A 57,671-nucleotide genomic window follows, 5' to 3' on the forward strand; every position below is an offset into this window, starting at 1 on the left:
TGCATGCCCTAATTTATCAAAGGCATACACTACACAAAAAGCAAATCCCTGTCAAGCGGAAAATGATGGATATTCCTTTTATTTTCTGTATAATATCCCCCGTTTTGACTTTTTGCGAGGTCATCAACCTTAGGAAATGGAGCAGTAAGGAGGTACGAGAAATGAGTGGAGATAGATACGAGCTACTCTCAGTTGAGCAAATGAGGCAGAAGTATGGGCTGGTCGTGGAGAATCGACAGCATATTCAGCTAGATCCCGAAAAGGTGCCGGAAGGGCTTCGCCATCTGATACCATACGCTGAGCTTTGGGGGGTTGGTGATGATATTATCCGCGACGATATGGTCAAAAGGGCCTCACCAGAGATTGTTGAGGACCTGAGACGAGTTATAGAAATCCATGAAGATCTCCTTGACAAATGGCTAGCGGGTCCAGAAGCAGAAAGTTCACAACCATCAGTCGAGTATCTTGCTTTTTCGGCTATGCGGATGGCTGCCGATTTTACTTAAGTCGTAACAGTCGATACAGGTGTCAGGTTCTGTATAATCCATAACATCATGGGAAAATAGCCGGCAAAAGCGCATGTGAATATTAATCAAGAGGATATAGTGATTGATCCGCTTCGGACAGCGGCGGGGTGGCTTGGCGTTGAGGGCGGCTTGGACCATAGGCTGAAGGGTGGATTCGTCCTCGCTTTGCTTGCCGTGGTGAGCTTTGCTCTGTGGGCATCAGTCCTCCCGGCTTCGGGTTGCCCGATGGTGACCGGCGCGGTGACCTCTCTCTCCTGCCAATCCAGTTTCTCTGTCTGCTCCTCTTGGATGGTCACCTCCGGGTGGACGTCCAACGGGTGGTTGCAAGCCATCCGGTACCCGAACAGAATGGTGGCCCCCTTCGCGTACGACGATTCCGGGCGCCGGGTGTGGAAATCGGGCACGTCTTTCCGGCCGGACGGGACGCTGGTTCCTGAGCTTCAGCGCTACGTTCACGACGGGGAGGCGATCCTGGCGGAGCTGGGGGAGTCCCCCGGCGGCGGATACCACCCGGTGCAGCGCTACCTGCACGGCATCGGCGTCCTGGCCCGGGAGAGGCTGGAGGACGACGCCGCCGTTCGTACGCGTCGTCCCGACGCGGACGATGTTCCTACGCGTCGTCCCGTCGCGGACAGTGTTCGCACGCGTCGTCCCGACGCGGGTCCGCTAGACAGGCAGTACAGCGCCGCCACCCGTTCCCGTAACGACACGCCCGGGTCGGGACGCCCCGTGGGAACCCTGGGACACTCCGTGCGAACCCCGGAAGCTCCCGGCGCGGGTCCGGGATCGACGTCCCCCACCGCCCTCCAGACCCTCTTCCACCACGCCGATGGCCTCAATTCCACGGTGAACGTCACCCGTTCCGACGGGAGCGTGAAAAACGCCTACCTTTACGACGCCTGGGGCAACCATCGGGAACTGGAGGCGGGAGGCGAGTGCCTCACCGCTCCGGACCTGGGCCTCGACGGTTTCATCGACCGGGACGCCTATTTGGGCAACTTGGCGTCGGCCTTCGCCGAGGACGACAACCGCCTGACCTTCACCGGCCTCGAGGCGGAGCCGGAGACGGGGCTGTTCTTTGCGCAGTCCCGTTTCTACGACCCCGAGGCGGGCCGCGGCGTTCGCACGCGTCGTCCCGACGCGGGTCCGCCAGAAAGGCAGTACAGCGCCGTCACTCGTTCCTATAACGACACGCCCGGGTCGGGACGCCCCGTGCGAACCCCGGGACGCCCCGTGGGAACCCGGGCCCCGGTGAGCCTGCACAAGTATCTCTACGCCAACGCGTCGCCGACGCGCTTCGTGGACCCGTCGGGCCGCTCGGCGGAGGACACGGTCCCGGCGGCGACGCTGGAGACGGGGGACCTGGGGGGTTCGGAGTCCGCCGCCCGCCCGTCGGCGGACCAGGACCTGCCGGAGGGCGGCTCCCTGGCGGCGTACGAGGTGGCCAAGAGCAAGGCGCGCTGGCCGCTGAGCCTGTCGGTGAAGGCGCTGGTGGAATCGGGGGCGGAACTGCTGCGGAACCCGACGCTGGCCAACGTGGCCGGGGTGCTGGTGAACGGCGCGATGGCCCGGGGGAACGTCCGGATGGACCTGACGTTTACCCGCCAGGCGGTGACGCGGCTGAGCCGGTTGTCCGCCGGCCGTGAACTGGGCCACCTCCTTCAGACGGGCGGACACCCTCCCGCGCTCTCCCTGACCGACGATGCGGCCAGGGTCACCCGTTCGGCCGGCCACGAGGCGGTGGAAACGGCGGAGACCGCGGCCCAGAAGAGCGCCGTTCGGTCCGCCGCCCACAACACCGAAGAGAAGGCCCTTCAGGAAGCCAAGGAAAATATTGAAAAAACGGCCCTTCCTAAGGTAGATGCCCCAAACAGGGGAGCGGCAGTTCAACAAACTTGGACGAAAACCAGAACACCATGGCAACGAGTTGTTTATCAGCGGAATGATATCGATTGGGATTTTCTCCGTCCTGAAGGGACCTCACTAGCGGGGAAGACGAATTGGGAAGCCGCTACCCAAGGGTATGCACCTGTTCGTTTGAACCCTGGCACTGGGAAAGTTGAAGATGCAGTACTTCATCATATGAATCAAGACCCCAGAGGAGGCGTGGCCGAATTGTGGCGTTCTACTCATGGAAAAGTCCCTCAAAAAATGGATCCGCCCGGGCCTTGGCGTCAGATAAAATCCGAATGGGACAAAGCGTGGCGTCGTGAACAGCCTGCTTATTGGCGCTGGCGTTCAGGTGAATACAATCCTCCCCCGACGGACAAGCTTCGTCTCCCCGGAGATTGAGGAGGAGACATAAGATGGCTGACGAATGGTATTTTGTTAGACAATTGAGAGACAATGAAAACCCTAGTTCGGCTCTACGCTTCGAAATACAGGTGTTGGATGAAGACGGTCGCGCAGTATTTACAGGGTATTTGTCAAGCGAAATGACGGAATTGGTAATCAACAAACAAATAGTCCCTGTTCCTGTTCTTGAAGCAGCAAAAAGCAAAGAAATGGGACGTGGGGACTATGTTGACTCCGAGGGTAAAACCGTAGTGCTTTTTTAAAAAGGTACAAACATTACATGAATTCAATGAAATCCCGGGGCTTTTAATCCGCGATGATCTCGCTCCCGATCTGCCGGCCGGGTTTTTCGGCTCCGCATCATGGCATGCACATGATGCACCTGCGGATTTCCTGTGCTTCGGGCTTATGGGTTTTGTTGTGAAGCGGTTAGCGGACATGCCGGGGACCGGCCGGGGGAGGGCGCGGACTAGCCCTGCGCGTGACATCTCTTTTGGTGTCTTGTGATTGACGGACCATACGAGGTTGTTTCGTATTCGCCGATGTGTTTGCAGGCGTCGTCGGGCAACGCCCGGATCATCGTTTCCTCCCGGATTTTACGTCCTCCCGAAAAGACCTTGTATTGATGCCGGTCGTTGCGCTGAGCCGGGGGGAGAGGGGTCAGGAAGGCGACTTGCGGGCGTGCACCACGTAGGCGAGGGTGAAGGCCCGGTCGCGGTCGAGGGGGTCGAGGGCGCGGAGGAGGAGCGGGAAGAGGAAGCCGAAGAAGGGGGCCAGCAGGACGAAGAAGACCCACCGCCAGGAACGCTGGAAGAAGGCGAGGAGGTTGACGCTCCGGCGGGCGGCGAGGGTGAAGAAGCCGCCGAGGGGTTCGACGCGCTGGGGTTCCAGGCCGGCTTCCTCCAGGAGGAAGCGGATGCCGTGGCGGGTGAAGCGGAAGTAGTCGTGGGGTTCCTGATGCGTTTCCCAGAGGAGCGGGACGACGGCCAGGAGGCGTCCCCCGGGCCCGAGGACCCGCGACACCTCGCGAACGACCTCCCCCGGCCGGCGGACGTGTTCCAGGACCACCAGCAGCATCGCGGCGTCCACCGAGCCGTCCCGCAGAGCCAGGCGCTCCAGGTCGCCCTGCACGTCCACGGTCGAGTAGTCCCATCGGGCGTCGCCCACCCCCCGGTCGTAACCGACGAAGCGGCGTCCCGGGAACAGGGCCTTGAAGCGGTTCTCGCCGCAGCCGGCGTCCAACACTGTGGCGCCGGCCGGCACGGTTGCGGCAAAGGAGGCCGTCTCGCGGCGGATCCGGGCTTCCACCGGGTCCAGAAGGTCCCGGACGAACCGGGGCAACAGCCGCCCCGCCAGCCGCCGGATCGAGGGGTTGAGCTCCATGGGACCGGGACGGAAACGCCGTCTCAGCGGGGGGCGCCGGCGGCGGGGAGGACGGCGGGTGCGGAGGCCTGAGCAGCCGGTGCCGGGGGCATCGGGGCGTCGATGAAGGAACAGTTGCCACGGGGGACGAAGTGGAACATCCGGCTCCAGCGGGTTTCGTAGAAGTAGATGAGCCGGTAGAAGTAGAGCGTGAGGACGTCCCCGATGTCGGTGATGGTGTGGACGCCCCGCTGGTAGCGCCCGTCAGGGAACGCCTTCTGAACGATTTCGTTGTCGGGGAAGGACCAGAGGATCAGCAGCGGCTTCCCGAAGATGTACTCCTCGGGGACCGGGCCCCAGACGCGGCTGTCGGAGCTGTTGTCCCGGTTGTCGCCCATCATGAAGTAGTGCCCGGAGGGGATGTCGCAGCGGAAGGAAACGGGCTGCCCGTCCCCGTGCCGGTCGTAGTGGGCGTAGGGCTCGCGCAGTTCCCGGAAGCCGCTGACCTTGTCGTCGATGTAGACCCGGTTCTCGGTGATGACGATGGACTCCCCGGGCAGGCCGATGACCCGCTTGACGTAGGGGATCAGGTAGTGGGCCCGGTCGGGGGTCTTGAAGACCACCACGTCGCCGCGGCGGATGGGGTGGTTCAGGCCGAGGAAGCGGCACAGGGAGGACTGGTTGGCCAGGACGGAGAACTTGTCCACCAGGAGGCGGTCCCCCACCATGAGGCCGTACCTGGCGTAGGTCTCGTCGGTGCCGGGAATCCGGGTGTCGATCCCCGGCGGCTGCATGGACTCCGTGGGGACGGCCATGGGGTGGACGATGAAAGTCACCACGAACAGGGCGATGACGATGCAGACCAGGATGGCCACCATGTACTCGTGGAAGGTGTCCCAGGCCGTCTTGACCACGAGCGGCACGGCGGCTTCGTCGGGTTTCTTCCCGGGCGTTTTCTCTTTCTTTCGTTCCTTCGCGGCCATGACGGGCCCCCTTTCCAAGAACGATCCAACTTAGCCTTTTCTTACGCGGAAGTCAACCGTTGGTTGCGGGTGGGGAGGGGGGCGCGCCTCGGACCGGGTACGCCGGCCGAGCCGAGGCCGGCGTTTGGGGTTGGGGCGCGCCTCGGCTCGGCGCGCGTACTTGGGGGGGCGCCTCGGCTCGGCGCGCGTACCGGGGGCTATCTCCCGGCTTGACACGGGGTCTGCGTTCCGGTAGAGTGAGGGCACACTTCCCGGGCCCGACCCAGCGGAGGGTGTCGCCGCCGAAGCTCCGGACCATCCCCGCCCGCCCGATCCCACTCACGACGAGGTGACCATGCCCCTGAAGGAACACTTCCTCGAGTTGCTCCGGCGTGCCGCGACCGACCTTCCCCCGGACGTGGAGAAGGCCCTCCGCACCGCGCGCGACGCCGAGCCCGAAGGCACCCGGGGCCGCAGCGCCCTGGACACCATCCTGGAGAACACGGCCATGGCCCGGGAGGGGTCGACCCCCCTCTGCCAGGACACCGGCACCCTCATCCTCTACATCGACTACCCGGAGAACGGCTCCGAGCGCGTTCTCCGGGAGGCGGCCCTCGAGGCCGCCGCCGAGGCCACGAAACGCGCCTACCTCCGCCCCAACGCGGTGGATCCCGTCTCGGGGAAGAACAGCGGGAACAACATCGGGGTCAACCACCCCTTCATGCACTTCCACCAGTGGGACCGGCCCGAGACCCGCGTCCGGGTGATCCTCAAGGGCGGGGGGTGCGAGAACGTGGGCGCCCAGTACCGGCTCCCCGACATGAGCATCGGCGCCGGGCGCGACCTGAAAGGGGTCCGCCGGTGCATCATCGACGCCGTGCTGAAGGCCCAGGGTTACGGGTGCGCCCCCGGGATCCTGGGGGTGGGGGTCGGCGGCGACCGGACCGCCTCCTACCTCCTGTCCAAGGAGGTTTTTTTCCGCCGCCTGGGCGAGCGCAACGCATCCGAGCCCCTTGCCGCCCTGGAGGCGGAGCTGGAGGAGAGCCTGAACACCCTGAACATCGGGCCCATGGGATTCGGCGGCAAGACCACCACCCTGGGGGTGTTCATCGGCGCCCAGCACCGTCACCCCGCCAGCTTCTTCGTCTCCGTTTCCTACATGTGCTGGGCGTTCCGGCGAAAGACCATGTTCCTGGACCCGCAGGGGGAGGCCACCTATGAAGATTGAACTGAGGACACCCATCTCCGAGGAGGACATCCGCAAGCTCCGCGTGGGGGATGAGGTCAGCCTGTCCGGCGTGATCGTCACCGCCCGCGACATGGCCCACAAGCTCATGGTGGAGGAGAAACCCGACTTCATCCGGCCCCACCTCAAGGGCGGCGTGATCTACCACTGCGGGCCCATCGTGCGCAAGGACGAGGACGGCGCATGGCATTTCGTCTCGGCGGGGCCGACCACCTCCAGCCGCGAGGAGCCCTACCAGGCCGACGTCGTCGGCGAGTACGGCGTCCGGGGCGTGATCGGGAAGGGCGGAATGCGGGAAAAGACCATGGCGGGCCTGGTGAAACACGGCGCCGTCTACTTCCACGCCGTCGGCGGCGCGGGGACTCTCCTGGCCCGCCGGGCCGGCAAGGTGGTCACCGTGTTCAAGCTGGAGGAGTTCGGCGCCCCCGAGGCCTTCTGGGTGGTGGAGGTGGAGCACTTCCCGCTGGTGGTCACCATGGACTCCCACGGCGGGAGCCTGCACGACCTGGTCCTGAAGGACTCGTCGGAACGCGTGGCGAAAATCCTGGGCTGATCAGCCCCGGCCGCCCGCAAGGGGCAGGTCCAGCCGGGTCAGCGCCCGCAGGGCGGACGCGAAGTACCGGTGCTCGGTCCCGTCGAAGGCACGGACGACCACCTGCTCCCCGTTGGCGGTCTCGGCCAGGCCCAGGAACTCACCGTCCACGCGCCGGCCGTCCACGTGGACGGCGTGGACGTAGCGGACCTCGTTCCCCTCCGGGGATTTCAACCATGTCATCCAATCGGCCATGCGACCCTCCGTTCCGGGCGTCCGGCACCCGGGTGCATCTTGCCGCGCCCTGCGGGCCGACGCAACCGGACGCGTCCCTCGTGGTCCGCAGGAACCCTGTTATACCACGGATGAACACGGATGGACACGGATTCGATTCGGATGAATGCGGCGGAGGGGGTTTCGGGCCCGTCGGGCTTGTAATCCCCCGGGACGGAGGCTATACTGCCGAAACGCGCCCGCGGGAGCGGGTTCGAGGACGCTTCGGAGGAGGACGCTTTCCATGACTCACCTGAGCCGCCGGATGTTTGTCCTGGGGGTCGCCCTGCTGGTGATCCCCGCGGGCTGCGGGAAGAAGGAAAAGGTTTCGCTGGGGTTCAAGCCGGTCCCCGGAAAGGTTTACACCTTCCGCTCCACCCACGCCCTGGTCGCGGACGTCGGGGCGCAGGGCGACTCGCGGCGACTGGAGCAGTCGGTGACCCTGCGCTTCCGGTTCGTCGTCGAGGGGCAGGACGCCGCGGGGGCCCGGACGGCCCGGGTGACGTGGACCGGCGTGAGCTTCACCCAGAAGACGCCCGTCGGGACCTTCCGCTTCGACTCGGCGGCCCCCGGCGGGGAGGCCCCTCCCCCGGCGAAGCCCTGGGCGGCCCTGACCGGCGAGAGCGTTGTCCTGAAGATCGGCCCGGACGGGAAAATCGCCGCGGTGGAGGGCGCCGAGCGCCTGCGGGCCAGCCTCCTCGCGAAGCTGGGCATCGAACCCACCCCGGAGGCGATGGCGATGACGGGTCGGCAATTCTCCGCCGAGGCGCTCCGGGAGCAGTTCGAGCGCCTCTTCGATTTCCTTCCGCCCGGCGCCGTCGGCGAGGGGGACCGCTGGACCCGGGAGTCGGTCCAGGGCCAGGGATACCCGATGAAACTCAACGACACCCTCACGCTGCAGTCCGTCGGCGAGGGGAAAGCCACCCTCGCCCTGGCGTCCGTGGTGACCCCGAACCCGGCCGCCCCGCCCCTGGACGCGGACGGGCAGGAAATCCGGTTCGAGTTCAAGGGGGAGGCGACCGGAACGCTGGAGGTGGACCTCTCGGACGGTCTCCCCCGGTCCGCGACGGGCAGGATGACGGTTTCCGGCTATCAGCGGGTGAACGACCGGGCGTCCGGCAAGAACTTCGCCTTCCCCACCAACCTCACCCTGCAGACGGAGGTCCTCCGGGAGCCCTGAGGAAGCCGGTGATCCGGGCGATGGCTTTCCGCGCCCGGCTGCGGTGGTAATTGTAACTCTGCATCAGGCGGGGGGCCGTCCCCGTCGTCCCGCTGATCTCGCCAGGTTCGAGCCCCATGCGGTGCGCCGTCCCCAGCAGCCGGTCCTTCATGATGTCGTCGTCGCCCGACAGCGAGAGGGCGTTAATCTCCTTGAAGAAACGCAGGAAGTGATAGGCGCGCCCCAGCGTGTTGAACTCGGGCTCCAACTCCGGCAAACTCTTGACCAGCGAGAGGATCGCCTCCCTGACCACGGGTTCCCGGTTCCCCAGGTACGCCTGGCAGGCGACGATGATCATCTGGATCTCCCGGAGGGCGCCGGGGTCCTCCTTGACGTTGATGCTCCGCTCCCGGTGGGCCAGCATGTACCGCCGGTTCTCCTCCATCTCCCGAAGGATGTCGGCGATGAACGGCCCGGGGTCTCGGTAGACGAACCGCTCCACCAACCGGGTGAGTTCCGCGCCCAGGGAGAGGCTGCCGAGGAGCAGGCGGCGCCCCAGCAGCTGGGACCACTCGATGAACACGTCCTCCTCCCGGGGTTGGCCGAGCGACTCCTCCAGGACCGACAAGGGGATGACGAAGGAGTCGAAGAACCGGGTGAAACGGTAGTGGGGGACCACGCCCCGGCGGCTGAGTTCCCGGTTGATCTCGTTCATGACGTCCGACGCGTACCGGATGAAGTCGGGGTCGGTCTCGCGGCTGACCACCAGCAGGTCGACGTCGTTCTCGAAAGCTTCCTCGCGGGCGTACCCGCCGGTGCAGTAGATGGCGACGGGCTGGTCGTCCTCGTCCCGGAGGCGGAAGAGGAAGCGGTTCCTGCCGCGGGTCTCCACGTCCCACTGGCAGGCCCGGTAGAGCCACCGGAAATAGCGCCGGAAGAACCCGTGGTAGGTCCCGTAGAGGGCGTTGAGGTCTCCCGGCTGCTCGATGGCCAGGAGGCCGCAGCGGCAGAAGTTGAAGTCGTAGTAGAAGGCCAGGAGTTCCTTCAGTTCCTCGGGGGTGGCCGCGTCGGCCAGTTCGTTCCAGAGCTGGTCGGCGATCCGTTCCAGGTAGGCGCTCCGGTCGATGGCCGTCACGATCTCCGGGCGGGCCCGGGCGACCCGGGCGAAGAGGTTGAGGTAGCTTTTCGAGGACAAGCCGAGCAGTTCGCACAGGGCCGAGAACCGTTCCCGGTCGCGGTCCGCCGGGGCCCCGCCCGGCCCGGCCCGGCGGGCCAGCCGGCGCAGCCCGGCGAGCTGGGGGAAGGACAGGGTGAGCAGAAAATCGGTGAGCATGGACGGGTGCACGGGGAGAAGGTCCACCAGGGCCTTCAGCTTGCGGGGGTCGACGTCCACGTGACGGACCAGCCAGTCCTTCATCCGCTCCGCGTACGAAGGGTCCGCGGCGCCCCGGGCGTGGCGGTCGACAAGCAGGATCGTGTGGACCAGGGAGACCATGTCGAAGGACATGAAGCGGAGCAGCCGCTCCAGGGACTGGGTCCGCCGGGGTTCCCCGAGCCGGTCGAGGCTGTGGATCAGCGCCCTGGACAGCGCGCCGTCCTTCTCGGCCAGGAGCTGCAGGATGTCCTCCCAGTAGATCAGCCCGTGATACGTCTTGAAGAGCTGGAGGACGTTGAGGACGATGCTGTCCGTCCACTTCACCGGGTAATCGTCCGGCCTGCCCCCCCGCAGGACCTCGTTGAACACCGTGATCCGCCGCAGGTGGTTGTTGACCATCCGCAGCGTCGTCTCGGCGATCTGGTTCAACTGCTCCATGTTCTCGTAGTGGTGGGTCAGCAGCCGCAGGGCCGGCCGGACGGCGCCCAGCCTCGAAAACCCCATGACGCCGGCGACGTTGTCGAGGTTCTCGAGGGTCGCCTGGTCGTTGAGGTCGAAGGTGTCCTCCATGGAAACCAGCAACTGGTAAACGTAGAAGAAGATCTCGGTGAAGCTGAAGATGTCCTGGAGTTTCTGGTACAGGTCCAGGTTGTTGGTGTCCCGGCTGCAGAGCATCGTGAGGCCGTCCCGGGAGCCGTGGGCCCGGACGCCGTGGATGGTCTTGAGCATGTTCACGATGTTGTGGATCAGTCGGAGACCCCGGTTCTTCGGGCTGACCCAGGACGAGGCCGCGTCGGCGCGGGCCAGTTCCCGGACCTCCCCGATCATCCCCCGCAGGTAGCCCTCGTGGAAACGCAGCTTCCCCTCGGTGAAGAAGAAGGGGAGGATGACGGCCTTCTCGAGTTCCTCCGCCAGGGCCCCGTCGCCCAGCAGCGGTTCCGTGAGCAGCAGTTCGGAGATCAGGACGAAGTTGTGGACCCCCCGGCGGAGGTAGTTCTCGAAGTCCTCGACGGTGGTCAGGTAGGTGTTCCCCGCCACCTTCTCGGCCAGGTAGAAGTGCATCTTGGGCGAGTACTTCATGAACTCGGCCCCGATGCGGCTCACCACCGTGTTCCAGAGGCTTTTGTCGACGTCGGGGCGGACGAAGACCCCGACGTCCAGGTCCTCCTGGTCCAGGATCATGCCGACGTTGCAAAGGGAGACCCCCTCCAGGGGGACGCCCGGCGCGAACACCCCGACCAGGGACTCCAGGTAGCTGCTGACCAGGTCCTTCAGCTGGTACCGTGTGCGCATCAGGATCCGGGTGTAGACCAGGAGCCGGTTCCCGGCGGCGCTCTCCCGTCGGAGCTGGTGTACGTTCAGGAGGTGGATGTGGAAGACCTGGAGGGCGTAGTAGGTCCCCAGGAACGTCAGTTGCTCCGCCGGGGTTTCCGCGACCTCGGACACCACGGTCATCTCGTACCGGTAGTTGTGGGCCTTCCGCCAGAGGTGGACCCGGCCGGCCTTGCCGCGTTCCTCCAGGCGGATCCTCAGCCTGGCCCCGTGTTCCTTGGCGAAGCGCAGGTTCTTCTGGAAGTAGTTCGACAGCAGCTCCAGGCCGCCGGCCAGCTCCTCGTAGGATTCCATCATGGCACTGCCCCCTGATCGCACGGGTTCGGACGTCGGCCCTTCTTACCACACCTCCGCGGGCTTGGCAAGGCGGTGAAGGGCCCGCCCGGCGGGCCTGTATTTCGACGGGGCCGGAGAAAAACCTTGAACCGGGGCCGCGGTTCCAGATAGAATCCCCTTTTTATCGTCGGCTTTCTCAACGCAGTTAAAAACCCTTCCGCGGAGGAGACATGGCAGAACAAAAGAAGTTCGTACCGTTCGTCGCGTCGGAGACCGTGATGAGCGAATTCACGGCCCGGGCGCTGGTCATCGGGCTCTTCATGTGCGTGATCCTCGGGGCCGCCAACGCCTACCTCGGCCTCAAGGCCGGCATGACCATTGCCGCCACCTACCCGGCGGCGGTCATCGGCATGGCCCTCATCAAGCTGTTGAAGGGCTCGGTGCTCGAGGAGAACTTCTCCCGTACCGTCGGGTCCATCGGCGAGTCGGTGGCCGCCGGGGCCTGCTTCACCATCCCCGCCTTCGCCATCTCGGGGATCTGGCCGGAGTTCTTCACCCAGGGCAACTACATCACCTCCACCCTCATCATGGTGGCGGGCGGTGTTCTCGGCATCATGTTCGTGGCCCTGCTCCGCCGTGTGATGGTGGAGGACGCCGAGCTGCCCTTCCCCGAGTCCGTGGCCGCCGCCGAGATCCACAAGACCGGCCGCACCGGCGGCACCGGCACCACCTTCCTCTTCGGCGCCATGGGGATGGGCGGCGCCATCCAGGCCTTGTGCCAGGTCTCTCTCTTCGCCACGGCGTGGGAGAAGTTCGTCTCCTTCGCCAAGGTGTCCATCGGGCTGAAGACCTCGGGCACCGCCACGGCCCAGGGGGGCATCCTCCTGAGTTCCCCCGGCATCAGCCCCGCCTTCATGGGCGTCGGCTACATTATCGGCCCCAAGCTCGCCTCGCTGAACTTCAGCGGCGGCCTCATGGCCTGGGGCCTCATGGTCCCCATCATCACCTACTTCCTGGCGCCTTCCATGCCCGGCCTCAGCGCCGAGAGCGACTGGGCGGCCCTCTCCGTGAACGTCTGGAAGTTCATCGTCCGGCCCATCGCCATCGGCGGCATGCTCATGGGCGCGTGCTACACCCTGTTCAAGATGCGCAAGAGCCTGATCGCCGGCATCGCCCGCTCCGTGGGCGACGTCAAGAAGGCCGCCACCGGCGAGGTGACCCACGAGCGCATCAACCACGACCTGAGCTTCCCCGTCATCATGCTGGGGATCCTCGGCGCCGCCGTGGCCACCTTTCTCATCACCTGGATGATTTTCAAGACCTCGGTCATGGTGGCCGCCGTCGCCTCGGTGGTGATGATCATCGCCGGGTTCTTCTTTGCCGCCGTCTCCGGCTACCTGGTGGGCATCATCGGTTCCAGCAACAACCCCATCAGCGGCCTGACCCTGACCGCCCTCGTCGTTACCGCCCTGGTGATGGTCATCCTGGGTGTCCACGGCCAGGAGGGGGTCGCTGCCGTCCTGGGCGTGGCCGCCATCGTCTGCGTGTCCGCCGCCGTGGCGGGCGAGATGCTCCAGGACCTCAAGGCCGGGCACATCCTCGGCGGCACCCCGTGGAAGATGCAGATCGGCGACCTCGTGGGCGTGGTCGTCGCCGCCGTGGTGATGTTCCTCCCGCTGGTGGTGCTCCACGTGGGCGACATCAACGACGCGGTGAGCAAGCGGGTCGACGGGCTCCAGGTGGTCACCGCCTACACGGCCGCCCCCCAGGGGGCCGTGTTCGCCCCTGCCGCGGACCCCTCGAGAGCCGTCGTCCTGGTGACCACCCTGGGCGAGATCCGCAACCTCTCCGAGGACAAGAACTTCCTGGAAGGGCCGACCACCGTGGCCGCCTACGCCCTGGGCCCCGACCCGGTGACCTTCATCAACGCGAAACAGTACCAGGAGACCCTCAAGGCCAATGGCGAGGCCGAGGCGGCCCGGTACACCCTGTGGAAGGCCGACCTGGACCAGGTCCGGAACCTGGCCAAGGACAAGGCGTACCGGACCCCGCCCCGCCCCGTGGAAGCCTACAAAAACGGCGACCGCTACCTCGCCAAGGCGGAGTACGAGCAGATCGAGGACGCCGCCCTCAAGGCGAAGTACCAGCCCGTCACCCTCACCATCGACGAGGTCCAGAAACTCACCCCCGACCAGCAGAAGGGCGCCCTGGGCCTGGACGCCGGCTTCGGCGGCAAGGCCATCCCCGCCCCGCAGGCCGGGCTCATGGCCATGCTGTCCCGCGGCATCGTGGAAGGCAAGATGGCCTGGCCGCTCATCATTGTGGGCATGCTGATGGGCCTGGCGCTCATCCTGATGCAGGTACGCAGCCCCATGCTGGTGAGCGTGGGCATGTACCTGCCCCTGGAGACCACCTTCGCCATCTTCCTCGGCGGTCTCATCAAGGGGGTCATGGACATGATCAGCCAGAAACGGAAGTTCAACGACGCCCAGCGGGTGCGCTCCGAGAACGTGGGCATCCTGATCGCCGCCGGCCTCATCGCCGGTGAGGCCCTCATCGGGCTCGTCTTCGCCGCCCTCAAGTTCTTCAAGGTCGACTACGACCTGACCCCGGGCGTGGACCCCGGACACTTCTTCATCAGCCTGATCCTCCTGGGGGCCATCGCCCTCGTCCTCGTCGTGGTCCCGCAGCGCAACGCGGGAAGCCCCGACGAGCCGCCGCCGCCCAGCGCCAACTTCTGATCCTGAGAAAGGGAAACGACCGCCGGCGAAAGCCGGCGGTCGTTTTTTTACGACACCTCCTCCCCGCAAATCTACGCATAAAGGATATTTCCCGCGGGATGTTCTGACTGGTTTCAGGGCGGAATCTATTGAACTCCTGGCGGAGTCCCTCCAATTTCCTTAACATGCCCATCGACGCGAGTACAGAACAGTTGGCCCGGATTGGCGTGATCGGGCTCCGAATCGCGTTTGTTCGCGTGATTCGCGGAGAGACAAACGACGCTTTGCGGGTTCATCAAACTTGATTCGCGGGTGGAAACGAGATATCCTGTCGTTGACCGATACCAAACGAGGAGTTCCTATGAAGCGCCTGCTCGTGTTGCTTGCCGTTGTGACCCTGACGACCCTGGCGGTCCCGGCCCAGAAGGTCAAGATCATCTGCAACCGCGCCACCGATTTCAGCCTTTACAAGACCTACGCCTGGGCCGTGCAGGGGGCCGACCTTCCCCCCGACCACATGGTGACGGAGGCGGAGGAGTTCCAGGCCACGCTGAAGAAGGAAATCGACGCCCAACTTCAGAAGAACGGTTTCACCCCGGTCAACCTGGACCAGGGACCCGACATGGTGATCACCTTCCAAATCTCGATCCAGCTGCGGAGTTCCGGCGCGGACGACGTCCGCCCCGATTCCCCCACTTCCAACACCAAGTTCGCGCAGATCTGGGTGGTCAGCCGGACCGAGGGGACCCTGACCGTGGACCTGACCGACCACAAGACCGGGAAGAACATCTGGCGGGGAACGGCCACGGCGGTCCTGGACGCCCACAAGCGCGAGGAGCGGCTTCGCCGGATCGCCGGGAAGTTCTTCGGGAAGTTCCCGCCGAAGCGGTGACCCCCGGCGTCCGGCAACGACGACCTTCCCCCTCCCCCGGGCGCTTGCTGCATTGCCCCCGATCGACCATGGCCTGCCGCCGGGCGGGAACCCGGAGGCCGGCCGGGGGTTGCCGGGGCCATGGGCGCCGGGCGGGCCTTCGCTCTCGGCCCGGACGGTGTCTGCCCCACGGTACCGGCGCGCTCATGGAGCGGTCCGGCCGTTCATTCCGCCGGACCGCCGCTCGTGGAAGCCCCGACCCGGCGCGGCGCGGGAGGGGGTAGACTGTCAACCGAAAGACCCCGGCGGCGGGGCCGGGCTTTCGGTTGGGACGGTGGCCGCGGGCGCGGCAACATGGGCCGGGGGTGAGGCAGGTGATCGGACCGGAGACGCATCGGCGGGCGTACTGGGCTTGCCAGGCCCTGTTCTGGTCGGCCTATTTCCTCGACTACCTCCTCTACGGGGTCGCGGGGAACATCCCCCTGGCGGCCACTTTCTGGGCGGCCTTCCCCAACGCGGTTTTCGGCTTCGGGGCAACCCACCTCTACCGTGCCTGGATCCAGGCCCGGGGATGGACAAGACAACCCCTTCCCCGGCTGCTTCCCCGCGTGGTCCTGTCCGTGGCCTTCCTGGCCGCCCTCTGGAACCTGTTCGAGTCGCTCCTGCTCTCCATCTCGGGCTGGTGGAGCCTGCTGGACTACTTCCGCTCCGGCTTCAAGCCCAACAAGTCCCTCCCGGTCTTCTACCTCGACTTCTGCATGGACCTCCTCTACCTCTCCCTGTGGTCGGCGGTCTACTTCGGCTATCACTACCTCCGAGACTACCACGAGGAGCGCTTCGAAAAACTGCGCGTCCAGGCCGACCTGAAGGAGGCGGAACTGATGGCCCTCCGGTCGCAGCTCAACCCTCACTTCCTCTTCAACTGCCTCAACAGCATCCGCTCCCTGATCACGGAGTCGCCGGAGCGGGCCAAGGAGATGGTCACCCTCCTTTCCGGGACGCTGCGATACGCGCTCCTGTCGGCCAGCAAGCCCACCGTCCCCCTGGAGGATGAGATGCGGATCGTCTCCGACTACCTGTCCATCGAAGCGGCCCGTTTCGAGGAACGCCTCGAGGTCCGGCTCGCCATCGACCCCCGCACGCTTCCCCTCCCCGTGCCGCCGCTCATCGTCCAGACGCTGGCGGAGAACGCCGTCAAGCACGGGATCTCCCGCCTGGAACGGGGAGGGCGGGTCGACATCCGGTCCGGCCTGGAAGGGGAAACCCTGGTGGTGGAGGTCCTCAATGACGGGAAACCGTCCGACCCCTCGCCGGGCGGGGGGACCGGGCTCTCGAATGCCCGCCGCCGCCTGGAGAGCCTCTTCGGGGGGTCCGCCCGGATCGACCTGAAGGGAGAAGGGGGAGACCGTGTCCTGGCCCGGCTGGTCATTCCCCTCGCAAAGGAGGATGAATGAAAGCCCTGGTCATCGACGACGAGCGCCTCGCCCGGAGCGAGCTGATCCGGATGCTGGAGGCCTTCCCGGACCTCCGTGTGATCGGGGAGGCGGTGAATGCGGACGACGCCGCCGAAAAGGTCCGTTCCCTCGAACCCGACGTCCTCTTTCTCGACATCGAAATGCCGGGTACGGACGTTTTCAGCATGCTGGAATCCCTGGAGCGCGCTCCCCACGTGATCTTCACCACCGCTTTCAACCAGTATGCCATCCAGGCCTTCGAGTGCAACGCCCTGGACTATCTCCTCAAACCCGTCGACGCCCGCCGGTTGAGCCAGGCGGTGGAGAAACTCCGGCGGATCCAGGGTCCGGCCCGCCCCCCGGGGGACGACCGGCCCCGGCTCCGGGAGGAGGACCGCATCTTCCTGCGGGACGGCAACCGGTGCTGGTTCGTGAGGATGGGCGAGATCCGGCTTTTCGAGTCCGAGGGCAACTACGCCCGTCTCCACCTGGACGCGCCCAGCCGGCCGCTGGTCCTTCGCTCCCTGAACACCCTTCAGCGGCGCCTCGACCCCCGTGTTTTCTTCCGCGTCAGCCGCAAGCACATCGTCAATGTCCGGTGGATCACCTCCGTCGCCCCCGCCGGTCAGGACCGCCTCGAGATCACCCTCGACGGCCGGCTGACGGTGGTCGCCTCCCGCCGCCAGTCCCTGGAGTTCAAGCTGCGGATGGAACTGTGAAACCTCCGGTCCCGTGTTTCACCCGATCAACCATCCCGGGGCCCGCTCGCAAAAATGAACCATCTTTTTGCTCTCCTCATCGTACAATCAGTCGGACACGCTGTCCCGGCCGGTACGCAGCGCCCCGGTCGAATTCCGGGCCTGGCGGTCCCCGGTTTGCCTATCCCGGTCAGGAGGTTGCCATGAAGAAAGGAATTGGACTGGCGCTCACCGCGATCTGCCTGTGTGCGGTGGCCGGGGCGGCCGACCCGCCGCCGGTGAAGACACCCCACATCTTCATCCTGCAGTGCGACGCCCAGCAGATGATGGGCGACCTGGGTTTCGACAAGGCGTTCCGGGACCTGCTGCGGCGCCTGCCCCCGGACGACGCCGTCCTGGTCTTCGGTTTCCACCTGAACAACGTCTACCCCGTCCTTCTCGGCAAGGCAGGGGAACTCCAGTGGCCGCCCAAGGGGTTCAAGTTCATGTCGGCGAACACCAACACCACGCCGTTCAAGGACATCCTCGCCATCCTGGTCAGCTGGCGGATCCGCAACTGCACCGTGTACGTCCTCACCAACGGGCGCGACCGGGACCTGTCCAACACCATGAAGGTGGAGGGCGCCAACGACTTCCTGCACTCGTCCCTCCGCCCGGACATGTACAGTTCCAGCATCCGGCCGCTCGTCCTCGACGGCCGGGACTTCGACCCGTCGAAGTACCGTCCCCTGAGTGACATCCTGCGGTACGTCAAGGAGCAGAACGTCAAGGTCCAGAGCGTGTTCCTCTGGAAGAACACGCAGCGCGACCTCTTCCAGAAGGACGAGTACTCGGGCTCTTCCTTTTTCCCCGGCGACATGCGCTACGTCAACCGGGAGGATGCCGGCAGCACCCTTCTGCTGGACAGCCTGGGGTACACGGCCCTCGTCCTCATGGCCCACGCCTCCGGCGGCGAGATCTACAGCGACTTCGGGAACTTCGGCGGCCTGTTGGGCAACCTGTTCCCCTGACCGGGGAAACCCCCGTCATCCGTTTTTCGCTCCCTCGGTCACAGGGGGGGCGCTCGCGGGACACCGTCCTCCCGTTCGGGTCAAACCGTCCCATTCCCCCGGGCCGCCGGCATCACGCGCAAGGCGGCCCCTTCGCAATCGGTCCGGGGGAGCGCCGGGATCGATGGCGGGAAACATCCCCTTTGAAGATCCGTATGATCTTCTCCGTTGAAAATCCCCGGGCCGGCGCGTATGCTGACCCGCCTGGGAACGAGATCATCACGCGACGAGGTGAACCATGACCGAATGCACGCACGGAAGGAAGCTTGTTGTCCTCATGACCCTGCTGGCCATCGCGGCCGGCGCTGCCTGGCTCACCGCCGGCGAGGGCATGTGGACGTTCGACAACCCCCCCACCACCCTCCTCAAGGACAAGTACGGATTCGAGCTGACGCCCGCGTGGCTGGAACACGTGCGGCTTTCCTCCGTCCGTTTCAACGACGGCGGGTCCGGCTCCTTCGTGAGTGCCACGGGCCTGGTGCTGACCAATCACCACGTGGCCCTGGGGCAGCTCCAGAAAGTGTCCACCGCCGAGAAGAACTACGTGGTGACCGGGTTTTTGGCCCGCAACCCGGCGGAAGAGATCAAGTGCCCCGACCTTGAGCTCAACGTGCTGATGTCGATGGAGAACGTCACCGACCGCGTGGCGGCCGCCGTCAAGCCCGGCATGGGGCTGTCCGAGGCCAACGAGGCCCGCAAGGCGGCCATCGCCGGAATCGAGAAGGCCGGCCTCGAGGCCACCGGGCTGCGCTCGGACGTGGTGATCCTGTACGAGGGCGGGGAGTACTGGCTCTACCAGTACAAGAAGTACACGGACGTCCGGCTGGTCTTCGCCCCGGAACAGACCATCGCCTACTTCGGCGGCGACCCGGACAACTTCACCTTCCCGCGCTACAACCTCGACATGGCCCTCTTCCGAGTTTACGAGAACGACAAGCCGTTGAGCCCGAAGCACTTCCTGAAGTGGGACCCGAAGGGTTCCGGCGACGGCGACCTGGTCTTCGTCTCCGGGCACCCCGGGAGGACCAGCCGTCTGAACACCCTGGCCGAGCTGGAGTTCCAGCGCGACCTGGCCTATCCCCAGCGCCTGGACATGATGAACAAGATGGTGGCGGCCGCCCGGGTCTACGCCGCCCAGGGCCCCGAGCAGGCCCGCCAGGCCATGAACATCATCTACGGCATCGAGAACGCCCTCAAGGCCACGACGGGCGAGTACCAGGGCCTGATCAACCCCGAACTCCTGGCCAAGAAGGCCCGGGAGGAAGCGGAGTTCCGCAAGCTGGTGGACTCGAACCCGGAGTGGAAGCAGGCGTACGCCGGTGCCTGGGAGGAATTGGCCCAGGTGCAGAAACTCCTCCGGCAGCGTTTCAACGAGATCACCTACCGGACCCTCCCCCGCTCCCGCCTGCTGCAGACCGCCCTCTCCCTCGTCCAGATGGTTGCCGAGACGGCCAAGCCCGATAGCCAACGGCTGGACGGCTACCACGACGCCCAGCTGGAGTCCCTGAAGTTCCGGCTCTTCTCCCCGGCGCCCGTTTACCCCGGGATGGAAGAGGTCCTGATGGCTTTCCAGATGAAATTGTCCCTGTCGAAGCTCGGCGAGAAAGACGCCTTCATGGCGGCGATGCTGGACGGCAAGACCCCCGAGGCGCAGGCGAAGGCCCTGGTGAGCGGGACGAAGCTGGCCGACCCCGCCTTCCGGATGGAGCTGTTCAAGGGCGGCGCCAAGGCCGTGGCCGAGTCCACGGACCCCCTGATCGTCCTGGCGCGCAAGGTGGACCCCCTTCTCCGGGAGATCCAGAAGTGGAAGGAAGACCACGTGGAGAGCGTGGAGACGAGCGCCGGCGAGAAGATCGGCAAGGCCCGTTTCGCCGTGTACGGGAAAAACGCCTACCCGGACGCCACCTTCACCCTCCGGCTTTCCTACGGCGTCGTCCAGGGCTATGCCATGAACGGGACCCAGGCCCCCTCCAAGACCACCTTCTACGGGCTGTACGAGCGATCCGCCGCTTTCGACAACAAAACGCCGTTCCGGCTCCCGGAGCGCTATGCGGAAGCTCTCGGCAAGCTCGACCTGGCGACCCCTTTCAACTTCGTCTGCACCGCGGACATCATCGGCGGGAACTCGGGTTCCCCCGTCATCAGCGGCGACGGCAACCTGGTGGGCCTGGTCTTCGACGGCAACATCGAGAGCCTGGTGGGGCGCTTCGTCTTCGACGAGACCGCCAACCGCTGCGTGTCCGTCCACACCGCCGGGATGACCGAGGCCCTGAAGAAGGTCTACGAGGCCGGGGAACTGCTGCGGGAACTGCTGGGGCAGTGAGTCCGGGCCAAGCCAACCCTTGCGGGTCCGGGGGCCCCGGCGGCCCCCGGGGCCCCTCGGGTCCGGCTCCGGGGGGAGTTTCCTGCGCGGGAGAGCGGTGACGCAGGCGATGGAGGGGGCGGGGGTGCGAGAGAGAGACTGCGACTGCGATGCCGATGGCGAGACCGATAGCGATGCCGATGGCGATGCCGATGGCGATACCGATAGCGATACCGAGATAGAGGCAGAGACAGACCACTTACCTGAAGGGACCAGATACTCCCCGTGAGCCCGACGGACCGCGCCGACTTCGACTTCCTCCTGGCCAACGCCCGAGCCGGCAAGGCCCTCGGGTTGACGTCCTTCATCCACCTGGACCAACCGGCGGGGCTGTGGGGATACATCCGCATCGCCAACGCCGTGGCGGCCCTCGTCCCGTCGGGGCGCCTGCTGGACTGGGGGTGCGGTTTCGGGCAGATGACCTGGCTCCTGCGCCGCCGGGGACTCGACGTCACCCCCTTCGACCTGGGGGGCGACGGGGAGGCCCTGCCGGGCATCCCGCTCTGTGAAGGCCTCACGGTGATCCGGAGCACCCACCCCACCGAACTGCCCTTCCCCGGGGCCACCTTCGATGCCGTCCTCAGCTGCGGTGTCCTCGAGCACGTGGACGAGTACAGCGGCACGCCTGGAAACGAGGTGCGCTCCCTGCGGGAGATCGCCCGGGTCCTCCGGCCCGGCGGACTTTTCCTGGTCTTTCAGCTCCCCCAGAAGCGGGCGTGGCAAGAGGCCATGATCCGGCGTTTCCACCTCGGCTATTCCCACCCCCGCCGTTTCACCGCCCGGGAGATCCGCCGGCTCCTGGCGGACACCGGCTTCCGCGTTAGGCGGCTGCGGCGGTTCAATTTCCTCCCGAAAAACCTGACGGGGATGCCCGAGGGCGTCCGCCGTCTCTACAGCCGGGCGGCGCGGCCGATCCTCGCCGCGGACGCGGCGCTTTCCCGCATCCCCCTCCTCAACCGCCTGGCCGGGGTCCTGGAGATCGTGGCGGTGAGGGGGGAAGGGGTTTAGGCTGTAGGCTGTAGGCTGCAGGTCCGGAGGGGTTCTCGTCGGTATCGGTATCGGTATCGCAATCGGTATCGCAATCGGTATCGCAATCGGTATCGCAATCGGTATCGCAATCGCAATCGCAACCGCTATCGCAATCGCTATCGCAATCGCAATCGCCGTCTCCGTCGGTATCGACATGGAACAGGAAATTTACGCCAGGGGCGCAAAGACACAGAGGAGTATCCGCCCATGGGGGCTTGCTTCTCTCCGGGTGGGCGAGGAAGGCCCATGACCGGTGGGTGTTCCCTTTTTCAGGCACGCGGTTCTCTTGATGACAAGGGGTCACGAAAGGACGAAAGGGCCCAAAGGACCCAAAGGACCCAAAGGGACAGGCGGGACCGAAGGTATTCCCGTCGGTATCGGCAGATAAAGCGGCGCTCCGGCAGCCTCCGCGCCTTGCGGTGGGCCGATAACTGAAAGCGGCGCTCCGGCAGCCTTCGCGCCGCACTCCGCAGGAGCGAACCGCAGCCTTCGCGTCGCACTCCGCGGGGGCGAACCCCGGCCTTCGCGCCGCGCCCCGCCGGGCAACCTCCGTGGGGGGGCGGGAACGACCTTGGGGATGGTTGTCGGCCGGGCTTCGCGTCAGTCCAGGTCGAAGATGCGGGGCGGGGGCGCGGCGCTGCCGTCGGCTTCCTTGCTGGCCTCCTGGAACTTCTTCTCCAGGAGTTCCTTGCGCTTTCTCTCCATCTCCACCGCCTGGGAAAACAGGTCCTCCTGGCGGTTCTGCCGCTCCCTCTCGATCTGGAGCGCCGCGTCGAAGGTCTCCACCTCACGCTTCTCCACCTTCTTCGCGTGGATCACCGCGCCGGAGTCCCGGTCCACTTTCAGCTCCGCCCCGCAGTGAGGGCACTGGACTTTAAGGGTGTCGTCGTTTTTATGGGTCATGGGTCACCTCTCGCAGCGACATTATAGTATCGGGGGGCGACTCAGGGAAGACGGAAGTCGGGTGTCGGAAACCGGGAGAGAAGGGAACCCCGAAATACACGGAATACACGGAAATCGAACCACGAACCACACGAACGGAGAATTCAGAATTCAGGAGGAAAAAGATGGCGTTTGACCGGTCGATCGCGACCGGAGTCGCCGCTTCGCGGTGCCTTCGTGTCCCCGTGAGATCGACCTTCCGGATGGTTTCCTTCGGCGGCGAGCCGACCCGGTGCGTGTGTCCCTTCGTACCCCTTGCCCGCATCCCCGGCGACCCGTTTTTCTTTGCGAGCTTGGCGCCTTTGCGAGAACCAGATCCGGATCGATCCTCGCCCGGACGCCAGGCTCGCAAAGGAAGGCCGCTAGCGCCTGCTTGTGTGGCATGCCCAAAGGGAAGGGAGAAAAACGGGGGCAGCGGGCTGCCGTCGCCCGGCAACAGCGGCCTCGGCAGGCAACCGAATTCGACAACACGTTGGCAAGAACGCAGCCGCTAAAGGGCCACCAGCCTACAGCCTACAGCCCAAAGCCTACATCCTGCCCAGGACCATGCGCCGGCGGGTTCCTTGGCTCACGGGAATCGGCGGGTGGCCAGGCGCCAGCGGAAGCGGCCCTGACGGGCGAGGTGAAGGAGCATCACCCGGAACCGGAACAGGGCCGAGCCAGCCCAGGGGCACTGGGGGTCCTCCCCGAAGGGGTCGCCGCTCACCGCCCGGGGCACGGCCCGGCAGCCGCCGCACACCCAGCGGTAGGCACACCGCCCGCAGCGGCCCTTGAGGCGGTCCCGGTCCCGCAGGGCGATCAGCAGCGGGTGCGCCTCCCAGGCCTGCTCCAGCCCCCCCTCGAGGGCGTGGCCGACGGGGAGGGCCAGCCGCCGGCACGGCAGGACCTCGCCGTCGGACTCCACGGTCAACGTTCGGTAGCCGGCGCTGCAGCCGGAAATCGCCGGCGAGTGCCCGGCGTGCCAGGGCGCCGCCAGGAGGGGGCGGAACGTGGGGTCGCGCAGGGCCACCGGGACCCGCAGGGTGTCGGCGAGTGCCAGGATGCGCCGGAGGGCGCCCGCCCAGGCGGCACGGTTGGGCAGGACGCCGAGGGAGGCCCCGTGCCCCGCCGGGATCAGGCGGGAAAAGTAGACCCGGTCGGCCGCCGCTTCCGCAAGCCGTCCGACCGCCTCGAGGTCGGCGAGGTTCTCCCGGTGGAGCGTCATGGCCAGGGTCACCGGCAGGCCGGCCGCCCGCGCGCAGCACACCCCCTCCATCGCCTGCCGGAAGCCGCCCTCGCCGCGGAGGGCGTCATGGGTCGCTTCCGTCCCCTCGACGCTGACCTGGACCCCCACGCAGCCGCTGCGGGCCAAATCCGCCGCCCGCGACGGCGTGAGGCCGACCCCGCCGGTCAGGAAGCGGAACGGCAGCCCGGCGCGGGCGATCGCCGCCAACAGCCGGTCCAGCCCCGGGCAGAGGGCGGGCTCGCCCCCCGCCAGGTGCAGGCGGCCCCGGAGGCCGCGTTTCGCCAGGAAGGCCCGGATGGCTTCGAGGACACTCAATTGCCCGGCCTCGCCCAGGTCGCGGCGGGGAGGCCCTTCCCGGTAGCAGTGCCGGCAGGACCGCTCACAGCGGTCCGTCAGGTGCCACTGGAACACGAAGGGCCCGCCGAAGGCCTCGCGGCGTCCGCGAGCGCCGTTCTCGCCTGGATCGTCCACCGGGTTTCGCAAATACATCCGTCCCTTTGTCCCTTCCCACCCCACTGTCGCCCAGGGCGACGACGGGCCGACTTCGACGGCACTACTTCCCCGGCCCCTCCTCGTCCACTTCCGCCGTGATCTTCTCCAGGAAGACGAACAGAAAGTGGTAGGCGTCCTCCACGGTGGGCCAGGGGGTCGCGGGGCGGTGGCGCAGGGCGAGGAGGTCCCGGTAGGTTCGTGCCTCGAACCCGTAGTGCCGGGCCGCGGCGTCGATGAAGTCCCCGCCGTGGCGCTCCACCGACCGGTAGTCCACCCAGCGGTGCACGATGGCGGTCAGGGGGGGGAGGAACTGGCGCAGCGTCCCCACCAGGGCGGCCGAATCGGGGCGAAGGGCCAGGTAGGCCCGCCGCAGCTTGAAGGTGATGTTGCGCAGCTCCCGCTCGCTTTCGCGGCGGACCGCGCCGGGGGGCATCGTCAGGCCGGCCAGCGGGTCCGCCCCGTCCAGGACTTCGCAGGCGCGCTGCATCTCCAGGAACTTGACGGCGTACACGTCCAGCGACCGGCAGATCTCCTCGCGGCCGATGACGAACGGGGCGCAGCGGAAGGCGATGCGCGCGGCCTGGAGCGGTTCCGCCAGCGCGTCCAGCGTCGCGGGGTTGGCGTCGGCCACCACCAGGAGCATGTTGACGTCGGAGCGCTCGGGGTCGAAATCCCCCCGCACGGTGGAACCGTAGAGGGCCGCTGACACCAGGCCGTCCCCCAGCCGTCCCCGGAGGGTCCGGACCAGGGTCCCCGACGCTTCGAGGATCATCGATTTCGTGAGTTTTTTCATGCTTGTCTCCGAAGATGGGAACCGGTTTGGGGGAAATCGCACGGGAGGGCTGCCGGGTCAGCCGCCGCAGCCGCCGCCGCACCCTCCGCCGCAGCCGCCCCCGCAGCCGCTTCCGCAGCCGGAACTGGTGGACGAGGAGGGCTCCACCCACCGCAGGGTGGAACCGATCCGGTCGTACGCCGTCCCGGCCAGCACGCCGGTGCCCCCCGCGGCCATGGCCATCCAGAAAACGGCTTCCGTGGACGGGGCCCCGAGGCCGCGGACCATGCGAACGGCATCCCGGGTGTCCCCGCGGACCCTCTTCAGGAAACGGCGGCCCTCGGGGGTCGCCCGGGGGACCTGGAGGACGAAAGCCAGGGCCACGGGAAGGACGAACAGGAGGAGGAAGAGGTACCCCACGTTGGAGCGGCCGACGGAAAAAGCCCCCACCAGGCGCGCCAGGCCGACACCGAAGATCGTGAGGACGCCGAACCACAGGAGGGTCTGGAGGGGGCGGCGCTGGTCCGGGGTGGGGGAAAGCCCCGCCGCCTCCAGCTCGCGGCGGATCGGAACGCTGAGTTCGGCCACCCGCGTCTTCGCGGTCTTTTTCAGGTCCGCGAAGGTCGACTGGTCGGCGGCGGCGCACACGGCCGCGTCGATGGCGTCCAACCGCTCCAGGACGCCGGGGTCCGTCGGGCGGTCGACGAAGTCCACGCGTTTGCCGTCGGCCGACAGCAGGCCCATGCTGCAGAGCCTGAGGACCGCCGTCTCGATGACGGCATCCTCCCCTCCCCGGAGATAGGCCACGGTGTAAAGCCCGGGGTAGACCGACATCCGGGCGGGGTACCGCGACAGGATGACGTGGCGCACCAGGTAACCCACCACGAGGAGGCCGAGGAAGAGCACGACGTAGAACCCCAGGAAATCCGGGCCGTCCAGCCACCCCAGGAAGGGATTCCGGGCGGTCTCGGGAACCGGCGCCGCGAGGGCCGTGCTCAGGGGCGGTATCGTTGGGGAAGCGAGCTGAATCATGAGAAGGATCCCCGGGAGGGTGCTCGACGTTTTCCTTTACCTGCGATTCTCCCCCAATCTACCACAAGACCCCGGCACAGACAAGCGGGACGAAAAGGGGAACACCCTCCCCGTTCGGTGTCGCACGACACGGAACCGGAAAAATCCACCCGAATACAACCAAAGGTGTATTGACTTCGAAAACGCCGTTCCGATACACTTATGTCAAATTTGATCTCTTCCAAGGAGGAAGGCCGCATGAAACGCACGACTGTCCTGATTCTGATGGTTCTTGCTCTGGCTTTCACGGGGGTGGGTCTGGCGGAGCAGCAGGGCCGTGACCGGGGTCCCGAATTCTCGACCCGCGTGGAGACGCTGCCGTGGTACACGCCTGCCGAGCCCATGAACGTGAGATTCACGCTGGAAAACGGCAGCGCCGAGGCCCTCTGGGTGCTGCGCTGGCAACTGCCTTCCGACGACATCGACGCCAACCTCTTCGAGGTCACGTGCAACGGCAAGCCCGTGACCTACACCGGCCCGCTCGTCAAGCGGGCCGCCCCGACGGCCGAGGACTACGTCCTGGTCAACCCCGGCGAGGCGCTCTCCGTCCTGTTCGACCCCTCCGCCGTCTACGACATGACGGCCCAGGGCCAGTACACCATCAAGTACCGGGTGCAGGGCCTCTATGCCCGCAAGGAAGCCCCCGGCGCCGACCAGCCCTCCTTCCCCGCCGAGCGCGCGCGGGTGATGGCGGCCCAGCCGGCCGGCTTCTGGTTCGAGGGGATCGAGAAACCCCAGACGCCGCCCTCGGTGTTCGAGCCCACCCTCATGGGCATCGGCGGCTACACCAAGTGCACCACCTCCCAGCAGAGCACCCTGGTGACGGCGCACAACAACGCCAAGACCATCGCCAGCAAGGCCCAGTCCCACCTGGCGGCCAACCCGAACGGCAGCAGCCTCTACACCTACTGGTTCGGCACGTACAGTTCCTCCCGCTTCAACACGGTGAAGAGCCACTATGCCTCCGTCTACGACGCGTTCGCCAACAAGTCGGTGACCTACAACTGCAGCTGCAAGCAGAACTACTACGCCTACGTCTACCCGACCAAGCCCTACACCATCTACCTCTGCAAGGTGTTCTGGCAGGCCCCGGCCCTCGGCCGTGACTCCAAGGCCGGCACCCTGGTCCACGAGATGACCCACTTCAACGTCACCTGCGGGACCGACGACTACGTCTACGGCGCCACCGGGGCCCACAACCTGGCCGTGTCCGACCCGGCCAAGGCCGTCGACAACGCCGACAACCACGAGTACTTCGCCGAGGACCAGCCCTGATCCCCGGCACAGCCTAAACGGTCCGATTCGGGCGGGAACGATGGTTTCCCGCCCTTTTTTATTGGGAAACCCCACGACACGAGGGATATTGTTCCAGGGACCCTCGCCGATCCCTTCCCCGTGTACCCTTGCGCCCCCGTGTTGCCTTGTCAGCCCCTGTTCCCTTGTTTTCCGGCGGCGGTTGGGGTAGAAAGGGGGGGCGACCGATTCGCCGGATATCAGGAGGTCAAGCGATGCGTTCGTTCTTTCCCTGGTTGACCCTGTTGCTCCCGCTCTCCCTGGCGGCGACCCCGACGGACACACCCGCCCCGGACCGGAAACCCGTCATCTTCTGCGCCCGGGCCGGCGTCGATTTCGGAACGGTCCTGCAGGGGCGGAAAGTCAGCCACACCTTCGTGGTGGAGAACCACGGGGACGCCCCCCTCAACATCTCCGGCGTGGTCCCCAACTGCAACTGCACCACGGCGGACATCACCCGGCAGATCGTCGAGCCCGGGACCAGCGCCTTCGTCCGGGCCGTCTTCGATTCCTCCGAGTTCGACGGGCCCGTGGGCAAAACCATTTTCGTGTCCAGCGACGACCCCGAACGGCCCACCCTCAACCTGGATTTCAAGGCGAACGTCCTCCGGCCCTACACCACCGAGCCCTACCCCGCCGACTTCCGTCGGGTCAGCCGCAACGCCGATTTCGAGATGAAACTGGCCTTCCGGGGCCGCGAGGGGCGGCAAGGCGCCATCCGCTCCGTGTCGGTGGAGAAGGCGACCTGTTTCGAGGCCCGCTTCACACCCGGGACCGACGCGGGGCCCGCCGTCGTCGTGCTCCGGCTCAAACCCGGCGCGCCGCCCCACGCCGTGGAGGCCACCCTCGTGGTGACCGTGGACGACCCGGAGTTCCCCGTCGTGCGCATCCCGCTCCGCGGGCAGTTGCTGGACGACGTCACGGTCTTCCCCGCGGCGCTCGACTTCGGCACCCTGGAACCGGGGGCCGCCTTCCCCCGCAAGGTTTTCGCCCTCGTCGCCAATCCCGCCGTCACGCTCCGAACGGTGGAGTTCACCCCCCCGTTCTTTTCCGCCACCGTCGCGAAACGGGCGTCGACCCTGTCGGCCGGGCCCGCCGGGGCCGCGCCCGAACCCGAAGCCGTCGAAGTCTCGGTGAGCGTCAAGCCCGATGCGCCCCCGGGTCCGGTCAAGGGTTCCATGGCCCTGAAGACCGACAGCCGGGAACAGCCCGTGATCACCCTCCCCCTGGCCGGGGCGGTGGCCGCCGTCGCCCCGCCGCTGGACCTCGACGCCGTGAGGCGCCACGGGTCCGACCGCTACGACGGGAACGACCTGGGGTGCACGTGGACGGCGGCGGAGACCGGTTTCAAGCTGTGGGCGCCTACTGCCCGGAGCGTGGACGTCCTGCTCTTCCCCGGCCCCGCCGCCCCCGGCTTCACCCGTCATGCCATGACGCGGGGGCCTGCCGGCACGTGGTCGCTGGCCCTCCCCGGAGACCATGAGGGGAAGTACTACCTCTACGAGACCGTGTTTGCGAGGGCCGGGAACGCGGGGGGCACCGTCACGTTCCGGGTGAATGACCCCTGTGCCCGGGGCTGCTCCGCCAACTCCGGGCGGACCCTGATCTACGACCCCCGGAAGACCGACCCCCCGGGGTGGGCGAAGGACCGCCCCGTCACCCTGCACTCCCCCACCGACGCCGTGATCTGCGAGATGCACCTGCGGGACGTCTCCATCCACCCCTCGTCCGGGGTCCCGCCGGCCCACCGGGGGAAGTACCTGGGGGCGGTGCAGGGCGGCACCCGGTCTCCCGAGGGCCTGGCCACGACCCTCGACCACCTGGCGGAGCTGGGCGTGACCCACGTCCACCTGCTCCCGACCTTCGACTACGGCACCGGGGACGAGACCGAGCCCGCCGCCCGCTACACCTGGTACAACTGGGGCTACGACCCCGTCCTGTACAACGCGCCCGAGGGCTCCTACGCCTCCGACCCCGACGGCACGGCCCGCCAGCGGGAGTTCAAGCAGATGGTCCAGGCCTTCCACCGCCGGGGGATCGGCGTGGTGCTGGACTGCGTCTACAACCACACCTTCCGGACGGGGGGCGACCCCTTCTCCGTCTTCGACAAGGTCTTTCCCGGCTACTACTACCGCTTCAACCCCGACGGCACCTACGCCGACGGGAGCCAGTGCCGCAACGAGGTGGCCTCGGAGCGGCCCATGGTGCGGAAGTTCATCGTGGACTCCATCCGGCACTGGCTCGAGGAGTACCACGTGGACGGGTTCCGCTTCGACCTCATGGGCCTCATGGACCGGGAGACCATGCTGGAGCTGGCCCGGGAAGCCCGCCGGGTCAACCCGGGCGTCCTCCTCTACGGCGAGGGGTGGGACATGGGGTCGATCCTGAAACCGGATGAGAAGTTCAAGCAGGCCAACGTGGGCGGCACCGGCGTCGCGGCCTTCAATGACGGGATCCGGGACAACCTCAAGGGCGACGTGTTCGACGCCGCCTCGAAGGGCTTCGTCCAGGGCGCCGGCCCCTGGCTGGACATGGACCGCCTGAAGAAGCACGTCCTGGGCGCGGGGACCGGGCGGGACAAGACGGACATCCCCGTCCGTTCCCCCACCGAGACCGTCAACTACGTCTCCTGCCACGACAACCTCTGCCTGATGGACAAGCTGAAGGCCTCCGTCCCGGACGCGGCGCCGGGGACCCGGGTCCGGATGGCCTGCCTGGCCCACGCCGTGGTCCTGACTTCCCAGGGCATCCCCTTCCTCCACCTGGGCGACGACTTCGGCCGGAGCAAGAACGGCGTCGAAAACTCCTTCAACAACAACGACCCGGCGGTGAACCCCGTGGACTGGTCCCTCAAGGCCGCCAACCGGGAAATGTTCAACTTCCACCGGGGGCTCGTCGCGCTGCGGAGGGCCCACCCCGCCTTCCGGATGAGCGTCGCCTCGGTGGTGGGCCGGCACGTCCGGTTCCTGGAGGGCCTGCCGGAGAACGTCCTGGCCTACGTCCTCCACGGCCGGGCGAACGGCGACCCCTGGGCGGAGATCCTCGTGGCCTTCAACGGGACCGCCGCCCCGCAGACCCTGGCGGCGCCGGGCCGGTGGGAGGTGGTCGTGGACGGGCTGTCCGCGGGGACGAAAACGTTGTCGACGGCGAAGGACACCGTGAAGATCGCCCCGTTCTCGGCCCTGGTGGCGCACCGGTAGCCGCCCGCCGGCGTGCGGCGGCGGCAATCGTCGGAATCCCGTCAGAGCCGCGCGCGTAAGCAAGCGGTAAATGCTATTTATTTAACCGCTTGCTTACGCGCGCGGCTCCGACTCGTTTCGGGCCCGGGCCTTGGTGAGTTTGTTGTTCAGTCGTCGAGAGCCCCGCGAAAAGTGCCTTCACCCTTCGGATGATGGCCTGAAAATGGCTTTACAGACACTTCTCCGTTTGGTTTCCGGCTTTTTGCGGCCTTGTCGGCCAGTGACCGACCCGCGTCGGGACGACGCGTGCGAACCTTGGGCGGGCTCAGGTTTTCCGGCCCATGGCGAAGATCCGCTCGTTGCGGATCTCGAAGTCGTAGGGATTCCTCCGCTCCAGAAAATCGACCGCGAAACCGGCGCCCGTGAAGAGACCGGCGATCTCCGCTTCCGTGAACAGGGCGAAGTAGATCTCGGTTTCGATCCCCAGCAGGTCTCCGGCCATACCTTCGGTGTCCCCGGCCTTGACGGCGACCAGGAGGGAGCCCCCCGGCTTCAGGACCCGTCGGAATTCGGTAAAATACCTGGAAGCAAAACGCTTGGGTGCATGGATGATGGAATAGTAAGCGAGGATGCCGTCGAAGGAATCACCGGGGAAGCGCATGCCCGCCATGTCCTCGCGCCGGAAGTGCATGCCCGGGTGAAGCGACCGGGCGAGGGCGACGCAGCGGTCGGAGATGTCCACGCCGACCACGTTCAACCCCTTGTCGAAGAGGTAGCGGCCGAGGTGCCCCGACGGGCCGCACCCGGCGTCGCAGATCGACGAGCCGGGTGGAAAGCGGCCGGCGAAGGCGTCGAGCAGGTCGCGGTCGTAGGCCTTTGTCCTCAGTTCGTCGGCGAAGCGCTGATGGTAGGTTTCCGCGGCAAGGTTGTAGGCCTGGCGCGTTTTCCCGTGAATCTGCCGCAGGTGGGGCACAACCGGATCCTCGACTGATGATGGGGCCCACCTCTCGCGGAGAAGACCGCGAACCCGGCCGAGATGCCGGAGGTGGCCGAAGCCCGTCGCTCTCCTCAGTCTGCATCGGCTTCCGGGCGATTGACAAGCTTTTTCTGCGGTCGAACGGGAAGCCCGTCGATCGAGGGCCCGGCGAGCGGGACGGCCAGGGGTGGCCCCAGGCTGAACCGGGTGGCTCCCGCCGGCATCGGGGGCTCGGAGGGGGAAGGGCTCCGGCAGGCATGGTCGAGTCACCGGGCCGGAATCGACGGATGTTGCCGGAGGGTGTGAAACAAGGCCTCCCTCGGCGGGTTAGAAGGAGCGGGGGAGCCCGGCGGAGGGTCATCCCGTCTGAAGGGCCCCCGGGGGGAATCCCGAGTGGAGCGTTCTTCATGAACAACCCGATTGCGTTGGAAATCCTGGCGGTGATGTTTCTCCTGGCGCCATCCGTCACCGCGGCCCAGGGTGCGGCGGCAGTCCCACCGGCCCCGGCCGCGTCGCTGCCGTACCCCATCGTCGACACCGGCCAGGTCACGTGCTACAACAACGCGTCCCCGATCGCGGCCCCGTCCGCCGGCCAGCCCTTCCACGGGCAGGACGCCCAGATCGCCGGGCGGCAGCCGTCCTACACCCTCGGCGCGGACGGCCTGACGGTGGCGGACAACGTCACGGGACTCACGTGGCAGCGCAGCCCGGACACCAACGGGGACGGCGTCATCAACGTCAGCGACAAGTTCACCTGGGCCCAGGCGCAGTCGCGGCCCGCGGCCCTCAACGCGGCGCACTACGGGGGTTTTGACGACTGGCGCCTCCCCACCATCAAGGAACTCTACTCGCTGATGAACTTCAACGGCGGAGACCCGAGCGGTTACAACGGCACCGACACCTCCGGCCTGACCCCCTTCATCGACACCGACTCCTTCGATTTCGCCTACGGCGACACCAGCGCCGGCGAGCGGATCATCGACGCCCAGTACGCGTCGTGCACCCTCTATGTCTACACTGCCGGCGGGACGAAAACGAAACTTTTCGGGCTCAACCTGGCCGACGGCCGGATCAAGGGGTACGACCTTCAAATGCCGGGTGGGGCGGAGAAGACCTTCCTCGTCCAGTGCGTGCGGGGCAACCCGGATTACGGCGTCAACCACTTCGTGGACAACGGCGACCAGACCGTCACCGACCTGGCCACGGGCCTGATGTGGTCCAGGGCCGACAGCGGCGCCGCCCTGAACTGGCAGGACGCCCTGGCCTGGGTGCAGGCGAGGAACGCGGCCAATTTTCTGGGGCACTCCGACTGGCGCCTGCCCAACGCCAAGGAACTCCAGTCGATCCTGGACTACACCCGCTCGCCGGACACCAGCGGCACCGCGGCCATCGACCCCGTGTTCGCCGCGACCGCCTTCGTCGACGAGGGCGGCGCGGCCGACGCCCCCTGGTACTGGACCGGGACCACCCACACCACCTGGAACGGCATGGGCGCCAACGCCGTCTACCTGTGCTTCGGCCGGGCGGGAGGGTGGCAGAAGTCGCCCCCCTCCGCCGCGTGTTACACCCTCTTCGACGTCCACGGCGCGGGCGCCCAGCGCAGCGACCCGAAGACCCTCGGCGGCCGGGTGGTCATCGGCACCGCCTGCGCCGGCGGCACGGCCTACGGTCTCGGCCCGCAGGGGGACGTGCAGCGGGGGGTGAACTTCGTCCGCCTGGTGAGGGACGCGGGGTCGGCGCCCACCGTGGGCGACCTGAACGCCGACGGCGCCGTGAACGCCGCCGACCTGGCCCTCCTGGCGGGCATCCTGGCCGGAAACGTGACGACGGCGCCGTCCGCGGCCGACGTCAACCAGGATGCCGCCGTCAACGTCATCGACCTGGTGGACCTGGTTCGCCTGGTGCTCTGAACCCAGCCCGGATGAAACGGAAACACCCGGCCGCCGGCGGCGTATACCCTGCGAGGACGGGCTTGACCGGGGCGAAAATCGGCGTTACAGTGAAATCAGGGGCAGTTTTCGGCGCATCCCGGCCGGTTGCCCGTTCATCCAATGTTTCGTCCGGGGAGGTGGAACATGTGGATCAACCATTTGCGTCTTTTCCTCTTCACGTTCATCTTCGGGGTTTTGTGGGGCGCCGGGTCCGTTGCGGCCGCGGCGGAGGACGTGTCCTCCGCCGGCCTGATGGACGCCGGGCGAATCCGGATCGCCCAGAAGAAACCCCTCGAGGCCGTGAAGTATCTCCAGCGGGCCCTGAAGGAGGACCCGAAGAATGCGGAGGCATCCAACCTGCTCGGGGTCGCCTACCTCCAGGTCCATTCCGTGGACACCGCCCTGTCCTATTTCCGGCGGGCGGCCAGGCTCGACCCGGAGGACTCCCGCTTCTACAACAACACGGGCACCGCCTACCACTTCAAGAAAGACTACAAGGCGGCCGTGAAGTACTACAAGAAAGCGCTGGAGAAGCAAGCCGACTACCTGCTCGCCCTGTGCAACCTCGCCAACGCCTACTTCGCCATGAAGAAGAACCTCCAGGCCGTCGACGTCCTGCACCGGATCGTGCAGCTGGACCCCGGGTACCTGGTTCGCCAGCAGGAGAGCACCCTGCTGGGCGTGGGCGACCTGGACATGGCCGAGCGGTACTTCTACCTGGCCAAGCTTTACATCCAGGCGGGCGACAAGGACCGGGCGATCCTTTTCCTGCAGAAGAGCCTCGAGGCGGGGTTGAGAAACCGGGGGCGTCTCCAGAGGGACAAGGACTTCGACCCCCTGGCGGGCGACCCCCGCTTCGCGGAGCTGATCCGGAAAAAGTGACCCCGGCGGATCATCGACCTCCGGCCGACGGCTCAATCAAGGGATTTCACTCCTCTTGAGATTCGTTCTCCGCCTCCTGGAGTTCCCGCACCTATACCTGTCGACGGCGCCTTCACCCCGAACCGGCGCCGCGCCCGCGGTCCCGCCCTACTCGACATCCCCTTCCTCCGCCCAGCGGTCCGGGGCGTTCAACGCGTGCTGAAACCGCGGGCCCGCCGGGCGGCTGGGGCCGCTTTTCGAGGGACGCGGGCGCTCAGGGTACCAGGGGCCGGCGGCGGTGCGCACGTAGACGGGCACACCGGCCACCAGCGTGAGCGTGGGGCGGAACTTCTCGATGAACGCGTTGAGGGTCGCGACCCGCGAGGCGTCGTCGGTCCCCTCGGGAATCCGGGACAGGTCCTCCAGGGTCCAGCCAGTCGGCCCCTTGATCGCGAAGGGGTTGGCCATCCACACCGCCACGTCGGCGAAGTACCCGAGGCTCCCGCTGCCGGTCGCCGGCAGGGCGAAGGCGCCCAGGCGGTCCTCCCACCCCGCGCCGTAGGCCCCCCAGAAGGTCATCGCCGTGAGGGCCTGCTCCAGGGTCAGGGCCATGGGGTTGGTGGAGGTTCCCGCCAGAAGGCCCCAAGGTTGATAGGCCTTTCCCGCGAGGTAGTCCACGGGGTAGGTCTCGGGCTCCGCCCCGACCTGGTCCACCCAGTGTGACGGGTCCCGTTCCACCGGGGTCCGGGCCACCGCGCCGATGAGGGTCATGGCGGGCCGGGGGTCGCGGACGGCGGGAGGGTCGGTGTTGAGGATCAGCGGCATGTCCTGGTCGCGGAAGAGCTGGAGCGGCACCCCGTGCTCGGCGCGGGGGTAGTCGGGCTCGCCCAGCCAGGTGCCGGGCGGGTCGTCGTGCGGGATGGGCCAGAGTTCCTGCCCCGCCGGCAGGAGCGCTCGGAGCGTCGACCCGTCCAGCGCGATGAGGGCCGGCTGGGTGGAGCAGACGATGTTCCGCGCGTCGGGCGTGGTGGACGCGTCGATCCCGCCGGTCCCCTTGATGTCCTTGACCATCCGGCAGGAGACGTTCAGGAGGTGCTCGATGCGGAACCGCTCGTTTTCGAAAGTGCGGCGGATTTGCGACAGGTCGGCGTCCGCGGGGACCACGCCCCGCCAGTAGTCGGGCAGTTCGGCCCAGGTGGCGGGGAAGTTCGCCAGGTCCGCCTGGAGTTGCTTGATGGCGCCGACGTAGAGGTCCACGCCGGCGTCCCCCACGCAGTGGCAGACGAACTGGGAGGGCGTGGGGGGGGAAAGCGAGGAGCGCCGGGAGGTTTCGTACCAGACCTTCACCAGGGGGAGGAGCGTCTGCTTCCAGGCGTCCTTGGCTTGGGAAAGGACCGTGGTAATCTTGGCGGCCAGCTGGTCGCGCTGCGCCTGTGTCCCCCCGGGGACGTGAACCAGGTGGGCGAGGTCGGCCGAAAGGGTGGCCGTGTCCACCGTCTGGTTCAGCCATTCCATCACCCCTTTCTTCAGGAACGCGTAGTTCCCCGTCATGGTCCCCGTGTAGAAGGTCGATGCGGGGTCGGATTCCCGGACCAGCCAGTAGAGCACGCCCGTCTCCCGGCTGCTCAGTTCGCCCATCGGGATGTTGCTGGTCACCAGGAGGCCGAAGGTGTGGTTCACGAAGGTCACGGAGCCCCCGCCCTCGAGCGGGGTCACGGTGTTCTCGGTGATCCGGGTCATCGGGAAGGCGGCGCTGGAGAAAAAGGTTCGCGAGCCGGGCCCGCCGTCCATCTGGAGTTTCCAGCCGGTCCACTCCAGCCAGCCGGGGCTCTCCGGGTGGGCGGCCGGCGGGCGGTACCGGAGGACGTCGCGCCGGCTTTCACTCGCCTCGGACAGCTTCAGGATCTCCGTCACCTCGCCGGCGTTCTCCAGGTAGTAGTACATCCCCACCCGGAGGTTCAGCCCCCCGGTCGGTGTGGCGTACGGCACGCCCGACTCGGCGTAGTAATCCTCCCCCCCTGCGATGCGGTGGTTGTAGGAGAGGCCCTCGCAGGCGAGGAACTCCTCGGGGTTGTCGTCCCGGCGGTAGAACATAATGTCCTGGGTCCCGGTCAGGCCGTGCCGGTGGCACCAGGGCGCCAGGTTGCGCCGGTTCTGCATGCACTGCTCCACGCCCTGCGGATCAGCGGCGTAGCTCATCAGCATGTCGCGGAAGACGTAGTGCTCCCCGTACCCGGTGGGGCGCCAGGCCTGGGCGGTCGAATCGAGGAAGTACTGGGCGATGCCCCGGTCCGAGGCGTTGTACCAGTTGGTTCCGTAAGGGTTGTGGGGGTCCCAGTAGCCCGAGCCCAGCGGGTCGCTCCCGGGGGTTTTGCCGTAGTAGGCCGCCGCGGCGTTCCAGTCGGCGACCGGGATGCTCTCGACGATGGGGCGGTAGAAGGGCACGAGGGTCCGCGAAGAGCAGGGAATCGAAAGTTCGGCGAGGGTGTCCGCCAGGACGAGCCTACCCTTCAGGGTGCCCGTCGCCGCGGCCAGCGAGGACATGTAGAAGGGCACAATGGCGGTTCCCACCGGGCTTGTCTGGTTGAGGACCACGTCCACGACCCGGGGGAAGGTCTGCTCCGACAGCTGGGTGAAAGCCGGGGTCCCCGTCTGGACCTGGAAGGTCCACTCCTGTGTCCCGGATGCGGGCGGCGTCACCTCGAGCACGCTAACGGGGCCAAAGGCGAAGGCCGAGACGGTGCGCGCCTCCAGGTTGAAGGCGTCGAGGAGGGCGGAGTTGTACCAGCAGCTCTGACCGCTGGTGTGGACCATCAATACGCGATAGGAAGGGTAGGCCTGGCCTGGCCAGGTAGCAGGGTCTGACGTGCAGATGTTCGACGGGATGGTGAAGGGTCCCGCCGGGATCGCCCCGATCCGGTTGAGCAGGAAGTTCGGGTCGAAAACCCGCTCCAAGTCGGACCCGGTCCGCTTGTAGAGGAACGCCATGTTGTCGAGGCTCGTGGAGAACTCCTCCGTGGTGGTGCCGGTGTACCCGTGAAGAAGGATCTGGTCCCGCCCGACGTCCCGGAGAAAGTTGTTCGCGTCGGCCACGATCAGCCACATGGCTTCCCGGAGGCACTTGCGGGAAAAATCGCCGGGGTTGACGTAGTACTTCGGGTCGCTGACGTCGGCCCAGTACCCGAACTGCTCCCCCTCCGGCGGGAGCTTGCGCGACCAGCTGGTGACGTGGAAGTGCCCGTCGATGAGCCCGGGCGTCGCCACGGCCCCCTGGAGGTCGACCCACTGGCCGCCGGTCAGCAGGCCCTCGGGGACCCCCCGCGCCTGCCAGTAGGCGGCCAGCGCCGACGGGCTCAACCCCGGCGAGGGCGGGTGCTCCATCAGGGCGAGCGCCGGGTACTCCGAGAGGGGCTTGGCCACGGGGTTCGACGGGGAGGGGGTTCCCTCCATCGCCGGGTAGGTGCCGATGATCCGTCCCGTGTAGGGGTGGATGAGGAGCGCGTGGAGCACGTACAGCCGGTGGCGGTCGGCCGTGCTGTCCCCCTCCACGGCCTTGCGCGGGTGACTGGTGAGGAAATAGCCGTTGTAGAGACACCGGGCCCGGACGGGCAGGTACTCGGGCGTCAGGAAGAGCCGGAGCATGAGGAGGTCCACGATGTCCACCACCCCGTCCTCGGTGATGTCCGCTTCCAGAAGGGTCTCCGGATCGGCGAAAAAGGTCTCGGACAGGACCACGGACAGGGCCTGGCAGTCCCACTCGTTCACCATCCCGTCGTGGTTGAGGTCCCCCGGGATCGCCGCGAAAGCGACGGCCCCCGTAACCACCGCCGCCAGGAAAACGCAAACCCTTACCCTCATGGCTGCCTCCTTCCGGACAATACAGGAAATGAAAAGATCCCCGACCGGGTTCGGACATTCAATGGGAAACACTGAGATAATTATAATCCCCGATGGAGCTTGGAGCAAGCATCAAGATGCCGGGAGCGGCCGTCAATTCCTCCGTGTTTGCATGCGCTGTGTCGAGCGGCACCCGGTCTTTTCTTCCGGGGCGCACGGAGGGCCCGGAAACGGCGCGGGCCGGTCGTGGAGGCGACCTTTTCGATCGGGCCGGAGGATCCGTGGAACCAAGGAGATCATCCCCGTCATGCCGACGGTGTCGGGGTTTCCCATGGGTTGAGGAGGGGGACGTCAAAGGGGGCCAGGCCCGGCGCGTTTCGGGTGACGACCGTCAAACCATGGACCTTCGCCGTGGCAGCGATCATCCCGTCGACCGCCGGCGCCCGCTTCCCTTCCCGTTCCAGGTCTCTGGTTAACTCGAGTTCAACCCCGCACAGCGGCGAGGACCGAAAGAACTCCACGAGCCCCGTGGCCGGCCGCTTGAGACGCTGGTAGTCTTCGATGGAAATCACCACCGCGGTTTCCCTCCCGTGGCGCGTCACGACCTGGGTGCCGTCGTCCAGGGCCCGGTTGACCACCTCACTGAAGCGGTTCTTCGCCTCCTGCAGCGACCAGGTTTGCGGCATGGCACCCTCCTCTCGTCTAGCCTGTCTAGATTATGCCACCCAAAAAGGCAAGGGTCCACATCACTGCCCATGGTTCTCGCCGTCCTTTATGTCCTTTTGGTCCTTTAGGTCCCTTCGTCCTATCAGGGCTGAATCGATCCCGCGGGAGCGTGGCCGCTGCTTGCCCGTTCCTCGCTGACGCCCTGGCCGCTTCGCGACAAGGGCAGGCCGGGCCCCGCCGCCGCGGCAGCAGTGCCGGGACCCGTGCGGGCCCCGCCCCGGTCCAGAACGAGCCGCAGGCCGGCGCGCACCATGAAGGGCTCGGGGGTGTAGCCGTAGACGTCGGGCCGGCTGTTGTTGAAGAGGTTGTCGAGACGCACGTACAGTTCGGCGTGCTCGCCGACGCGCCGCGACACCGAGAGGTTGAGGACGGCGCGGGGGTCCAGCATCACCCGGGCGGCGGGCCAGGCGGTGTAGTCCATGTCCCAACGGGCGCCCCGGAGGAGGCCCTCCGCCGCCACGAACCAGTGCCGCGCGGGGCGGCACTCCACGCTGACGGCGGCGGTGTGGCGCGCCCGGCGGAGCAGTTCCTCGTCCGTGGCCAGGTTCACCGCGTCGGTGAAGGTGTAGGACCCACCCAGGGTCAGGTTGTCCCGGGCCGCCCATTTCGCTTCCAGTTCGATCCCCCGGGTCCGCGCCTTCCCGACGTTCTGGTAGCCGTCGACGAAGTCGATGAGGTGGTCGAAACGGTTGAGGAAGAACCCGGCGCTGAACTGGGCCCGGCCTGCCTGGAAATCCTGGACGATCCCGCCGTCGATGGACCAGCTCGTCTCGGGCGCCAGGTCGGGGTTGCCCACGCTGCCCCAGTCGGAAGGGGGGGCGTAGAGCTGGTAGAGGGAGGGGGCCTTGAAACCGGTTCCCACCGAGAAGCGCACCCGGGTGCCGGGCCCCGGAATGACGAGGACCGGTGACACCCGGAAGCTGGCGTGGGCGCCGAACCGGTCGTGGTGGTCCACCCGGGCGCCGCCCGTCACCGAGAAATGGCTCCCCCACTGGAAGCGGTCCTCCACGAAGAGGCCTTGCAGGCCGGCTGCCTGGTCCGCGAAGTCGGCGGTGTAGGGCCCCCAGGGTCCCTCGGAGGCGTAGCGGGAGTGGCCCTGTTCCCGGGAGTACTCGTAGCCGAAGGAGAGGTAGTGGTTGCGAAACCGGGACAGGTCGCCCTGCCAGCGGAACTTCTTCCGGATCCCCCGGTAGAGCGCCTCGGAGGAGCTGCCGACGTGGTCCGAATCCTCGGGGTCCAGGTACTCCCGGCGGGTGTCGAGGTAGGAAAAGCTCGCGCGGTGCGAGAAAACGCCGGTGCCGGGGGTGTGGCGCAACTCGCCGGAGAGGGCCAGTTCCCGGCCCTCGGCGCGGTAGTTCGGGTCGTCCCCGAAGGCGCCGCCGAAGGCGTCCAGGTCCTGGCGGTAGCGGTTCCCGTGCACCGCGAAGGCGGTCTCGAAGCCGCGCCCCAGCGCCCGTGAGAGCCGGGCGTTGAGGGAACTCACCCCCTGGCCGTCCGTCTCGTGGTTCCCGAAACTCTCGCCGGCCGCGGACCACCCGCTCAGTTGCTCTCGGGAGGCGCCGGCGGCGTAGCGAAAGCCCGCCGCCTCGCCGGCGGCTTCGACCCGCGCCTGGAACCAGGTGAAGCGCCCGCCTTCCACCTGGGCCGTGTAAAGCCCCTTGCCGCCGCCCGGACGGGTGATGATGTTCACGATGCCGCCCATGGCGTCGGAACCGTGAACCATGCTCTGGGGGCCCCGGACCACCTCGATGCGGTCCACGTTGTCCAGGGTGAGGAGACCGAACTCGAAGCCGCGGCCGGGGGTCATGGGGTCGTTGAGCTCCACGCCGTCCACCATCACCACCGTCTGCTCGGACTGGGCCCCGCGGATCATCACCGTGGAGGCGCCGCCCGCCCCGGTGGAGTTCACCTGGAGCCCCGGCACCGACGCCAGGGCCTCCGTGACGGTCCGGCAACCCTTCCGGGCCAGGTCCTCACGGGTGAGGACGGTGACGGCGCTGCCGGCCCACTCCAGGGGGACCTCCCGGCACGAGGCCGTCACGATCACGGTCTCCTCGATGCGGGGGACCTCGTCGCCCTCCGCGGGGGCCGTGTCCTGGGGGAGGGAAAAGGCGGGAAGACAGGCAACCAGGAATGTAAGAGCCAGAAAAATGCGACCGATCCTCATGGCCGACTCCTTTGTGGAATGGGCGGCTTTCAGCGGGGGTGGTCGCGGGAAGGGCTGAGCGGGAGGTTTTCCGGACAGTCCGACACGGATTCCATGTCCCCGTGAAATCCGAACGTCCGATCGGCAGGCAGGTCTTCTGGCTCCCGGATCCTCCTCGCTCTCCGCCCCTTCCCATCCCGTTTCCGGAACAGTGGTCCTGGCGGGGCTCGTCCCCGGTCACAGCGGCGGGCCCGCGGTGGCTTCTCACCACGCTTCCCTATCAAACCCCGAAGGGTACCTCCCGATCCAAAGAACGCGGGGGGATTCTATGCCCCCCTCCCCCTGAAGTCAAGGCGGATGTCAAGGCCCCGACCGGAACCGCTCGACCGCATGCTTACGCGCGCGGGTCTGACGGGATCCCGCCGGAATCGCCTGGCCGCTTGCTTACGCGCGCGGCTCTGATGGGCACCGGCCGGGAGGAGGGCTATCCCGTCTTCCCCGTTGCAAACGGGGACAATTGGGGGGGGGAATCCCGCACGATTGTCCGTCCAATCCCTGCGAGGCCGTCACCGGGCCGGAAGAGGGCCCGGCCGCATCCGGTCGTCCGGCATCGGCTTCCGCCGGGTTCGGACCCTGCCCTGAACGATGGGCTGGAAGGAGGAATTTCTGATGAAAACGATGTCCAAGGTGTTCTTCATGCTGTTCCTGTGCCTCGGGTTCGCGATGCCCCCCGTGTGGGCCCGGACCGACACCTGGTGCCCCCTGGTCAGGGCGTCGGGGGGGTGGACCACCGGCCTTTCCGTCTTCAACAGCGCGGAAGAAACGGTCTTTTTCACCCTCCACCGTTACGGTCAATCCGGGTTGCCCGTCGGTCGCTCCCTCATCTTCTCCGTCGGCCCGGTGTCGTGGGCCCCGGTGCCCGCCTCCGCCATGAACTTCGAGGGGACGGCCCGGGTGACCTCCCTGGACACCCTGCTGGTCAAGGTCGAATACCGGAGCGGGAGTTCGGCCGAAGGCCAAACGTTCTTCCTGGACGGCTTGACCACCGACCGGTGGGTCCTCCCCAACCTTCCCTCCCCGGAGTTCGATTCCATCGGTCTCACGGTGATGAACCCCACGGTGAAGCCCCTCGAGATCGAGGGCCTCGACGCCTGGAAGGCCGGGGCCTTCGTCGCCGGGACCGGCAGCGGGACGATCTCCCCCTTCTCGGGGCTGTCCTGGCTTTCGGACCAACTCATCCCCGGGCTGGGCTGCACGGACTTCGACGCGATCCTCGTCGACGCGGGGGGGGACAAGGTCCCCGCCCCGCTTGGGGTTGCGGGAAATACCGGCGACGGTCCGAGCCGCGTCTTCCCCGCCCTCCCGGCGAGACCCCGCCCCCTGGAATTCGCCGACGAGCAGTGCCGCGGGGAGTGGACCACCGACGCCTGGTGCGCTCACGTCACGGCCGCGGGCGGGATGAAGACCCGCGTGTCCGTCTACAACCCCGGGGCGGGGATGGCCTCGTACGCTTACAGCCGGCACGCCGCGGACGGGACGCTGCTGGGTTCCGTCTCGAACCTGACGATGGTTTCCCGCACGTGGCAGGACCTGCCCGCCTCGTCCCTGGCGTACGAGGGGACGCTGCGCCTGTGGTCCCCGTCACACCTGCTGGTCCGGGTGGCCTACGCGTACGGGGACAACCCCGAGGCTCCCGAGATCTACCTGGGCAGCGAGCGAGGGAGGCGCTGGACGTTCCCCATGCCCGAGAGCCCCGGGCTCGAGCCCCTGTCCGTGGCCTTCGTGAACCCGTCGCCGGAATCGAACTATTTCGCCCTGGTCCGCCTCTGGCGCCAGGGGGAGATCGTGGGCGCCGTCCAGCTGTCCCTGGGAAAAGGCCATCGAATCCTCCTGCCGGTGGCCGACGTCCCCCGCTGGGTGGACCTGGAGGACGTCGAGACCGTCACCGTGGAATGCGGGTTTCCACTGCCGGCCCCTCTCGGCCTGACCGCCGGCCCCGCGGGGGAGGCGCACCGGTTCTTCGCGGGCGTTCCCTGGCCGGTCAACGATTCCGGTTGGGGTTACGACCACGACGCGATCCTGGGGGATTTCAACTGCGTGCGTCACAACACGTTCCCACAGGGTTCACCCCCGGGTATCGAGGGGTGCCGGGGCGCGGACGAGACGCCGTTCGAGCACACCCTCCGGCGCTCCTTCGCGGCCATGGAGACCGAGGTGACCCGGGTGATGTGGGCCCTCCTCGGTGCTTCCGTCGGCATGGGGCTGCCGGCCGATCCCAGCACCGTCTTCCCCGGCAGCGACAACTCGCACCCCGTTCAGCGGGTCACGTGGCGCGAGGCCGTGCTCTTCGCCAACCTGATGTCCGGGGAGCGGGGTTTCAACCGCTGCTACTTCAAGGACGCGGCGCACCTCGTCCCGCTGGACACGGGCAACTACCTCACCGGGACGGTCTACTGCGACTTCGAGGCGAACGGGTACCGCCTCCCCACGGAAGGGGAGTGGGAGTGCCTGTGCCGTGCGGGGACGGTGGGCCCCTTCTGCTGCGCCGAGCCGGCCTATGCCGCGTCGAATTGCAGCCAGTTCTCCACCCCCGGGATGTACCCCGGGCTGGAAGGTTTCGCCTGGTTCCGGGCCAACGCCGGCGGGACCACCCACCCCGCGGGCGTCTCCGTGCCGGGCAATCACTGGGGGTTCGAGGACGTGCACGGGAACGTGGCGGAGTGGTGCTGGGACTGGTACGCCCCCTACCCGAGCGGCGACCAGACGGACTACAAGGGCCCCTCGAGCGGGACCACCCGGGTGATCCGCGGGGGTTACTGGGGCCAGGATGCCCGCAGCCTCCGCTCGGCGAACCGGGACGCGGCGCTCCCCACCGCCCGGTCGTCCGGCATCGGCTTCCGCCTGGTGCGCACGATCCCGTAAATCGCCCGACTTTCGATCGGATCATCCACCCCGGTCGTCCCGGGCGATGTCCCTGAAGCGATCGCCAGGCTTCAACCCGGGGTGCGGAATGGGCGTTTACAGGTTGTAGAGGATGGAGAGCACGATGTTGGTCCGGTCCCCGGAAAGGTCCGCGGCAAACTCGAACTGGAAGTGCGTCATGAGGGTCATGCCCGTCCCCACCGTGAGGTGGTGGTCGGTGCCGGACCGGGGGAACATGGCCGTCTGGAGTTTCGGGAAATTCTCGATCACTTCCCCGATGGGGTAAAGGCGGCCGAGGTAGGGAAGGGCGTCGTCGAAGTTGGGGTCGCCGACGTAGTGGAGAGAGTTGTCGGGGTCCGTGTAGTACCCGCCCCGGAGGGAGACGGGGACACGCCCCCAAAAGAAGGTGTACTCGACCCCCATCCGGAGGGAGACCCCGTCCTCGAAAGCATAATCATCCCGGAATTCCTTCTGGATGTAGCCCACGAAGGCGGGCGTCATCTGGCTGTAGTCGATCCGGATCAGATCGAAGGTCACCGCCAGTCGCTCGGTCGGGAGGACCGCCACGCCGACGCCGTAGCGCCTCGGGACGCGGACGTCGAAGGCTTCCTGGCTCCAGATGGGCTGGCGGGTCGAGTTGTCGAGGACGTTCACGTTGAAGTTGGCGGTGAAGGCATGGCAGGACCCGGACCGGTAAACCGCCCCGATCCTCAGCCAGTCGTAAGGCTTGAAAATCCCCCCCACGACGAAGCTCCACGCCAGGGAAGACCCGGCGGTGCGGTGCAGGACCGCGTCGGTCTCGCCTTCCGGGAGGTCGTACTGGAAAGGGTTGAGGAATTCGCCGGGCGTGGTCTCTCGCGAGTCGAGGGAGAGTTCGGTCGCCCGGGCGGAAAAGCCCACGTTGATGCGTTCCCCCCACCGTCGGGAGAGGGAGAACCCCCAGTTCACGGCTTTCAGGGTGAGGTCGGTGGAGAACTGGTTGACCTGGACCGGCCGGGAGGGCGGGGGTATCCGGACGCGGACGTCTTCGAAGAGGGCGGTGGGCTGCACCTTGGAAATGGAATAGTTGGCCAGTTCCTGGCGATAGAGGCTGAAAGCCCACTGTTTCCAGGGGAAAACGACGCTGAGGAAGGTGGGGGAAAATTTGCCGGTCCAGACGTCCCGGTAGCGGACGTCGGGGGTGGCGGCCGGGTCGATGTTGGTGAAACGGTTCCGGATGTACCGCCCCTCCACGAAAAACTGGGGTTTCACCAACGCGCAGAGCCCGGCGGGGTTGGTTTCCGCCCCGGTGGCGTCGTCGGCCATGGCGATGTAGGCCTGCCCCATGCCGCTGGCCCGCCCCCCCGGGTTGATGAAATTGAAACGGAAGCTGGAGTAGGGGTAGTTGGGCATGGGGCTGCCCGGGCCCTGCGCGGGCAGAGGGGCGTGCCCGGCGATCGCCGGCAGGATGAGGAAGAGGAGGGCGAAGGCATTCCGTTTCATGCACGTCTCCCGGGTCCCCGGTTCCACCGGGGGAATATCCCGCGGGCGCGGGCCGCCCGCGGGTCTGTTGCGAACGCTACGGCAGCGGCTGGGCGGGCACGGCGGAGAGGAAGTGCATGCCCGCGTCGCCGAAGAGTTCGAAGCTCATGAGGTTCGACCCCGCCGGGGCGGTCAGGGTGACGTAACCGCCGGCCTGGTCGCTCAAACCCGGGACGAAGTCGGTGAGCATGCGGCTCACCTTCCGACCGGCGGGGAACAGCGCGTCGGCCTCGCCGCGGACGACCCCCGCCGCGTCGTAGACGGTGAAGTGGCCCGTGACGTCCGCCGCACCGGTGTTGAGCACCGCCACGCCGGTGTAGTAGGGGATGCCCCCAATGGTCCCCACGGCCACGTGGGAGTAGAGGAAGCGGTTGCCGGCGTCCCTCTGGAGGGGAAGGGCGGCGGCGTAGGTCGTGACGGCCCGGTCGGTGAAGGTGAGGCAGCCCACGAGGTCGCCCCGGTCGGACACCACCTTCAGGTAGCCGGAGATGACGCCGGCGGAGAGCGGGTCGATCCCCACGAGCTCCGCCACCGTTGACCGGAGCATACCGCCGGCCGGCACGGGCGCCGTGCCGGGGGTCCCCAGGAGGCTGCCGTCGTCCCCGTAGGCCGTCACCGTCACCGCGGCCGTGGCCGTCCCGGGGTTCATCAGCTCCACCACGGAGCGGAAGACGGTCCCCTCGGCGAAGTGGGGCATGTAGAGGGCGATGGGGCCCGCGGAGGACGCCGGGACGGGCAGACCCGGCAGGGCGGCCATCATCCCGCTCGCCCCGCCCGACACCATGCACTCCACGGGCGCGCCGGCCGACACGTCCAGAGCGGCGGTCCCCGTCACGCCGGGGAAGACGGTGAGGAAATCGAAGGCCTTCCGGCCGCCGGGTGCCAGGGTGAACTGGTGGGCGACGCCCTGGGCCTGGCCGTTCGGGTCCCGGCAGGTCACGGTCACCGGGCAGGAGACCGTCCCGGGATTGGCGACGCTGTACCGGGCGTCGGCCCCGGGCCCCGCGGCCCCCGGCGCGGGGAGGACCTGTTTCGGGGCGGCCGCCGTCTGCCCCGCCGTCCCGTCCATGGAGAGCTGGGCGCTGCGAGCCACCAGGAGGGAGAAACCGCCCACGGACGCGTTCTGCGTGGTGGCGCGCATCCACGGTGCGTAGTTGCGGGCCCCGTCGCCGAACATCCGGTCCACGTAAAAGGACACCTGCTGACGGGCCGGGATGGCGAGGGTCACCGGGTTGCTCACGGTGGGGTCCGTCAGGAGGGTTCCGTTTTCCCCCAGGAGCGAGAGGTAGACCAGGGCGTCCTCCGCCGTGGGGTTGGCCAGGGCGAAGGCCGCGTCGAAGTCGCCCCCGCTCTCGGCGCAGGGGAAGTCGAGGGTCTTGTAGGTGCTCTGCAGTGCGTTGATGAAGTCCTGGTCCGGCGGGATGCTGAAATAGGCCCCGCCATTCCCGAAGGAGTACCAGACGAGGGTCTCGACGGCGCCGGTGCTGGACAGGATGGCCTGGGGAAGGAACAGGCCGGCGGCGGACCCCATGAAGACGTAGATTTTCCCGTCCCCGGAGCACGCCACGGCGGCGTCGGCGTATCCGTCCACGTTGATGTCGTTCACGGCGAGGGAGTTGGGGGCAAGCCCGGTGGGATGCTCCTGGGCCAGCGAAAACTCCAGTGCGCCGACCCCGAAGTACCCCTGAAGCCGGGCGTTGCCCTGGTTGAGTACCAGCAGGTCCGTCAACCCGTCCAGGCTGTAATCCCCCGCCTCGATGTCCACGGGGGACGGGCAACCCTCCAGGGTGCGCGCAAGGGAGAAGGTCCCGTCGCCGGCCCCCTGGAAGACGGGGACCTGGTCGCCGCCCGTGTCCGCCACGGCGATGTCGGGGACGGTGTCGCCGTCGAAGTCGGCCACGGCCATCCCCCGGGGCGTGGTCCCCGCCGCCAGGTACTGCCCGGCCGCCAGGTTCCCGCTCTGGTCGTTCAGGAAGATCTGCAGGGCCCCCGTCGTGGACGAGAGCTGTGCATAGTCGGCGAAGCCGTCCCGGTTGAAGTCGGCGCTGGAGCCGAGGTCGCCCCCGGCGGCCGTTCCCGCGTAGGCGCGGGCGTTGCGCAGGGGCTTCGCCAGGTCGAGGGGCGTGACGCGCCCCGGGTTGAAGACGACGTAAACGCCGCCCGTGGAGGGGTTCGCCACCAGGATGTCCAGCCGGCCGTTGGCGTCGAGGTCGGCGAGGGTCACGGCGCCGGGCGTGAAGCTCAGCGGCAGGGAGACCGGTGCCTCGAAGCTGTCCCCCGTCCCCGGCGTCTTGTAGGCGAGGCTCAGTTGCGCAAGTTCGGGGATGGCCGTCACCAGGTCCGGCCATCCGTCGCCGTCCAGGTCGCCGACGGCCACGGCCGCGCCCTGCCCGGGAAGGTCGATGGCGTCCCGCGGGGTCACGGCGTCGGTCATGGTGTCCGTGTTCTGGAAGAGGCCGACGGTGAGGGAGAAGGCCATCCCCGTTCCCTGGCGAAGGTAAAGGTCGCCCACCGCGACGAAGTAGTCCCCCGTCTCGGGCAGGAGGACCTGGGAGAAGGCGGTGGTGTTCTCGTCGTTCTGGCAGTTGGTGTTGAGGTAAGCAGCGCGGGGGCCGAAGATCTTGATGAGGGGGAATATGGAGGACGGCGTGCCGGCCGCCGCGGTGACCGTCACGTCCAGGACCTGCCAGGCCTGCCCGCTCACGTGGTAGATCCTGAAGGGGATCGGGCCGTCGAGCGCCCCCGGCACGGTGACGGCCCCTTTCGGGGCCAGGTCCTGGGCCGTGTCCGCCATGACCTGCACCTGGGCCGTGGTGGGCATGGCGGTCCCCGGCAGTTCCAGGTCGAGGTGCCCGTGCCCGGTGGCGGAGGTGGCTACCGGGAAGGCGGTGACGTTGCGGCCGGGCATGACGGGAACGGTGAAGGGGACGGGGGAGGACCCGTCCATGGCCAGGACGGCGTTGAGGGCGCCGCCGGCCGGGAGCCCGTGGCCGAGTAAAACCTCGCAGTCCCGGGAGTAGCCGGCCGCCAGGAGGAGGAGGTTTTCACGCGGCTGGAGGCAGTTCACGTCCTCGTCCCGGGCGACGACCCCCAGTTGGGCGCAGGTCGAGAATTCCGAGGTGTCGCCGTCCAGGGTGGCCGTCAGCGTCACGTAATTCCCCGGGACCAGGAGGAAGGAGGCCACGAAGGCCCCGGTGGTGTCGGCGTCGGCGAAAGCGAGAAAGCGCTTCCCCTCCCCGAAGCCGGAGGGGTCGCGTTCGGCTTCGTAGACCTCGACCCGGGCGTGGGGGAGGGTCCGTCCCCAGATGCTGTAGCGTGCCCCGACATCCGTCGCCTCGTACCCGAAGCGGTCGATGATGGGGGACGGCATGAAGCGATTGGGACCGTCGCGCTTGAACTGTGCCAGGGAAGTCTGGGGGCCGTCCCCGATGCCGTCCATCCCGCTGAGGTCGATGCCCAGGAGGCCGTTGCCCCAGATCGCGTTCCGGCTGATGCGGTTTCCCACCGCCGTGGGCCCCGTCACCAGGACGCCGTTCAGGACGTTCCCGACGATGGCGTTGCCATAGGCGGCAAAGGGCCCGCCCACGGTGTTGCGGGGCGCCCGGGAGAGGTTCACCCCGTTTCCGTTGCCGGGGACGGAGGCCGTGTCGGCGGTGCCGATGCGGTTTCCGGCGACCTGGTTGTCCACCGAGGTGGGATCCAGGATGAGGATCCCGTTCGCGGTGCAGTTCGCCACGAGGTTTCCGAACGTTTCCAGGGCCTGCGTGTCCCGCGCCTCCGCGAGGTCGATCAGGAGGGTGGAGGGCAGCCCCAGGCGGTTGTTGCCGGCGCCGTCCGACACCAGGATGCCGACGGAGAGGACGAGGTCCCCGGGGGAGAGGCGGCCGGCGGAATCGAAGCCGATCTCGCAGCCCCTGACCACGTTCCGCACGGCCTGGTTCCCGGTCAGGTGAATCCCCACCCCGCCGCCGCCGCCGAGGACCAGGTTGGAGAGGGTGTTGTCGGCGGAGGTGACGACCAGGGTGGCGGGGGGGACGACCGCGGCGGCGCCGGCGGCAGGCGTCAGGATCACCTTGCGGCCGCCGTTCGTCCCGGGAATCCGGCCGTCGATGGCGATCTTGCCGCGCCGAAGACCCGGCAACGGGCCGTTGAGCTCCACCACCGGCGGGTCCGGGAGGGAGGGGTCGAAGACGATCACCTGCGTTTCCGTGCCGGGGGTCGCCTCGGCGCCGGCGATCGCCTCGCGGAGGGAGAGGAGTTGGTCCGGGGATTTCCCCTGGAGCGGGTCCGAGAGGGTGGTGACCACCCAGGTGTTGGCGTGGAGGGTGAAATTCAGGATCTCCCCGAAGGCCGTTCCGCCCTCCGAGACGACGACGGCCTGGAACTTGTAGGCCACGTCGGCCTGGAGATTGTCCAGCACGGCGGAAAACGGGATGTCGTTCTGCCCGTACCCCAGGTCCTGGTCGGGGGTCCGCCCTTCCTCGAGGCTGATGACCCCGTACTTGAAATAGCCGCGGGCCGGGCACTCGATGGACCGTCCCCGCCCTTCCAGGACGACGCCCGTCGCCCCGCTCGGGAGGCTTCCCGACGTGCTTGCCTGGGGCGGGCTGCACACCGCCAGCCGGATGCAGGCCTCGTTGGAGTAGTCGGAGTCGGCGCTTCCCAGTCGGGCCCGGACCCGGTAGCAGTAGGTCAGGTTCGGCGGGAGCCCCCCATCCTCGTAGAAGGTCGCGGTCCCCGGCAGGGTGACGATCACGTCGAATTCCCCTCCCGCGCCCGCCCGACGTTCCACGAGGAGGGTGGCGGCGGCGGTGTTGGTGTTGTCCCAGTCCAGGTGGACGGACGTGGTGGAGGCGCCGATGTGGGCCTCCAGGTACGTGGGGGTGAACGGCCCTTCGCTGCCGAGGACCGTCACCGTGGCCGTCTGGCTGTCGACGGGGCCGCATTCACCGGTCACCCTCACCCAGTAGGCGGTGGTGGCGCTGAGCGCCGGCGTGGTGTAATTCCAGGTGTTGCTCCCCACCGGCGTGGAGGTGTCGCCGCTGGCCCCCTGGTACCACTGGTAAAGCAGGGGCCCCTCGCCCGTCGCCGTCACCGTCAGGGTCGTGGTGGCGCCGGGGTTGATGGTGACCGGGTCGGGTTGGTTGGTGATGTGGGTGAGCTGTTTCACCGTCACCGTCGCGGCCACGCTGTCGGCGACGCCGCAGGCGTTGGTGACCCGCACCCAGTACGAAGCCGTCACCGTCGGGTTCGGGAGGGTGAGGCTGGGTGCGTCGCCCCCCACCGGGGAGGAGGTGCCGCCCGGGACCCCGCGGTACCACTGGTAGTGGAGCGTCCCGCCCCCGCTCGCCGTCACCGACAGCACCGCCGCGGTCCCCGGGCAGACGGCGACGGGTTCCGGCTGCACCAGGACCTGGGGCGGCGGGATGACGGGGACGAGGATGGTGGCGCTGTTCTCCTGCCCGCAGTCGTTGGAGACCCGCACCCAGTACGGGGTGGAGACCAGGGGGTTCACGTTGAGAAAAAAGGAGTTGCTCCCCACCGGCGTGGAGGTGTCGCCCGACAGGCCCTGGTACCACTGGAACGTCAGCGGGGGGCTTCCCGAGACGATGGCCTCCAGGTTGACCGGAGCGCCCGGGCAGCCGGGCGTGGGGCTCGTCAGACTGGTGATGTGGGGCGGTTGGCGGACGGTGACGAGGGCGGTGTTGCTGTCGGCCTCGCCGACATCGTTTATCACCCGCACCCAGAAGGAGGTCGTGGCGTTCAGGGGATCGGTCATGTAACTGTTGAAGTCAACAGCCGAATAGACGGGGTGTGAGACGTCCCCGCTCTCGCCCCGGAACCACAGGTAGTGGAGAGGGGCGGACCCCGTGGCCCCCACCGTCAAGGTGGCGGTCTGGCCGTTGCAGATAGCCAGGTCGGCAGGTTGTGTCGTGATGGACGGCGGATCGAGCACGGTAATGAACGCGGTGTCGCTGTTCGTGGCCCCCCCGGGGTTGGAGACCCGCACCCAGTAGGTCTTGTTCTCGCTCAGCGGCGGGGTGACCATCGTGGAGAGGATGGCGCCGGGGACGGGGAAGAGGGTGTTGCCGCTGAGACCCTCATACCACTGGTACTGAAGGGGGGGGACGCCCTGGGCCCTCACGGTGAGGGTGACGCTCTGCCCGGCGCCCGCATTCTGGATCGGGGGTTGGAACCAGATGGCCGGGGTCGTCGGAAGGGTGAAGCGGGCCAGGCCCAGGGAGTGGTCCTGCCCCCCGGCCACCGCCACGGCGTTGGTCAGATTGACGACCGTTCCGGGCTGCTTGACCGAGGGACTCTGGGAGTTGTTCCCCAGTTGGCCGAGGGTGTTCTTGCCCCAGGCGGCGGCCGTGCCGTTCAGGATGGTGGCCAGGGAGTGATCCCCGCCCGCGGCCACGGAGCTGACGGCGTCGGGCACACCGATCCCGAGGACCTGTACGGGGATGCCGCTGTCGATCAGGGAGTCGTTCCCGAGCTGTCCGGAGCCGTTGCCGCCCCAGGAAAAAACCAGCCCGTTCTGCTTGAGGGCGAGGGTGTGCAGCCCGCCGGCGGCGATGTCCCGGACGTCGCCGAATCCCGGGACCTGCAACGGCGTGAGGCTCCGTGAGCCCATCCCGTCGTCGCCCAGTTGATGAGAGATGTTGTCGCCCCAGGTCCAGACGGTGCCGTCCGAAGCCAGGGCGACCGAGTGCATCCCGCCGGCGGCGATGGCGGCGAAGGCGGCCGTCGGGGCGTTCACCTGAACAGGGGACCATCGGTTGGCGTCGGAGGAGTCGCCAAGTTGACCCCGGTCGTTGAGCCCCCAGGCGTAGATCCGGCCGTCGCAGGCCAGGGCCAGGGAGTGCCGGGCCCCGGCGGAGACGGCGATGATGGTCGGAAGACCGGGAACCGGCGCGGGCGTGAACCGTCCGACATTCGTCCCGTCGCCCAGTTGCCCCTTGTCGTTGGCCCCCCAGGCCCAGACGCTGCCGTCCACCCTGAGCGCCAGGGCATGGGCGTCTCCCGCGGCCACGTCCAGGACGTCGGCGATGCCCGGGACCGGGGCCGGTGTCACCGAACCGGTCGGCGGCGGGGTCCCCAGCTGGCCGAGGTCGTTGGCCCCCCAGGACCAGACCGAGTGGTCCGGCAGCACGGCCAGGGAGAACCGGTCGCCCGCGGCGAAGCGGACGTAGTATTCCGACATCCCGGTGACGGCCGTGGGGGCGACGCGCACGTTGGCCGCAGTCCCGTCCCCCACTTCGCCGACGTCGTTGTTGCCCCAGCCGTTCAGGACCCAGTCGCTGGCCGGAAACGCCTCGAAGGGCTCCCCCCCGAGGAGGGAGGGACAGAGCGGGGTGAAAAACAGGAAACTGACGAGGATGCCGAGGATGGCCTGCCGCACACACCGCATACCGCACCTCCCCACGTTGCGTCCGGGGCCGAAAAAGCCGGGAGCTTCGCACCGCGCCCTCGCCCCGGTGCCCGAATGAATGTCGACATCCCCGCAAAAAGTGCCATCGCCCTCCGGGTGATGGCTCAAACAAAGGCTTTACATAAACTTTCCCGTTCGGTTTTCGACTTTTTGCGGGCGCATCAAACTTGATTACAGGGTATCAAAAGAAGCGGGGGAAATCAACGGGTTCAGAGGACGAGCATGCAGTCGCCGTAGGAGAAGAAGCGGTAACCCAGGCGGACCGCCTCGCGGTAGTGCTCCAGGACCCGTTCCCTCCCGGCCAGGGCGGAGACGAGCATCAGGAGGGTGGACCCGGGGAGGTGAAAGTTGGTCAGGAGGCCCCCCACGACCTGGAAGCGGAAGCCCGGCCGGATGAAGAGGTCGGTGAAACCGGCGTCCGGGACCACGGCGCCGTCGTGGCGGAGGGCCAACGACTCCAGGGCCCGGGTGGCGGTGGTGCCCACGGCGATCACCCGGCGCCCCGCCTCCCGTGCGGAACGGATCCTGGCGGCGTCCTGCGGCCCCAGCGCGAAGGACTCCGCGTCCATGCGGTGGAGCTTCACGTCCTCGGTTTCCACGGGCCGGAAGGTCCCCATGCCGACATGGAGGGTCAGGCGGGCGGTCTCCACACCCCGTGCCGCCAGGGCGTCCAGAACGTCCGGCGTGAAGTGCAGGCCGGCGGTGGGCGCCGCCGCCGATCCCGGGACCCGGGCGTAGACGGTCTGGTAGCGCTCGCGGTGGAAGGCCTCCTCCGCATCGCCGTCCCGGCGGATGTAGGGCGGGAGGGGGGTGATGCCGTGTTTCGCCAGGAACGCCTCCATGGGCATCCGGATGTCGAACCGGAGGATGCGGGTGCCGTCGGGCTCGTGGGCGATCACCACGGCGCTGCCGTCCTCCCCGAACAGGATCCCCCTCCCGCGCGGGACCTTGCGCCCGGGCCGCACCATGGCCTTCCAGAAGTTCGCCTCCAGGTTGCGCAGGAGAAGGACCTCGATGGCGGCCGTGCCGCCCTGTCGGCGGCCGAAGAGCCGGGCAGGGATGACCCGGGTGTCGTTGAGGACGAGCAGGTCCCCCGGCGCGAGGAAGGCGGGCAGCTGGTGAAAAACCGCGTGCACCCGGTCGGGGCCGGTCCGGGAGATCACCATCATCCGGGCGTGGTCCCGGTGCGGTTCGGGGTGCTGGGCGATCCGCTCCGGCGGTAGGTCGTATAGGTAGGCGGACCGGCGCTCCTCCGGGGGGACGTCCGCGGGAAGCTCCGGCTCGGGGGATGACGCGCGGATCATGGCCCCGCCCCCCGGGAACCCCCGTGGCGGTCGGCCTGGGAGTGGAAGGTGAGGTGGGCGCCATAGATCAGGATCCAGAACGACACGCCGACCCAGAAGAGGAAGACCACGGCGGCCGAAAGGGGGCCGTAGACCCGCTGGTAGTCGAAGGCCGGGATGACCCAGGTGAGGGCCCAGTTGGTGACGTGCCAGAGGAACCCGGCGAAGAAGCCTCCCCGGAAGGCCGTTCCCCACGCGACCCGGGTGTTGGGGACCACCCGGTAGATGCCGGTGAACATCAGGGCGAGGAACAGGTAGGCGCTCAGGTTCAGGACTGCGCCGAAGAGGAAGCGGTTCGCCGTGGGGTAGTGGGCGGGGAACTGGAAGCGCCAGACGTGGATCAGCGCCATCAGGGAGGCGGAGGCGAGCAGGCAGAGGGTGCAGAAGACGATCATCCACAGGCCCACCAGCGTTCGCCGGAGGAACGACGGGCGCGGGGGGACGTCCCAGGCCTTGTCCAGGGCGTCCGCCAGGAGGTGGAAAACCCACAGCCCCATCCAGAGGAAGACCACCACGTTCCCGATGATGAATTCCCAGGAGGGCTGCTGGGTCAGCGACAGGAAGAGGGACTCGAAGTAGCGCCGGGTCTCGGCGGGCAGGAGGGCGAGGACGTGGTAGGCGGCCATCCGGCCCCGCTCGTCGCCCAGGAGGAGTTTCTGGCCGAGGCCGAGCAGGGCGAGGATCCCCGGGAACAGGGTGAAGAGGGCGTAGTAGGCGATCGCCGCCGCGGAGACGGGGCCGCCGTCGTCCAGGAACGTCTTCCAGGAGCGCGCGAGCCGTCCCGGGAAGGTGGGCAGGGCAGGCCCGGGCTTGCGGGGCGGGTCCGGCCGTTCGCCGTCGTGTGTCGTGGACAGGTTCTCGGTCACCGTTTTCTCTCCCCTCCCCGGTCACGCCCGCGGGGCGGCGACGGGCAGGGGCGCATTATCCCACATCCGGCGCCGCGGTGCAAATCCGGTTGACGGTCTGCCCTTTTGCTCCGGAGTCGTCGGCCTTGGCAGCGAACCCGAGCCGTGGTATGCTGTCGCCGGCCGCCGTTGATCGGGGTCGGGGAGTTCCTATGGGTGCGCTGTTCCGGATGATCATCTCTTTTGTCCTGTTCCTGCTGGCGTTGCTGGGCCTGCGGCTCCTCCTCGGCGGCGCCCGGCGGGCCGCGCGCTCCCGTGACCGCAAGCCCGGCGGTGAGGGCCGGGCTCGGGAAGGCGGTTCCGTCACCCGGGGGACCTTGGTGAAGGACCCCCAGTGCGGGATCCTGGTCGACCCGGAGATCGCCCGGACCGCCCGGGTCGGCGGGGAGACCTGTTACTTCTGTTCGCCGGAGTGCCTCGAGGCCTACCGGAAGGAGCACGGCGCATGAGGGCGGCCCTGACCGGCGGCATCGCCTCGGGGAAGTCGACGGTGGCCCTGGCCATGTCCGGGTTTGGCGCCCGGATCGTGGATGCCGACGCCGTCGCCCACGCGGTCCTGGAAACGCAGGGGGTCGGCGAGTCCATTTTCGCGGCGTTCGGGGAGGGGGTCCGTACTGCCGACGGCACCGTGGACCGTGCCGCGCTCGGCCGGCTGATCTTCGCCTCCCCCGACGCCCGCCGGACCCTCGACCGCCTCACGCACCCGCCCATCCTGGAGACGCTCGAGCGTCGCGTGGCGGACGCGGAGGCCCTGTCCCCCGACACCCTGGTGGTCACCGACGTCCCGCTTCTCTACGAGGTCTGCCGGCCCGGCCAGTTCGGCCCCGTGGTGGTGGCCTGGTGCCGGCCGGAGGTCCAGCTTCGGCGCCTGATGAGCCGGGACGGTTTCGACGAGGCGGACGCCCGTCGGCGGATCGAGGCCCAGATGCCCCTTGAGGAGAAGCGCAGCCGCGCCGATTTCGTCGTGGACACGTCGGGGTCCATCGCCGAGACCCGGGAGCAGGTCCGTGACCTGTTCCCCCGGTTGGTGGCGTTCTGCCGGGGGGACGCCCGTGTGCCCTGACGCGCCCCAAACCCCCGTCCACCCCCTGCTGGCGGTCGCCGACGAACTCTCCGCCGCCGTGGCGGGACTGGCGTTCCCGTCCCCGGTGGCCTTCGTCTACAACCCCCTGGAGTACGCCCGGGCGTGCCACCGGCTGTACCTCGAGCGGTATGCCGCACCCGGGCGGGACGTCATGCTGCTGGGGATGAACCCGGGGCCCTGGGGCATGGCCCAGACGGGCGTCCCCTTCGGCGAGGTGACGGCGGTGCGGGACTGGATGGGCCTCGACGCCCCGGTGGCGCGCCCCGCCCGCGAGCACCCCGCCCGGCCGGTGGACGGTTTCCGGTGCCGCCGCCGCGAGGTGAGCGGCAAGCGCTTGTGGGGTTGGGCCCGTGACCGGTTCGGCACGCCGGGAGGCTTTTTCGCCCGGTTCTTCGTGGCCAACTACTGCCCGCTGCTCTTCCTGGAGGAAAGCGGCCGCAACTACACCCCTGACCACCTGCCCGTCGGCCCGCGTCAACGCCTGGAGGACGCCTGCGACCGGGCCCTGAGGGACACCGTGGGCTGGCTCCGGCCCCGCCTCGTGGTGGGTGTGGGGAGCTTCGCCGAGCGCCGGGCCCGGGTGGCCCTGGCCGGCCTGAACGTCACGATCGGCCGAATCCCCCACCCCAGCCCGGCCAGCCCCCAGGCCAACCGCGACTGGGCCGGCGCCGCCGAGGCCGCCCTCAGGGCCTGCGGGGCCCTGTAGGCGCCACCTGCCGGGTGGCGCACGGGGATGAAGCAGCGGGAATCCAAGCCTTCCGACAGAAGAGCTGGAAAATGCCGTCCAGACGGCCGAACGATCCGGTGATCGGCAGCGGCGTCATTCTTGCCGGCAAGCTGGCGCCGGGATGACGGGAACCCCTTGGCCGGCCCCCGCCGGTGTGCTATAGTCGGCCCCAACACGGTTTGATCACCCGCCGAAACCCGCGGCAGCCGAGTACATTGAGCAGACCCCAGGAGCCGGAACATGACCTCGATGCCCCCGAGCAACGATCCCACCCTCGCCGAAGACGACGCCCGGAACGCCCGGGAGGCCCTCGAGCGCGACCGCCGGCAGTACCTCCAGGGGCCGGTGATCGCCTTCAAGTGGTGCGCGGACACCGCTTACACCCTCGAATACGTGTCGCCCAACGTCACCCGCCTGGGGTACACCACCGACGATTTCCAGGAAGGTCGGGTCTCCTACCTGGAAATCATCCACCCGGACGACCGCTGTCGAGTCCTCGCCGAGGTCGCGGCCTACACCCGGGCCGGCCGGACCTGCTACGAGCAGGAGTACCGGATCTTCACCGCGGGCCGGGAGGAGCGCCGGGTCCGGGACTTCACCGTCGTGCACCGCAACGCCGGGGGGGACGCCGTTCACTACGACGGCTACGTCATCGACGTCACCGACCTCCGGCGGGCCGAGGAGACCCTCCGGTTGACCCAGTTCTGCCTGGATCACGCCGCGGACGCCGTCTTCTGGGCCGACGAGGGGGGGGGCATCGTGTA

Annotated in this window: 37 protein-coding genes, 1 pseudogene and 1 riboswitch (1 of these 39 running past the window's edge); of the genes and pseudogenes, 22 read left to right on the top strand and 16 right to left on the bottom strand. The window is 67.7% G+C overall.

What is annotated here, in order from left to right:
• From KA419_09990 to KA419_10000, 3 genes are all read left to right on the top strand, one after another.
• Positions 1-506 (top strand): hypothetical protein (locus KA419_09990; GenBank protein ID MBP7866269.1); only part of this gene is annotated, 506 nt, incomplete at its 5' end.
• Positions 507-656: 150 nt separating this feature from the next.
• Entirely contained in the window at positions 657-2,819 is a 2,163-nt protein-coding gene (locus tag KA419_09995; GenBank protein ID MBP7866270.1) for a hypothetical protein, read from the top strand.
• Between the two features lie 14 nt (positions 2,820-2,833).
• A complete protein-coding gene (locus KA419_10000; protein ID MBP7866271.1) occupies positions 2,834-3,085 on the top strand; it encodes a hypothetical protein in 252 nt (83 codons plus the stop codon).
• Positions 3,086-3,482: 397 nt separating this feature from the next.
• On the opposite strand, the gene KA419_10005 is transcribed toward KA419_10000, so the two are convergent.
• Complete coding sequence (locus KA419_10005; GenBank protein MBP7866272.1) at positions 3,483-4,205, bottom strand: class I SAM-dependent methyltransferase; 723 nt, start codon at positions 4,203-4,205, stop codon at positions 3,483-3,485.
• Between the two features lie 23 nt (positions 4,206-4,228).
• The gene (gene lepB / locus KA419_10010) at positions 4,229-5,167 is read right to left on the bottom strand and encodes a signal peptidase I (protein MBP7866273.1); all 939 of its coding nucleotides are present in this window, start codon (positions 5,165-5,167) and stop codon (positions 4,229-4,231) included.
• A gap of 334 nt (positions 5,168-5,501) precedes the next feature.
• Between lepB and KA419_10015 the strand changes: the two genes are divergently transcribed.
• Positions 5,502-6,374, top strand: a complete 873-nt coding sequence (locus KA419_10015) for a fumarate hydratase (protein MBP7866274.1) — start codon at positions 5,502-5,504, stop codon at positions 6,372-6,374.
• A complete protein-coding gene (locus KA419_10020; protein ID MBP7866275.1) occupies positions 6,364-6,945 on the top strand; it encodes a fumarate hydratase C-terminal domain-containing protein in 582 nt (193 codons plus the stop codon). The genes KA419_10015 and KA419_10020 overlap by 11 nt, the downstream gene beginning before the upstream one ends.
• On the opposite strand, the gene KA419_10025 is transcribed toward KA419_10020, so the two are convergent.
• Positions 6,946-7,179 carry a hypothetical protein gene (locus KA419_10025; protein MBP7866276.1) on the bottom strand — a complete coding sequence of 78 codons (234 nt, stop codon included), beginning with the start codon at positions 7,177-7,179 and terminating at the stop codon, positions 6,946-6,948.
• Between the two features lie 262 nt (positions 7,180-7,441).
• Here KA419_10025 and KA419_10030 point away from each other — a divergent pair, with 262 nt between their 5' ends.
• The gene (locus KA419_10030; protein ID MBP7866277.1) at positions 7,442-8,377 is read left to right on the top strand and encodes a hypothetical protein; all 936 of its coding nucleotides are present in this window, start codon (positions 7,442-7,444) and stop codon (positions 8,375-8,377) included.
• On the opposite strand, the gene KA419_10035 is transcribed toward KA419_10030, so the two are convergent.
• A complete protein-coding gene (locus KA419_10035) occupies positions 8,343-11,360 on the bottom strand; it encodes a hypothetical protein (protein ID MBP7866278.1) in 3,018 nt (1,005 codons plus the stop codon). The two genes, KA419_10030 and KA419_10035, sit on opposite strands and share 35 nt — an antisense overlap.
• Before the next feature lie 209 nt (positions 11,361-11,569).
• Here KA419_10035 and KA419_10040 point away from each other — a divergent pair.
• The 7 genes and pseudogenes from KA419_10040 to KA419_10070 all read left to right on the top strand — a co-directional run bounded on the left by KA419_10040 (position 11,570) and on the right by KA419_10070 (position 21,501).
• A pseudogene (locus KA419_10040) lies at positions 11,570-13,042 on the top strand (oligopeptide transporter, OPT family).
• A 1,378-nt stretch (positions 13,043-14,420) separates the two neighbouring features.
• Positions 14,421-14,951 (top strand): DUF4136 domain-containing protein, encoded by a 531-nt coding sequence (locus KA419_10045; GenBank protein ID MBP7866279.1) that lies wholly within the window; start codon positions 14,421-14,423, stop codon positions 14,949-14,951.
• A gap of 353 nt (positions 14,952-15,304) precedes the next feature.
• A complete protein-coding gene (locus KA419_10050; GenBank protein MBP7866280.1) occupies positions 15,305-16,384 on the top strand; it encodes a histidine kinase in 1,080 nt (359 codons plus the stop codon).
• The gene (locus KA419_10055) at positions 16,381-17,103 is read left to right on the top strand and encodes a response regulator transcription factor (protein ID MBP7866281.1); all 723 of its coding nucleotides are present in this window, start codon (positions 16,381-16,383) and stop codon (positions 17,101-17,103) included. The genes KA419_10050 and KA419_10055 overlap by 4 nt, the downstream gene beginning before the upstream one ends.
• A gap of 182 nt (positions 17,104-17,285) precedes the next feature.
• Entirely contained in the window at positions 17,286-18,092 is an 807-nt protein-coding gene (locus tag KA419_10060) for a hypothetical protein (GenBank protein MBP7866282.1), read from the top strand.
• Positions 18,093-18,408: 316 nt separating this feature from the next.
• The gene (locus tag KA419_10065) at positions 18,409-20,454 is read left to right on the top strand and encodes a S46 family peptidase (protein MBP7866283.1); all 2,046 of its coding nucleotides are present in this window, start codon (positions 18,409-18,411) and stop codon (positions 20,452-20,454) included.
• Between the two features lie 264 nt (positions 20,455-20,718).
• Positions 20,719-21,501, top strand: a complete 783-nt coding sequence (locus KA419_10070; protein ID MBP7866284.1) for a class I SAM-dependent methyltransferase — start codon at positions 20,719-20,721, stop codon at positions 21,499-21,501.
• Positions 21,502-22,122: 621 nt separating this feature from the next.
• Here KA419_10070 and KA419_10075 read toward each other — a convergent pair.
• From KA419_10075 to KA419_10090, 4 genes are all read right to left on the bottom strand, one after another.
• Positions 22,123-22,425 (bottom strand): hypothetical protein, encoded by a 303-nt coding sequence (locus KA419_10075; protein ID MBP7866285.1) that lies wholly within the window; start codon positions 22,423-22,425, stop codon positions 22,123-22,125.
• Between the two features lie 607 nt (positions 22,426-23,032).
• The gene (locus KA419_10080; GenBank protein MBP7866286.1) at positions 23,033-24,178 is read right to left on the bottom strand and encodes a radical SAM protein; all 1,146 of its coding nucleotides are present in this window, start codon (positions 24,176-24,178) and stop codon (positions 23,033-23,035) included.
• A gap of 64 nt (positions 24,179-24,242) precedes the next feature.
• Positions 24,243-24,974 (bottom strand): hypothetical protein, encoded by a 732-nt coding sequence (locus KA419_10085; GenBank protein ID MBP7866287.1) that lies wholly within the window; start codon positions 24,972-24,974, stop codon positions 24,243-24,245.
• Positions 24,975-25,031: 57 nt separating this feature from the next.
• The gene (locus KA419_10090; GenBank protein MBP7866288.1) at positions 25,032-25,985 is read right to left on the bottom strand and encodes a TIGR04222 domain-containing membrane protein; all 954 of its coding nucleotides are present in this window, start codon (positions 25,983-25,985) and stop codon (positions 25,032-25,034) included.
• 237 nt (positions 25,986-26,222) lie between these two features.
• On the opposite strand from KA419_10090, the gene KA419_10095 reads away from it, so the two are divergent.
• Together KA419_10095 and pulA are read left to right on the top strand one after the other, a co-directional pair.
• Positions 26,223-27,299 (top strand): peptidase M35, encoded by a 1,077-nt coding sequence (locus tag KA419_10095; GenBank protein MBP7866289.1) that lies wholly within the window; start codon positions 26,223-26,225, stop codon positions 27,297-27,299.
• A 233-nt stretch (positions 27,300-27,532) separates the two neighbouring features.
• The gene (gene pulA, locus KA419_10100) at positions 27,533-30,517 is read left to right on the top strand and encodes a type I pullulanase (GenBank protein MBP7866290.1); all 2,985 of its coding nucleotides are present in this window, start codon (positions 27,533-27,535) and stop codon (positions 30,515-30,517) included.
• A gap of 304 nt (positions 30,518-30,821) precedes the next feature.
• Here pulA and KA419_10105 read toward each other — a convergent pair whose 3' ends face one another.
• Positions 30,822-31,469 (bottom strand): methyltransferase domain-containing protein, encoded by a 648-nt coding sequence (locus KA419_10105; GenBank protein ID MBP7866291.1) that lies wholly within the window; start codon positions 31,467-31,469, stop codon positions 30,822-30,824.
• A gap of 410 nt (positions 31,470-31,879) precedes the next feature.
• Here KA419_10105 and KA419_10110 point away from each other — a divergent pair, with 410 nt between their 5' ends.
• A complete protein-coding gene (locus tag KA419_10110) occupies positions 31,880-33,382 on the top strand; it encodes a DUF1566 domain-containing protein (protein ID MBP7866292.1) in 1,503 nt (500 codons plus the stop codon).
• A 165-nt stretch (positions 33,383-33,547) separates the two neighbouring features.
• The gene (locus KA419_10115) at positions 33,548-34,285 is read left to right on the top strand and encodes a tetratricopeptide repeat protein (GenBank protein ID MBP7866293.1); all 738 of its coding nucleotides are present in this window, start codon (positions 33,548-33,550) and stop codon (positions 34,283-34,285) included.
• 147 nt (positions 34,286-34,432) lie between these two features.
• On the opposite strand, the gene KA419_10120 is transcribed toward KA419_10115, so the two are convergent.
• From KA419_10120 to KA419_10130, 3 genes are all read right to left on the bottom strand, one after another.
• Positions 34,433-38,122, bottom strand: coding sequence for a hypothetical protein (locus KA419_10120; protein ID MBP7866294.1), 3,690 nt, complete (start codon positions 38,120-38,122; stop codon positions 34,433-34,435).
• Between the two features lie 284 nt (positions 38,123-38,406).
• Positions 38,407-38,787, bottom strand: a complete 381-nt coding sequence (locus KA419_10125; protein MBP7866295.1) for a type II toxin-antitoxin system prevent-host-death family antitoxin — start codon at positions 38,785-38,787, stop codon at positions 38,407-38,409.
• 122 nt (positions 38,788-38,909) lie between these two features.
• Complete coding sequence (locus KA419_10130; protein MBP7866296.1) at positions 38,910-40,994, bottom strand: TonB-dependent receptor; 2,085 nt, start codon at positions 40,992-40,994, stop codon at positions 38,910-38,912.
• A gap of 108 nt (positions 40,995-41,102) precedes the next feature.
• A riboswitch (cobalamin riboswitch) is annotated at positions 41,103-41,290 on the bottom strand.
• A gap of 352 nt (positions 41,291-41,642) precedes the next feature.
• Here KA419_10130 and KA419_10135 point away from each other — a divergent pair.
• On the top strand, positions 41,643-43,895 hold the full coding sequence (locus tag KA419_10135; GenBank protein MBP7866297.1) for a formylglycine-generating enzyme family protein: 2,253 nt from the start codon (positions 41,643-41,645) through the stop codon (positions 43,893-43,895).
• Between the two features lie 96 nt (positions 43,896-43,991).
• On the opposite strand, the gene KA419_10140 is transcribed toward KA419_10135, so the two are convergent.
• The 4 genes from KA419_10140 to KA419_10155 all read right to left on the bottom strand — a co-directional run bounded on the left by KA419_10140 (position 43,992) and on the right by KA419_10155 (position 55,057).
• Positions 43,992-45,377 (bottom strand): outer membrane protein transport protein, encoded by a 1,386-nt coding sequence (locus tag KA419_10140; protein MBP7866298.1) that lies wholly within the window; start codon positions 45,375-45,377, stop codon positions 43,992-43,994.
• 76 nt (positions 45,378-45,453) lie between these two features.
• Positions 45,454-52,827, bottom strand: coding sequence for a VCBS repeat-containing protein (locus KA419_10145; GenBank protein ID MBP7866299.1), 7,374 nt, complete (start codon positions 52,825-52,827; stop codon positions 45,454-45,456).
• Between the two features lie 230 nt (positions 52,828-53,057).
• Positions 53,058-54,152, bottom strand: a complete 1,095-nt coding sequence (gene queA, locus KA419_10150; GenBank protein ID MBP7866300.1) for a tRNA preQ1(34) S-adenosylmethionine ribosyltransferase-isomerase QueA — start codon at positions 54,150-54,152, stop codon at positions 53,058-53,060.
• A complete protein-coding gene (locus tag KA419_10155; protein ID MBP7866301.1) occupies positions 54,149-55,057 on the bottom strand; it encodes a YihY/virulence factor BrkB family protein in 909 nt (302 codons plus the stop codon). Before KA419_10155 ends, queA begins: the two co-directional genes overlap by 4 nt.
• A 191-nt stretch (positions 55,058-55,248) precedes the next feature.
• Here KA419_10155 and KA419_10160 point away from each other — a divergent pair, with 191 nt between their 5' ends.
• The 4 genes from KA419_10160 to KA419_10175 all read left to right on the top strand — a co-directional run.
• Complete coding sequence (locus tag KA419_10160; GenBank protein MBP7866302.1) at positions 55,249-55,545, top strand: hypothetical protein; 297 nt, start codon at positions 55,249-55,251, stop codon at positions 55,543-55,545.
• Positions 55,542-56,159 (top strand): dephospho-CoA kinase, encoded by a 618-nt coding sequence (locus KA419_10165; GenBank protein ID MBP7866303.1) that lies wholly within the window; start codon positions 55,542-55,544, stop codon positions 56,157-56,159. The genes KA419_10160 and KA419_10165 overlap by 4 nt, the downstream gene beginning before the upstream one ends.
• Before the next feature lie 25 nt (positions 56,160-56,184).
• Entirely contained in the window at positions 56,185-56,886 is a 702-nt protein-coding gene (locus KA419_10170; protein ID MBP7866304.1) for a single-stranded DNA-binding protein, read from the top strand.
• Positions 56,887-57,147: 261 nt separating this feature from the next.
• Positions 57,148-57,671 carry the 5' end (the start) of a response regulator gene (locus tag KA419_10175; protein MBP7866305.1) on the top strand. Its footprint extends 1,486 nt past the window's final position, so 524 of the gene's 2,010 nt are visible here — the first part of the coding sequence; the start codon lies at positions 57,148-57,150; the stop codon falls past the right edge of the window.

The sequence above is a fragment of the Acidobacteriota bacterium genome (genome assembly GCA_018001935.1).
Lineage (GTDB): Bacteria > Acidobacteriota > JAAYUB01 > JAAYUB01 > JAAYUB01 > JAGNHB01.

What these genes read in the sequence shown, in the direction of transcription:
- KA419_10035 (MBP7866278.1), bottom strand. Translation starts at nt 11,360, where the DNA reads ATGATGGAATCCTACGAGGAGCTGGCCGGCGGCCTGGAGCTGCTGTCG.
- queA (MBP7866300.1), bottom strand. Translation starts at nt 54,152, where the DNA reads ATGATCCGCGCGTCATCCCCCGAGCCGGAGCTTCCCGCGGACGTCCCC.
- KA419_10160 (MBP7866302.1), top strand. Translation starts at nt 55,249, where the DNA reads ATGGGTGCGCTGTTCCGGATGATCATCTCTTTTGTCCTGTTCCTGCTG.
- KA419_10110 (MBP7866292.1), top strand. Translation starts at nt 31,880, where the DNA reads ATGAACAACCCGATTGCGTTGGAAATCCTGGCGGTGATGTTTCTCCTG.
- KA419_10065 (MBP7866283.1), top strand. Translation starts at nt 18,409, where the DNA reads ATGACCCTGCTGGCCATCGCGGCCGGCGCTGCCTGGCTCACCGCCGGC.
- KA419_10090 (MBP7866288.1), bottom strand. Translation starts at nt 25,985, where the DNA reads ATGATTCAGCTCGCTTCCCCAACGATACCGCCCCTGAGCACGGCCCTC.
- KA419_10025 (MBP7866276.1), bottom strand. Translation starts at nt 7,179, where the DNA reads ATGGCCGATTGGATGACATGGTTGAAATCCCCGGAGGGGAACGAGGTC.
- KA419_10120 (MBP7866294.1), bottom strand. Translation starts at nt 38,122, where the DNA reads ATGAGGGTAAGGGTTTGCGTTTTCCTGGCGGCGGTGGTTACGGGGGCC.
- KA419_10030 (MBP7866277.1), top strand. Translation starts at nt 7,442, where the DNA reads ATGACTCACCTGAGCCGCCGGATGTTTGTCCTGGGGGTCGCCCTGCTG.
- KA419_10020 (MBP7866275.1), top strand. Translation starts at nt 6,364, where the DNA reads ATGAAGATTGAACTGAGGACACCCATCTCCGAGGAGGACATCCGCAAG.
- KA419_10130 (MBP7866296.1), bottom strand. Translation starts at nt 40,994, where the DNA reads ATGAGGATCGGTCGCATTTTTCTGGCTCTTACATTCCTGGTTGCCTGT.
- KA419_10125 (MBP7866295.1), bottom strand. Translation starts at nt 38,787, where the DNA reads ATGCCGCAAACCTGGTCGCTGCAGGAGGCGAAGAACCGCTTCAGTGAG.
- KA419_10145 (MBP7866299.1), bottom strand. Translation starts at nt 52,827, where the DNA reads ATGCGGTGTGTGCGGCAGGCCATCCTCGGCATCCTCGTCAGTTTCCTG.
- lepB (MBP7866273.1), bottom strand. Translation starts at nt 5,167, where the DNA reads ATGGCCGCGAAGGAACGAAAGAAAGAGAAAACGCCCGGGAAGAAACCC.
- pulA (MBP7866290.1), top strand. Translation starts at nt 27,533, where the DNA reads ATGCGTTCGTTCTTTCCCTGGTTGACCCTGTTGCTCCCGCTCTCCCTG.
- KA419_10000 (MBP7866271.1), top strand. Translation starts at nt 2,834, where the DNA reads ATGGCTGACGAATGGTATTTTGTTAGACAATTGAGAGACAATGAAAAC.
- KA419_10045 (MBP7866279.1), top strand. Translation starts at nt 14,421, where the DNA reads ATGAAGCGCCTGCTCGTGTTGCTTGCCGTTGTGACCCTGACGACCCTG.
- KA419_10140 (MBP7866298.1), bottom strand. Translation starts at nt 45,377, where the DNA reads ATGAAACGGAATGCCTTCGCCCTCCTCTTCCTCATCCTGCCGGCGATC.
- KA419_10085 (MBP7866287.1), bottom strand. Translation starts at nt 24,974, where the DNA reads ATGAAAAAACTCACGAAATCGATGATCCTCGAAGCGTCGGGGACCCTG.
- KA419_10135 (MBP7866297.1), top strand. Translation starts at nt 41,643, where the DNA reads ATGAAAACGATGTCCAAGGTGTTCTTCATGCTGTTCCTGTGCCTCGGG.
- KA419_10095 (MBP7866289.1), top strand. Translation starts at nt 26,223, where the DNA reads ATGAAACGCACGACTGTCCTGATTCTGATGGTTCTTGCTCTGGCTTTC.
- KA419_10005 (MBP7866272.1), bottom strand. Translation starts at nt 4,205, where the DNA reads ATGGAGCTCAACCCCTCGATCCGGCGGCTGGCGGGGCGGCTGTTGCCC.
- KA419_10060 (MBP7866282.1), top strand. Translation starts at nt 17,286, where the DNA reads ATGAAGAAAGGAATTGGACTGGCGCTCACCGCGATCTGCCTGTGTGCG.
- KA419_10115 (MBP7866293.1), top strand. Translation starts at nt 33,548, where the DNA reads ATGTGGATCAACCATTTGCGTCTTTTCCTCTTCACGTTCATCTTCGGG.
- KA419_10075 (MBP7866285.1), bottom strand. Translation starts at nt 22,425, where the DNA reads ATGACCCATAAAAACGACGACACCCTTAAAGTCCAGTGCCCTCACTGC.
- KA419_10165 (MBP7866303.1), top strand. Translation starts at nt 55,542, where the DNA reads ATGAGGGCGGCCCTGACCGGCGGCATCGCCTCGGGGAAGTCGACGGTG.
- KA419_10055 (MBP7866281.1), top strand. Translation starts at nt 16,381, where the DNA reads ATGAAAGCCCTGGTCATCGACGACGAGCGCCTCGCCCGGAGCGAGCTG.
- KA419_10015 (MBP7866274.1), top strand. Translation starts at nt 5,502, where the DNA reads ATGCCCCTGAAGGAACACTTCCTCGAGTTGCTCCGGCGTGCCGCGACC.
- KA419_10080 (MBP7866286.1), bottom strand. Translation starts at nt 24,178, where the DNA reads ATGTATTTGCGAAACCCGGTGGACGATCCAGGCGAGAACGGCGCTCGC.